At 67.1% G+C, this 56042-nt stretch carries 57 protein-coding genes (2 of these 57 running past the window's edge); 36 read left to right on the plus strand and 21 right to left on the minus strand.

Annotation, left to right across the window (positions count from 1 at the left end):
- Both ABQE44_RS05750 and ABQE44_RS05755 read left to right on the plus strand, forming a co-directional pair.
- Positions 1–883: the 3' portion of a glycosyltransferase family 2 protein gene (locus tag ABQE44_RS05750; RefSeq protein WP_448428689.1), read on the plus strand. It extends 14 nt beyond the left edge of the window; only the last 883 of its 897 coding nucleotides appear in the window; its start codon lies off the left edge, out of view; the stop codon is at positions 881–883.
- A gap of 1 nt (position 884) precedes the next feature.
- A complete protein-coding gene (locus ABQE44_RS05755) occupies positions 885–1961 on the plus strand; it encodes a mannose-1-phosphate guanylyltransferase ManB (protein ID WP_448393085.1) in 1077 nt (358 codons plus the stop codon).
- 19 nt (positions 1962–1980) lie between these two features.
- On the opposite strand, the gene ABQE44_RS05760 is transcribed toward ABQE44_RS05755, so the two are convergent.
- From ABQE44_RS05760 to cofD, 3 genes are read right to left on the minus strand one after another with little or no spacing between them, the layout of a single operon-like run.
- Entirely contained in the window at positions 1981–2532 is a 552-nt protein-coding gene (locus ABQE44_RS05760; protein WP_448428691.1) for an NUDIX domain-containing protein, read from the minus strand.
- Positions 2529–3878 (minus strand): coenzyme F420-0:L-glutamate ligase, encoded by a 1350-nt coding sequence (locus ABQE44_RS05765; RefSeq protein ID WP_448393087.1) that lies wholly within the window; start codon positions 3876–3878, stop codon positions 2529–2531. The genes ABQE44_RS05760 and ABQE44_RS05765 overlap by 4 nt, the downstream gene beginning before the upstream one ends.
- Positions 3875–4855 (minus strand): 2-phospho-L-lactate transferase, encoded by a 981-nt coding sequence (gene cofD, locus ABQE44_RS05770; protein ID WP_448393088.1) that lies wholly within the window; start codon positions 4853–4855, stop codon positions 3875–3877. The genes ABQE44_RS05765 and cofD overlap by 4 nt, the downstream gene beginning before the upstream one ends.
- A gap of 306 nt (positions 4856–5161) precedes the next feature.
- On the opposite strand from cofD, the gene ABQE44_RS05775 reads away from it, so the two are divergent.
- On the plus strand, positions 5162–5557 hold the full coding sequence (locus ABQE44_RS05775) for a WhiB family transcriptional regulator (protein ID WP_448393089.1): 396 nt from the start codon (positions 5162–5164) through the stop codon (positions 5555–5557).
- A 10-nt stretch (positions 5558–5567) separates the two neighbouring features.
- Here ABQE44_RS05775 and ABQE44_RS05780 read toward each other — a convergent pair whose 3' ends face one another.
- Positions 5568–5990: a metallopeptidase family protein gene (locus tag ABQE44_RS05780; protein WP_448393147.1), complete on the minus strand. Its 423-nt coding sequence runs from the start codon at positions 5988–5990 to the stop codon at positions 5568–5570.
- Positions 5991–6121: 131 nt separating this feature from the next.
- Here ABQE44_RS05780 and ABQE44_RS05785 point away from each other — a divergent pair, with 131 nt between their 5' ends.
- The 4 genes from ABQE44_RS05785 to manA all read left to right on the plus strand — a co-directional run bounded on the left by ABQE44_RS05785 (position 6122) and on the right by manA (position 10364).
- The gene (locus tag ABQE44_RS05785; RefSeq protein WP_448393090.1) at positions 6122–6541 is read left to right on the plus strand and encodes a DUF3499 domain-containing protein; all 420 of its coding nucleotides are present in this window, start codon (positions 6122–6124) and stop codon (positions 6539–6541) included.
- Positions 6542–6635: 94 nt separating this feature from the next.
- Complete coding sequence (locus ABQE44_RS05790; protein WP_448393091.1) at positions 6636–8042, plus strand: phosphomannomutase/phosphoglucomutase; 1407 nt, start codon at positions 6636–6638, stop codon at positions 8040–8042.
- Positions 8039–9121 (plus strand): TobH protein, encoded by a 1083-nt coding sequence (locus tag ABQE44_RS05795; RefSeq protein ID WP_448393092.1) that lies wholly within the window; start codon positions 8039–8041, stop codon positions 9119–9121. Before ABQE44_RS05790 ends, ABQE44_RS05795 begins: the two co-directional genes overlap by 4 nt.
- Positions 9122–9125: 4 nt before the next feature.
- Entirely contained in the window at positions 9126–10364 is a 1239-nt protein-coding gene (gene manA, locus ABQE44_RS05800) for a mannose-6-phosphate isomerase, class I (protein WP_448428692.1), read from the plus strand.
- A 5-nt stretch (positions 10365–10369) separates the two neighbouring features.
- Here the strand turns inward: manA and ABQE44_RS05805 are convergent, their stop codons facing one another.
- Together ABQE44_RS05805 and ABQE44_RS05810 are read right to left on the minus strand one after the other, a co-directional pair.
- The gene (locus ABQE44_RS05805) at positions 10370–11308 is read right to left on the minus strand and encodes a DUF808 domain-containing protein (protein WP_448428694.1); all 939 of its coding nucleotides are present in this window, start codon (positions 11306–11308) and stop codon (positions 10370–10372) included.
- Complete coding sequence (locus ABQE44_RS05810; protein WP_448428696.1) at positions 11305–12684, minus strand: FAD-dependent oxidoreductase; 1380 nt, start codon at positions 12682–12684, stop codon at positions 11305–11307. Before ABQE44_RS05810 ends, ABQE44_RS05805 begins: the two co-directional genes overlap by 4 nt.
- Positions 12685–12736: 52 nt before the next feature.
- Between ABQE44_RS05810 and ABQE44_RS05815 the strand changes: the two genes are divergently transcribed.
- The 7 genes from ABQE44_RS05815 (at position 12737) to ABQE44_RS05845 (ending at position 19377) form a co-directional block, all read left to right on the plus strand.
- Positions 12737–14206, plus strand: a complete 1470-nt coding sequence (locus ABQE44_RS05815; protein WP_448428698.1) for an amino acid permease — start codon at positions 12737–12739, stop codon at positions 14204–14206.
- Positions 14207–14354: 148 nt separating this feature from the next.
- A complete protein-coding gene (locus ABQE44_RS05820; protein ID WP_448393097.1) occupies positions 14355–15593 on the plus strand; it encodes an alkane 1-monooxygenase in 1239 nt (412 codons plus the stop codon).
- Complete coding sequence (locus tag ABQE44_RS05825) at positions 15590–15754, plus strand: rubredoxin (protein ID WP_448428700.1); 165 nt, start codon at positions 15590–15592, stop codon at positions 15752–15754. Before ABQE44_RS05820 ends, ABQE44_RS05825 begins: the two co-directional genes overlap by 4 nt.
- 19 nt (positions 15755–15773) lie before the next feature.
- Positions 15774–15953, plus strand: coding sequence for a rubredoxin (locus ABQE44_RS05830; RefSeq protein ID WP_448393099.1), 180 nt, complete (start codon positions 15774–15776; stop codon positions 15951–15953).
- A 46-nt stretch (positions 15954–15999) separates the two neighbouring features.
- A complete protein-coding gene (alkX, locus tag ABQE44_RS05835; protein WP_448393100.1) occupies positions 16000–16632 on the plus strand; it encodes a TetR family transcriptional regulator AlkX in 633 nt (210 codons plus the stop codon).
- Positions 16633–16699: 67 nt separating this feature from the next.
- A complete protein-coding gene (gene ahcY, locus ABQE44_RS05840) occupies positions 16700–18169 on the plus strand; it encodes an adenosylhomocysteinase (protein WP_448393101.1) in 1470 nt (489 codons plus the stop codon).
- A gap of 50 nt (positions 18170–18219) precedes the next feature.
- Entirely contained in the window at positions 18220–19377 is a 1158-nt protein-coding gene (locus tag ABQE44_RS05845) for an alpha/beta hydrolase family protein (protein WP_448393102.1), read from the plus strand.
- On the opposite strand, the gene ABQE44_RS05850 is transcribed toward ABQE44_RS05845, so the two are convergent.
- Entirely contained in the window at positions 19378–20136 is a 759-nt protein-coding gene (locus tag ABQE44_RS05850; RefSeq protein WP_448393103.1) for a DUF421 domain-containing protein, read from the minus strand. It abuts the gene before it with no gap.
- Between the two features lie 171 nt (positions 20137–20307).
- On the opposite strand from ABQE44_RS05850, the gene ABQE44_RS05855 reads away from it, so the two are divergent.
- Positions 20308–20901 (plus strand): DedA family protein, encoded by a 594-nt coding sequence (locus ABQE44_RS05855; RefSeq protein ID WP_448393104.1) that lies wholly within the window; start codon positions 20308–20310, stop codon positions 20899–20901.
- Between the two features lie 124 nt (positions 20902–21025).
- Entirely contained in the window at positions 21026–21184 is a 159-nt protein-coding gene (locus tag ABQE44_RS05860) for a hypothetical protein (RefSeq protein WP_448393105.1), read from the plus strand.
- 249 nt (positions 21185–21433) lie between these two features.
- On the opposite strand, the gene ABQE44_RS05865 is transcribed toward ABQE44_RS05860, so the two are convergent.
- The gene (locus ABQE44_RS05865) at positions 21434–22066 is read right to left on the minus strand and encodes a trimeric intracellular cation channel family protein (protein WP_448393106.1); all 633 of its coding nucleotides are present in this window, start codon (positions 22064–22066) and stop codon (positions 21434–21436) included.
- Between the two features lie 65 nt (positions 22067–22131).
- A complete protein-coding gene (wrbA, locus tag ABQE44_RS05870) occupies positions 22132–22734 on the minus strand; it encodes an NAD(P)H:quinone oxidoreductase (protein ID WP_448393107.1) in 603 nt (200 codons plus the stop codon).
- 153 nt (positions 22735–22887) lie between these two features.
- Here wrbA and acnA point away from each other — a divergent pair, with 153 nt between their 5' ends.
- Positions 22888–25686, plus strand: coding sequence for an aconitate hydratase (acnA, locus tag ABQE44_RS05875; RefSeq protein WP_448428702.1), 2799 nt, complete (start codon positions 22888–22890; stop codon positions 25684–25686).
- Between the two features lie 101 nt (positions 25687–25787).
- Here acnA and ABQE44_RS05880 read toward each other — a convergent pair whose 3' ends face one another.
- The 4 genes from ABQE44_RS05880 to ABQE44_RS05895 all read right to left on the minus strand — a co-directional run bounded on the left by ABQE44_RS05880 (position 25788) and on the right by ABQE44_RS05895 (position 29183).
- Positions 25788–26675: a ferredoxin family protein gene (locus tag ABQE44_RS05880; protein ID WP_448393109.1), complete on the minus strand. Its 888-nt coding sequence runs from the start codon at positions 26673–26675 to the stop codon at positions 25788–25790.
- Positions 26672–27910, minus strand: coding sequence for a cupin domain-containing protein (locus ABQE44_RS05885; protein WP_448393110.1), 1239 nt, complete (start codon positions 27908–27910; stop codon positions 26672–26674). Before ABQE44_RS05885 ends, ABQE44_RS05880 begins: the two co-directional genes overlap by 4 nt.
- Before the next feature lie 3 nt (positions 27911–27913).
- Positions 27914–28156, minus strand: coding sequence for a BatC protein (locus tag ABQE44_RS05890; protein WP_448428704.1), 243 nt, complete (start codon positions 28154–28156; stop codon positions 27914–27916).
- 331 nt (positions 28157–28487) lie between these two features.
- Positions 28488–29183 carry a DUF899 domain-containing protein gene (locus ABQE44_RS05895; RefSeq protein ID WP_448428706.1) on the minus strand — a complete coding sequence of 232 codons (696 nt, stop codon included), beginning with the start codon at positions 29181–29183 and terminating at the stop codon, positions 28488–28490.
- Positions 29184–29260: 77 nt separating this feature from the next.
- Here ABQE44_RS05895 and ABQE44_RS05900 point away from each other — a divergent pair, with 77 nt between their 5' ends.
- The 7 genes from ABQE44_RS05900 to secA all read left to right on the plus strand — a co-directional run bounded on the left by ABQE44_RS05900 (position 29261) and on the right by secA (position 38855).
- The gene (locus tag ABQE44_RS05900) at positions 29261–29887 is read left to right on the plus strand and encodes a dTMP kinase (protein WP_448428708.1); all 627 of its coding nucleotides are present in this window, start codon (positions 29261–29263) and stop codon (positions 29885–29887) included.
- A 130-nt stretch (positions 29888–30017) separates the two neighbouring features.
- Positions 30018–30704 carry a two-component system response regulator MtrA gene (gene mtrA / locus ABQE44_RS05905; RefSeq protein WP_448393113.1) on the plus strand — a complete coding sequence of 229 codons (687 nt, stop codon included), beginning with the start codon at positions 30018–30020 and terminating at the stop codon, positions 30702–30704.
- 32 nt (positions 30705–30736) lie between these two features.
- Positions 30737–32392 (plus strand): MtrAB system histidine kinase MtrB, encoded by a 1656-nt coding sequence (gene mtrB / locus ABQE44_RS05910; RefSeq protein WP_448428796.1) that lies wholly within the window; start codon positions 30737–30739, stop codon positions 32390–32392.
- The gene (lpqB, locus tag ABQE44_RS05915; RefSeq protein ID WP_448428710.1) at positions 32389–34146 is read left to right on the plus strand and encodes an MtrAB system accessory lipoprotein LpqB; all 1758 of its coding nucleotides are present in this window, start codon (positions 32389–32391) and stop codon (positions 34144–34146) included. The genes mtrB and lpqB overlap by 4 nt, the downstream gene beginning before the upstream one ends.
- A 110-nt stretch (positions 34147–34256) precedes the next feature.
- Positions 34257–34886 (plus strand): ComF family protein, encoded by a 630-nt coding sequence (locus tag ABQE44_RS05920; RefSeq protein WP_448393115.1) that lies wholly within the window; start codon positions 34257–34259, stop codon positions 34884–34886.
- 300 nt (positions 34887–35186) lie between these two features.
- Positions 35187–35849 carry a ribosome hibernation-promoting factor, HPF/YfiA family gene (gene hpf, locus ABQE44_RS05925; RefSeq protein ID WP_448393116.1) on the plus strand — a complete coding sequence of 221 codons (663 nt, stop codon included), beginning with the start codon at positions 35187–35189 and terminating at the stop codon, positions 35847–35849.
- A gap of 99 nt (positions 35850–35948) precedes the next feature.
- Positions 35949–38855, plus strand: a complete 2907-nt coding sequence (gene secA / locus ABQE44_RS05930; protein WP_448393117.1) for a preprotein translocase subunit SecA — start codon at positions 35949–35951, stop codon at positions 38853–38855.
- On the opposite strand, the gene ABQE44_RS05935 is transcribed toward secA, so the two are convergent.
- Together ABQE44_RS05935 and ABQE44_RS05940 are read right to left on the minus strand one after the other, a co-directional pair.
- On the minus strand, positions 38852–39319 hold the full coding sequence (locus ABQE44_RS05935) for an SRPBCC family protein (RefSeq protein WP_448393118.1): 468 nt from the start codon (positions 39317–39319) through the stop codon (positions 38852–38854). The two genes, secA and ABQE44_RS05935, sit on opposite strands and share 4 nt — an antisense overlap.
- Before the next feature lie 42 nt (positions 39320–39361).
- Entirely contained in the window at positions 39362–39733 is a 372-nt protein-coding gene (locus ABQE44_RS05940; RefSeq protein ID WP_448428713.1) for an Rv3235 family protein, read from the minus strand.
- A 383-nt stretch (positions 39734–40116) separates the two neighbouring features.
- Between ABQE44_RS05940 and ABQE44_RS05945 the strand changes: the two genes are divergently transcribed.
- From ABQE44_RS05945 to ABQE44_RS05965, 5 genes are all read left to right on the plus strand, one after another.
- Positions 40117–41526, plus strand: a complete 1410-nt coding sequence (locus ABQE44_RS05945) for a WS/DGAT/MGAT family O-acyltransferase (protein WP_448428715.1) — start codon at positions 40117–40119, stop codon at positions 41524–41526.
- A 60-nt stretch (positions 41527–41586) separates the two neighbouring features.
- The gene (locus ABQE44_RS05950) at positions 41587–43323 is read left to right on the plus strand and encodes a BCCT family transporter (RefSeq protein WP_448393121.1); all 1737 of its coding nucleotides are present in this window, start codon (positions 41587–41589) and stop codon (positions 43321–43323) included.
- 9 nt (positions 43324–43332) lie between these two features.
- Positions 43333–43827, plus strand: coding sequence for a DUF6912 family protein (locus ABQE44_RS05955; protein WP_448393122.1), 495 nt, complete (start codon positions 43333–43335; stop codon positions 43825–43827).
- 118 nt (positions 43828–43945) lie between these two features.
- On the plus strand, positions 43946–45082 hold the full coding sequence (locus tag ABQE44_RS05960) for a ferredoxin reductase (protein WP_448428717.1): 1137 nt from the start codon (positions 43946–43948) through the stop codon (positions 45080–45082).
- 68 nt (positions 45083–45150) lie between these two features.
- Positions 45151–46383, plus strand: a complete 1233-nt coding sequence (locus ABQE44_RS05965) for a fatty acid desaturase family protein (protein ID WP_448395019.1) — start codon at positions 45151–45153, stop codon at positions 46381–46383.
- A gap of 103 nt (positions 46384–46486) precedes the next feature.
- Here ABQE44_RS05965 and ABQE44_RS05970 read toward each other — a convergent pair whose 3' ends face one another.
- The 3 genes from ABQE44_RS05970 to aroA form a co-directional block, all read right to left on the minus strand.
- Positions 46487–47140 (minus strand): class I SAM-dependent methyltransferase, encoded by a 654-nt coding sequence (locus ABQE44_RS05970; RefSeq protein ID WP_448395020.1) that lies wholly within the window; start codon positions 47138–47140, stop codon positions 46487–46489.
- Between the two features lie 95 nt (positions 47141–47235).
- Positions 47236–48216: a ribosome small subunit-dependent GTPase A gene (rsgA, locus tag ABQE44_RS05975; protein WP_448395021.1), complete on the minus strand. Its 981-nt coding sequence runs from the start codon at positions 48214–48216 to the stop codon at positions 47236–47238.
- Positions 48213–49487: a 3-phosphoshikimate 1-carboxyvinyltransferase gene (gene aroA, locus ABQE44_RS05980; RefSeq protein WP_448395089.1), complete on the minus strand. Its 1275-nt coding sequence runs from the start codon at positions 49485–49487 to the stop codon at positions 48213–48215. Before aroA ends, rsgA begins: the two co-directional genes overlap by 4 nt.
- A 98-nt stretch (positions 49488–49585) precedes the next feature.
- Here aroA and ABQE44_RS05985 point away from each other — a divergent pair, with 98 nt between their 5' ends.
- From ABQE44_RS05985 to ABQE44_RS06010, 6 genes are all read left to right on the plus strand, one after another.
- On the plus strand, positions 49586–50338 hold the full coding sequence (locus ABQE44_RS05985; RefSeq protein ID WP_448395022.1) for an SOS response-associated peptidase: 753 nt from the start codon (positions 49586–49588) through the stop codon (positions 50336–50338).
- An 88-nt stretch (positions 50339–50426) separates the two neighbouring features.
- Positions 50427–50657 (plus strand): hypothetical protein, encoded by a 231-nt coding sequence (locus tag ABQE44_RS05990; RefSeq protein ID WP_448395023.1) that lies wholly within the window; start codon positions 50427–50429, stop codon positions 50655–50657.
- Positions 50654–51517, plus strand: coding sequence for an oxygenase MpaB family protein (locus ABQE44_RS05995; protein WP_448428719.1), 864 nt, complete (start codon positions 50654–50656; stop codon positions 51515–51517). The genes ABQE44_RS05990 and ABQE44_RS05995 overlap by 4 nt, the downstream gene beginning before the upstream one ends.
- 2 nt (positions 51518–51519) lie before the next feature.
- A complete protein-coding gene (locus tag ABQE44_RS06000; protein ID WP_448395090.1) occupies positions 51520–51762 on the plus strand; it encodes a hypothetical protein in 243 nt (80 codons plus the stop codon).
- A gap of 75 nt (positions 51763–51837) precedes the next feature.
- Positions 51838–52437 carry a TetR/AcrR family transcriptional regulator gene (locus ABQE44_RS06005; RefSeq protein WP_448428721.1) on the plus strand — a complete coding sequence of 200 codons (600 nt, stop codon included), beginning with the start codon at positions 51838–51840 and terminating at the stop codon, positions 52435–52437.
- Positions 52434–53279 carry an enoyl-CoA hydratase/isomerase family protein gene (locus ABQE44_RS06010; protein ID WP_448428723.1) on the plus strand — a complete coding sequence of 282 codons (846 nt, stop codon included), beginning with the start codon at positions 52434–52436 and terminating at the stop codon, positions 53277–53279. Before ABQE44_RS06005 ends, ABQE44_RS06010 begins: the two co-directional genes overlap by 4 nt.
- A gap of 5 nt (positions 53280–53284) precedes the next feature.
- Here ABQE44_RS06010 and ABQE44_RS06015 read toward each other — a convergent pair whose 3' ends face one another.
- The 3 genes from ABQE44_RS06015 to ybaK form a co-directional block, all read right to left on the minus strand.
- The gene (locus tag ABQE44_RS06015) at positions 53285–54175 is read right to left on the minus strand and encodes an acyl-CoA thioesterase domain-containing protein (protein ID WP_448428725.1); all 891 of its coding nucleotides are present in this window, start codon (positions 54173–54175) and stop codon (positions 53285–53287) included.
- On the minus strand, positions 54133–54981 hold the full coding sequence (locus tag ABQE44_RS06020; RefSeq protein WP_448395028.1) for an SDR family oxidoreductase: 849 nt from the start codon (positions 54979–54981) through the stop codon (positions 54133–54135). Before ABQE44_RS06020 ends, ABQE44_RS06015 begins: the two co-directional genes overlap by 43 nt.
- Before the next feature lie 102 nt (positions 54982–55083).
- Positions 55084–55581, minus strand: a complete 498-nt coding sequence (gene ybaK, locus ABQE44_RS06025; protein ID WP_448395029.1) for a Cys-tRNA(Pro) deacylase — start codon at positions 55579–55581, stop codon at positions 55084–55086.
- Positions 55582–55830: 249 nt separating this feature from the next.
- On the opposite strand from ybaK, the gene ABQE44_RS06030 reads away from it, so the two are divergent.
- Positions 55831–56042 carry the start of a sigma-70 family RNA polymerase sigma factor gene (locus tag ABQE44_RS06030; RefSeq protein WP_448395091.1) on the plus strand. Its footprint extends 448 nt past the window's final position, so 212 of the gene's 660 nt are visible here — the first part of the coding sequence; it begins with the start codon at positions 55831–55833; the stop codon falls past the right edge of the window.

Here is a 56042-nt window from a genome sequence, read left to right on the forward strand (position 1 = left end):
GGTGGTCGTCACGGTGACGTATTCACCGGGACCCCACCTCGACCGGTTTCTGGCGTCGCTGGCGCATGCCACCGACCGGCCGGTGACGGTCATCATGGCCGACAACGGCTCCACCGACGGTGCTCCCGAAGAAGCGCTGCAGCGCTACCCCAACGTGCGCCTGCTGCCCACCGGCGCCAACCTCGGCTACGGCAGCGCGGTGAACCGTGCCGTCAGCGAGTATCTGAAAGGTACTGCGGCGGCGTCGGACTGCTCCGACCTTTTTGTGGTCGCCAACCCCGACGTGCAATGGGGTCCGCGCAGCATCGACATCCTGCTGGAGGCCGCGGCGCGGTGGCCGCGCGCCGGTGCGCTTGGCCCGCTGATCCGCGACCCCGACGGCTCGGTGTACCCCTCGGCACGCCACCAACCGAGCCTGATCCGCGGCGGCATGCACGCGGTCGTCGGCCCGGTGTGGCGGTCGAACCCGTGGACGGCCGCCTATCGCCAGGAGCGGCTCGAGCCCAGCGAACGCCCGGTCGGTTGGCTGTCGGGCTCGTGCCTGTTGCTGAGGAAAGCGGCATTCGACGAGATCTCGGGCTTCGACGAGCGCTATTTCATGTACATGGAGGACGTCGACCTGGGTGATCGCCTCGGACGGGCCGGCTGGCAGAACGTCTACGTGCCGGCCGCCGAGGTTTTGCACGACAAGGGCCACGCGGCCGGCCGGGACCCGGCCCGCAACTTGGCCGCCCACCACACCAGCACCTACACTTTTCTCGCGGATCGGTATCCGAAGTGGTGGCAGAGTCCGCTGCGGTGGACCATCAGGGGGGCCCTCGCGGCGCGTGGGGGGTTGGTGGTACGCAATTCTCAGCGCAACCGCGGGAAAGGACGGCGTTAGCGTGAATCCGGCAGAGGTAGACGCCGTCGTACTGGTCGGTGGGCTCGGCACGCGGCTGCGGCCGCTGACGCTCTCGGCGCCCAAGCCGATGTTGCCCACGGCAGGCCTGCCGTTTCTGACCCACCTGTTGTCCCGGATCGCCGACGCCGGCATCGAACACGTCGTGCTGGGCACCTCATACAAGGCCGCGGTCTTCGAGACCGCGTTCGGCGACGGCTCCAAGCTGGGCCTGCAGATCGATTACGTCGTCGAAGATGAACCGTTGGGCACCGGGGGCGGCATCGCCAACGTGGCGTCGAAGCTGCGCCATGACACCGCGCTGGTGTTCAACGGCGACGTGCTGTCGGGCGCGGATCTGCGCGCGCTGCTGGACAGCCACGAAGAGAACAACGCCGACGTCACCCTGCACCTGGTGCGTGTCGGTGATCCCCGCGCGTTCGGCTGCGTGCCGACCGACGCCGACGGACGGGTCACCGCGTTTTTGGAGAAGACGCAGGATCCGCCGACCGATCAGATCAACGCTGGCTGCTATGTGTTCAAACGTGAGGTGATCGAGCGCATCCCGAAGGGGCGGGCGCTTTCGGTGGAGCGGGAAGTCTTTCCCGGGCTGTTGGCGGACGGCCTGCGGGTGTGCGGTTACGTCGACGCCACCTACTGGCGCGACATGGGCACCCCCGAGGACTTCGTGCGCGGCTCGGCCGACCTGGTGCGCGGCATCGCCCCGTCGCCCGCCCTCGGCGCGCCCCGCGGCGAAGACCTCGTGCACGACGGCGCGAGCGTGGCCCCCGGCGCGCTGCTGATCGGCGGCACGGTCGTGGGCCGCGGCGCGGAGATCGCCGGCGGCGCCCGTCTCGACGGTGCGGTGATCTTCGACGGCGCCAAGGTCGGCGCAGGTGCGGTGATCGAACGCTCGATCATCGGCTTCGGCGCCCGCATCGGCCCCCGGGCGCTGATCCGTGACGGCGTGATCGGCGACGGCGCCGACATCGGTGCGCGCTGCGAGTTGTTGCGCGGCGCGCGGGTGTGGCCGGGGGTTGCGATCCCCGACGGCGGCATCCGCTTCTCCACCGACGTCTAGAACATGCGATTTCGGCGCGCTAACGCCCCGTGACGGTACGTTTTCGCGCCGAAGTCACCAATTGCGTCAGGCCGAAGTCGCAGTCGACGGGCAGCGCGTCCAACGGCCACCAGCGCAGATCCAACGACTCGTCGCTACAAGCGATTTCGGCGCCCGCCGGCGCGTGCACGACGAACTGCATGTCGAGGTGACGCGTCGGCACACCCAACGAACACGTCACCGGGTGCACGTGCAGCGCGGCCAGTGCGGGGTCGATCTGCAGCCCGTCGATGCCGGACTCCTCGGCGGCCTCCCGCAGCGCGGCGGCCACGATCGTGGAATCGGAGGGCTCACAGTGTCCACCCGGTTGCAGCCAGCGGCCGACCCGCGGATGCAGGGTCAGCAGCGCATGGGTTTTGGTGTGGTCGAGCACCAGCGCCGATCCGGTGATGTGGCCGGGCACGCACTCGCGTAGGCAACCGTCCGGCCGCGCGGCCAGAAACGCCAGCACCGCGTGGCGCAGCGTGTCCTGGCCGGGATCGGGCGCGTGCCAACGTTTCAGAGTTTCGACCGCCGAAGCATGCAGGCTCACTTGCGCACCAGCAGAGCGTCGGTGGGTACCAAATCACGGGGTGCGACAGCGGCCAAGCCTTCTTCCGGGTAACCGATCGCGATGGCGCCCAACGGGTCCCAATCCTCTGGTAGGTCGAGCGCGTCGCGCACCAGGTCGGCCGCGAAGATCGTCGAACCGATCCAGCAACTACCCACCCCGCGCACCGCGAGCGCGACCAGCAGCCCCTGCACCGCCGCTCCGACCGCGACGGTGAACATAGTGTGTTCGGCCGCCGTGCGCGCGGCATCTGGATAGCTGTGCGCACCGTCGGGAACCAGAAACGGGATCACGACTTCGGGTGCGTCATACAGGATCTGGCCGCGGGCGACCCGGCGCTCGACGGCGTCCTCGGGTCGGCCGTCGGCGCGCAGGTCCTCGCGCCACTTGTCCTTCATCCGGTCCAACAGCGCAACCCGCCGGGCGCGGTCCTGCAACCAGACGAACCGCACCGGACGGGTGTGGTGGGGTGCCGGGGCGGTGAGTGCTTCGCCGACGGCGGCCTCGATGACGCCGGCGGCGACGGGTTCGTCGGTGAAGCGGCGCACCGACCGGCGTAGCAGCTGAGCCTGGGAGCGGCCGAGCGCGATCGCCTCCTCGGTGCCCAACCAGAACAGGTCTTCCTCGCCGGGCCGCAGCAGGGCGCGGGCGGTGGATGCGTCGTCGGGCAGCGACAACCCGCGCACCACCGCGACCGGAATATCGGTCAGCTTGCCCTTCACCAGATCGGCGGCTGCGGCGATTTCGTCGGCGACCGCGATCTCGGTGACGATCAGGTCGTTGCCGTGCCGGTCCCGCGACCCGGCGTAGCCGTGTAGCACGGTGAGGCCCGCGGCGCCGATCGCGGCATCAATCTGGCCGTTGCGCCATGCCCGGCCCATGGTGTCGGTGACCACGACGCCGACGGTGACACCGAGGCGGTCACGCAGTTCGGTGCGCAGGGCCGCCGCGCTGCCGTCGGGGTCGACGGGTAGCAGCGCCAACTCGGTCGACCCGACGTTGGAGCCGTCCACGCCGGCGGCCGCCTGGACGAGCCCCAACGCGTTCTCGGTGATCAGGGTGCGCCCCTTGCGGGCCAGGACCCGCACGGCCTCGGTATCGATCAGCTTGCGGCGCAACGCATCACGCTCGTCGGGGTCAGACGGTGCTGCGACGATACGGCCTTCGCACTTGGAGATCACCTTGCTGGTGACGACGACGACGTCGTTATCGCGCAACCAGGGTGCCGCCGTCGCGATCGCCGCCGCCAGGTTGTCACCGGGCCGGAACTGCGGCAGCCCCAGCACGGGGAGCAGTTCGACGGCGGCTGCCGATCCGTGTTCGGTCACGGTTTCACACCGGCCAGATCCAGCCCGGCACGCACCATTTCGGCTGTGGTCGCCGGATCCTTCATCAGCAGCGGCACCGCCCGCACCTCGACGCCGTCGATCGCGGCGGAGTCACCTTCGTGCACCAGCCAGCCGTCGAGGATGCCGACTCCCGAACGGGCGCCGTAGTGTTGGCCGATCGCCTCGGAGGTGCTCTGCACCCCGATCACCGACAGGCATTCGTCGGCCATGCCGCGCAACGGTTTCCCGCCGATGACGGGCGAGTAGCCGATCACCCGCGCCGGGGTGGAGCGCAGTGCGGCGCGGATGCCGGGTACGGCCAGGATCGCGCCGATGCTGACCACCGGGTTGGACGGCGCCAGCAGCACGACGTCCGCCGTCGCAATCGCCTCGGCGACACCCGGGCCGGCGGTGGCGGCATCGGCGCCGACGAACGCGAAACTGTGCGTGGGCACCTGCGCGCGGTAGCGCACCCACCACTCCTGAAAGTGAATGGCGCGCTTCTCGCCGTCGCTGGGATCGGTGATGACAACGTGGGTTTCGCTGCGGTCGTCGGTCACCGGCAGCAGACGCGCTCCGGGTGACCACCGCTTGCACAGCGCCTCGGTGACTTGAGACAGCGGATAACCGGCCCGCAGCATCTGGGTGCGCACCAGATGGGTGGCCAGGTCGCGATCGCCCAACCCGAACCAGTCCGGCTGTACGCCGTAGGCGGCGAGTTCCTCCTTGGCGTGCCAGGTTTCGTTGCGATGGCCCCAGCCGCGGTCCGGGTCGATGCCGCCGCCGAGGGTGTACATGCAGGTGTCGAGGTCCGGGCAGATCCGCACACCGAACATCCATGCGTCGTCTCCGATGTTGACGATCGCCGTCAACTCGTTGGTCGAGTCGTCACCGAACTGGCCCAGCCCGAGAAGATGCTGCACGCCTAACAGGAACCGCGCACCGCCGACCCCGCCGACCAGAACCGTGACCTTCACATCGAACGAGAGTAGGCCGTCGCGGCCGAGGCGGTTCGCGCAGGAGCACTGCAATGGGGCGGGTGTGACAGACACGCCGATCAACGACTCGCCGAGAATCGGTCACGGAATGGTATGAATTTCTGTTCCAACGCTTGACCGCAGCATCTAACGCGTGTGTAATCACAGCAGTGTCATTTCGCGGTTGGCCTGCCGGTTCCGGTGTCGCAGACCGAGATTCGATCACTTGTTCGAATGGGATGGCCACATCTCAACAGCGAGGCTCCATTTCTAGGGATCTACGAGATCAGGTGAGGAGGCGGGAAGATGTCTTTTGAGCAAGGCCATTTCGATCGTGTGGTTCCGTTCGATGACCGACTGTTCGGCTCAGTAGGCAGCGCGCCGCACACCAATATCGGACCGGCACCGGCTGCGATACCCACGCGTCCGCAATTGAGTCTGGTGCCCGACCCAATCGATGTTGCGCCGCCATTGACTCCCGAAGACGACCTCTGGCAAGAGCGCGCACTGTGTGCTCAAACCGATCCGGAGGCGTTCTTTCCGGAGAAGGGCGGCTCGACGCGGGAGGCGAAGCGCATCTGCCAGGGCTGCGAGGTGAAGGACGCCTGCCTCGATTACGCGCTGGCCAACGATGAACGCTTCGGCATCTGGGGCGGGCTCTCCGAGCGCGAGCGCCGCCGCCTCAAACGCGGCATCATCTAGTCCGCGCGCTCTACTCGTCGTCGATCGTCGGGTCGATGACAGAAGGTTCGACCCCCAGGTAGGTGGCCACCTGAGCCACCAGAATTTCATGCAACAAATCGCCGAGTTCGACGGTGTCGTTGGCCCGTCGCTCGATCGGCTTGCGAAACAGCACAATTCGGGCCCGAGTGGCATTACCCCGCACGTCCACCCCCGCCGGTATCAACCGCGCCAGCGCGATCGGCCCGTCCGCAACCACCTCGGGTGGCCACTGCATGGTGTCGGGATCCTTCAGCGAGATCCGCGGTATCTCGTCGACCGCCACGTCGAGCGCGGACAGCCGCTCATGCCAGCGCCGCTCGATGGGTTCGTAGGCCTCCAGCACCGCCATGTCGAATCGCTCGGCGCGGCTGCGCCAGCCGGGCACGGTTGGGGGAAGCAGCGGCCCGCGCATCTCCCGGCCGCGGCGCGATCGCATACGTGCCCGTTCGGCCACGGACACGATCGTAACGGTTGGAGATCGGCCGTCCTGGTACTGCGCGTGTCCAGCAGCTTGCCGGGTGCGTCCGCGATAGCCTTCCGTGCGTGAACGTTCCCCGTCGCTGCTGCCGGCCCGGGTGCCCTCACTATGCGGTCGCGACGCTGACCTTCGTCTACTCCGACTCGACCGCGGTGGTGGGTCCGCTCGCCACGGTGTCTGAGCCGCACTCGTGGGACCTGTGCGTGGTGCACGCCGGCCGGATCACCGCGCCGCGTGGCTGGGAGCTGGTGCGCCATGCCGGACCGCTGCCGTCGCACCCTGACGAAGACGATCTGGTCGCGTTGGCCGAGGCGGTCCGTGAGGGACGCGACGTCGCACCTCCGGTCAACGGCGTCGCCGCCAGCTTTTCCGACCCAACCACTCCGACGCCCGGTGGCATGCTGGTGGCACCGCCGACGAAGCGGCCTGCATCCAACGGACGCCGACGGGGCCACCTGCGGGTGTTACCCGACCCGACCGATTGAGTCACAGCGAAGCCGGCCGGGCCCGGAGTAGCGGCCGTGCAGGCGGCGTCTGACGGCTAGGCTGGCGCCAGTAGTCCACGTCACAAGGAGCTATATGTCTCGGCCCGCCGCGGCGGTTCATCGCGTCATCAAGGCCTATGACGTGCGTGGCTTGGTTGGTGAGGAACTCGACGACGCGTTCGTCGCCGACGTCGGCGGTGCGTTCGCGCGGCTGGTTCGCGACAGAGAATCTCAGGCAGCGCAGGTGGTGGTCGGCCACGATATGCGGGCCAGCTCACCGGCGCTGGCTGCCGCCTTCGCCGAGGGTGTGATGGCCCAAGGTCTCGACGTCGTACGGATCGGGCTGGCGTCGACAGATCAGCTCTATTTCGCTTCGGGCCTGCTGGATTGTCCCGGCGCCATGTTCACCGCGAGCCACAACCCAGCCGCCTACAACGGCATCAAGCTGTGCCGGGCCGGTGCCAAACCCGTCGGCAAGGACACCGGGCTCTCGACCATCAGCGAAGAGGTCATCGCGGGCGTCCCAGGCCATGGCGGCTCGCGCGGCACGATCAGCGACCGCGATGTGCTCGCCGACTACGGCGAGTTCCTGCGGTCGCTGGTGAACCTGACCGATCTGCGTGCGCTAAAGGTTGCCGTGGACGCGGGCAACGGGATGGCAGGCCACACCACGCCCGCGGTGCTCGGCCCGATCGCGGCGGTCACCCTCGAACCGATGTACTTCGAGCTCGACGGCACGTTCCCCAACCACGAGGCCAACCCGCTGGACCCGGCCAACCTGCTCGACCTGCAGGCCCATGTGGTCGAGTCCGGCGCCGATATCGGGCTGGCCTTCGACGGGGACGCCGACCGGTGTTTCGTCGTTGACGAGCGGGGCCGTCCGGTATCGCCGTCGGCGGTGACCGCGCTGGTCGCCGCGCGCGAACTGGGCCGCGAGATCGGCGCGACGGTGATCCACAACTTGATCACCTCGCGGGCGGTGCCCGAACTGGTCGCCGAGCGTGGCGGTACACCGGTGCGCTCACGGGTCGGGCACTCCTATATCAAGGCGTTGATGGCCGACACCGGCGCCATCTTCGGCGGCGAGCACTCCGCGCACTATTATTTCCGCGACTTCTGGGGCGCGGACTCCGGCATGCTCGCCGCGCTGCACGTGCTGGCGGCGCTCGGCGAGGCGGACCGGCCGCTGTCGGAGCTGATGGCCGACTACCAGCGCTACGAGGCCAGCGGCGAGATCAACTTCACGGTCACCGACGCCGAGGCGTGTGTGGTGGAGGTGCTCAAGGCGTTCGGCCCGCAGATCCAATCGATCGACCACCTCGACGGCGTGACCGTCGACCTGGGCGACGGGAGCTGGTTCAACCTGCGCATGTCCAACACCGAGCCGTTGCTACGGCTCAACGTGGAGGCCCGCACCGTCGAGGAGATCGACACGATCGTCGGGCAGGTCTCCCGGACCGTGAACGCTCAAATGCCCGAGGAGTCAGGGGCCGTCACGTGAACGCGACCCGTGCCGCCGTCGACCTCGACGATGTGGACGGTTTGCTGGCCGCTGACCGTGACGGTTTGCTGCGCGGAGCGTCGATGGCCGGTGCCCAGGTGCGCGCCACCGCCGCCGCACTCGCCGAGGGCGAACTGGATGGCCTGCGCGCCGAACAATCACCCCGCACCCTGATCTGGCTGGCCGATCGCGGCAACGCCCAGACGGCCGGGTCGCTGGTTGCGGCCGCGGTCGGCGGGTCGGTGACCGCGCCGATCGTCGTCGCGGCGGAGGTACCGCCCTGGATCGGCGCGTTGGACGTGCTCGTCGTCGCCGGCGACGACGCCGGTGACCCCGTGCTGGTGTCGGCGGCGGCCACCGCGTTGCATCGCGGCGCCCGGGTCGTGGTGGTGGCGCCCTTCGAGGGCCCGCTGCGCGACGTGGTCGCGGGCCGCGCCGTCGCGCTGGCGCCACGGGTGTGGGTGCCCGAGGAGTTCAGCCTGGTGCGGTACCTGGCCGCCGGGTTGGCGATCCTGTCCGTCGTGCAGCCGAGCATGCGGTTCGATCTCGACGCGTTGGCCGACGAACTCGACGCCGAGGCGTTCCGCAACAGCGCCGCCCATGAGCTGTTCACCAATCCCGCCAAGACGCTGGCCGACCGCATGGCCGACCGGCAGGTGGTGTTGGCCGGTGACACTCCGGCGACGCTGGCGTTGGCGCGGCACGCGGCGGCGGTGATGTTGCGTGTCGCGCACCGGGTGGTCGCGGCGGCCGGCCTGGCCGATGCGGTCGCCGCGCTGCGCGCCGGGTTCGGTGGTGCGCCCGGCGTCGACCGGTTGTTCCATGACGAAGAGATCGACGGCGCGCTGCCCGAGCGGGTGCGTACCTTGGCGCTGACCACCGACGCCGAACGGCAGGTGGTGGTGGCGCGGGTGAGCGGGCTCGACGGCGTCGACGTGCTCGACGCCGAGGACGTGCCGGAGGCGGCCACCGGCGAGGGCGTCCCGACCTCCGGCAACGGCCGCCCCGAACAACAATTGGCGATCCTGGCGGTGCGGCTGGAGATGACGGCCGTTTATCTGAAACTGGTTCGAGGTTAAGCAAGTGCACCTGCTACGTGGCGCGGTGCGGACCTATGCGTGGGGTTCGCGGACCGCGATTGCCGATTTCACTGGACGGCCAAGCCCCACAGCACATCCCGAAGCGGAGCTGTGGTTCGGGGCCCACCCGGGCGACCCGGCGTGGCTGCAGACCGACGACGGTGAGCGGTCGCTGCTGGAAACGGTGCGCGACGACCCCGAGGGCCAACTGGGCGCGGCGGTGTGCAGCCGGTTCGGCGACAGCCTGCCGTTTCTGCTCAAGGTGCTCGCCGCCGACGAACCGCTGTCGCTGCAGGCGCATCCGAGCGCCGAGCAGGCGGTGGAGGGGTTCCACCGCGAGGAGCGGGCAGGCATTCCGATCTCGGCACCCAACCGCAACTACCGCGATCCCAGTCACAAACCCGAAATACTCGTCGCCCTAGGGCAATTCGAAGCGCTGGCCGGCTTCCGGCCGGCGGGGCGCACGGTCGAGTTGATGCGCGCGCTGGACGTCAGCGCCCTGGACCCGTTCATCAACCTGCTCGGCGGCCAATCCGACGCCGATGGTTTACGCGCCCTGTTCACCACCTGGATCACCGCGCCGCAGCCCGACATCGACGTGTTGGTGCCCGCGGTGCTCGACGGCGCCATCAATTACGTGCGCTCGGGCAAGCGCAAGTTCGCCGCCGAGGCCAAGACCCTGCTCGAGCTCGGGGAGCGCTATCCCGGCGACGCCGGCGTGCTGGCCTCGCTGCTGTTGAACCGGATCAGCCTGGCACCGGCCGAAGCCATCTACCTGCCCGCAGGCAACCTGCACGCCTACCTGGAGGGGGTGGGCGTCGAGGTGATGGCCAACTCCGACAACGTGCTGCGCGGCGGGCTGACCCCCAAACACGTCGACGTTCCCGAGCTGCTGCGGGTGCTCGACTTCACCCCCGCGGCCGATGTGGTCATCCGTCCCGAAATAGCCAGGGACAGCATGGAAGGCGGTATGGAGCTGGTCTATGACACGCCCGCACCGGAATTCGCGGTGTCGGTGCTGTGCATCGACGGCGACCAGCTCGGCCACGAGATCGACGCGCCGACCCGCAACGACGGTCCGCAGATCTTGTTGTGCACGGAGGGGTCAACGGTGGTGCACGCCAAGTCGGGCAAGGTGACGCTTCAACGCGGCTCGGCGGCGTGGGTGTCGGCCGACGACGGCCCGATCCGGTTGGTCGCCGCGGAGCCGACGAAGCTGTTCCGGTCCACCGTGGGAATCTGACGGGCTCAGTGCTTGGCGTTGCGGCCAATCGGCAACACGTGCCTGACCGCGACCGCCACGGACCCGATAACCAGGCCGATCACCGCTGACGCTGCGGTGTTGACGAGCCAACTCGTCAGCGCGCCGATACCTTCGGCCGCGTGGCGGACGAACTCCTCGGCGTGGTGGACGAGCCCGTAGGGGGCATGCCATCCGACCTCGTCGGTGCCGAGGAGAAGGATGTGTCCGCCCACCCACAGCATCGCCACCGTGCCGATCACCGACAGCGCGGCGAGCAGTTTGGGCATTCCGGCGACCAGTCCCCGGCCGATCTTCTGCGCGGCCGCCGAGGTCCGCTGCGTCAGGCTCAGCCCGACGTCGTCCATCTTCACGATGGCCGCGACGACGCCATAGACCGCGGCGGTGATGGCCAACGCGACCACCACCAGGATGATCAACCTGGGCCAGAACCGTTCGCCGGCGACCTCGTTGAGCGCGATCACCATGATCTCCGCGGACAGGATGAAGTCGGTGCGGATTGCGCCCGCGGTCATCTGCTTTTCGACATCACCGCCGACCGCCGTGGTTGGCACGGCGTGGGACTGGTGGCCCAGGATCTTGCCCCAGACCTTCTCCGCGCCCTCGTAGCACAGATACGTCGCGCCGATCATCAGCAGCGGTGTCAGCAGCCAGGGCAGGAACTCGCTGAGCAGCAGCGCGGCCGGCAGGATGAACAGCAGTTTGTTGCGCAGCGACCCGATCGCGATGCGCTTGATCATCGGAAGTTCGCGGTCGGCGGTGATGCCGTGCACGTACTGCGGGGTCACCGCGGTGTCGTCGACCACCACACCGGCGGCCTTCGCGGTCGCGCGTCCGGCGGCGGCGCCGATGTCGTCGACCGATGCGGCCGCCAGCCGGGCCAGCGCCGCGACATCGTCGAGAAGCCCGAACAGCCCCGCGCTCATCGTGTTTCTCTCATCGCTTCGAAGATTACCGGCTCTTTGGCGGCCCGCTTCTGCGCCAGCCACAGCCGCATGTTGTGTCGGATCGTGCGGGCGACCAGGCGCGGCGAGGGCACCATGTAGAGGCTGTCGAGCAGGCTGAACCGGCGCAGGAACCATTCGGCCAGAACGGGATCCGTCTCGGCAGCACCGAGAAACTGGTCGAACAGCGAGCCCACCGGTTTGTACCACCACGGTGAGGGCCCGGTGGCCCGGTGCATGGTCAGGTCGCCGATGGCGTTCATGGTCCACACCGGAAACGTCGTCTTGGCGGTGGCGCGGAGGGTTTCGCGGACCACGTCGGCGCCCGGTGTCTCAAGGGCCCGCTTCAGATGACCGGCCTGAAGCGAGGTCATCGACATGCCCTGGCCGAACGTGGGATTGAAGCTCACTACGGCGTCGCCGAACGGCAGGATGCCGCCCGGTAGGCGCTGCAGTTTGTCGTAGCGGCGCCACCGGCTGGCCGGATATTTGTGGTGGGCGACGTCGTCCAGCGGGGTGCCGCGCCGTAGCGCGGACGCCACGTGGGCGGGCAGGATCTCGTCGGCCAACGCGCACATCTGCGCGAAGTCCTGCGGTGGCGCGACCTTGCCAACGCCGAACGTGGTGACGTTCCAGATGCCGTCCTCGTAAAGCAGCATGCCGATTCCCAGCGGCTGATCAGCCGACGCGCCCGCCACGACGACCTTCTCGCTGAGCAGGCCGTCGGGAACCCGGACGCGCTGGCTGGTGTAGGCGATGCCGACGAACACGACGTCCTCGCGGGGCCGCTCATAACCCCAGTTCTGCAGCCACACCGGTAATCGGGTACCGCGGCCGGTGGCGTCGACCACCAAATCGGCGGGCAGCACCGCGCCGGATTCCAAGTGCACCCCGGTCACCCGCTCGCTGCCGGGGTCGAAGCGCGGTTGGGTGACCGCCGCGTGGATCTTCTCGACGTTGTCGAGCGCCGAGACCCGTTTGCGGAGCTGCCATTCCAACTGCGGGCGGCTGGGCACGTAGGCGGTGAACTCGTTTCGCAGCCGATGCGCGGTGCCGAGCACATGACCGGCCGCGCCGAAGTGGATGCAGTCGGGCCGATTCTCCAGGATCGGCACACCCTCGGAGACCATGCCGTCGAGCAGTCCGGGGAAGTGGGTTTCGAACTCCTGGGCGCCACGCGCCATCAACAGATGCACATGCCTGCCCTGCGGGACGGCGGACCGGTTGGCGGGCGCATCGGGCAGTTCGTCGCGCTCACAGAGCGTCACCCGGTCATAGAAGTCCGACAACACCCGCGCCGCACACAGGCCGGCGATGCTGGCCCCGATGACAACCGCGTGTTCGGCAGTCCGCCCCATTGAGCAGAGGGTACTCGCTACATTGCGGTCAGCGGATCAGGAAGGAATGCCAATGACGCGGCGGACCAAGTCGGTAGAACAGTCCATCGCCGACACCGACGAACCCGGTACGCGGCTACGCAAGGACCTCACCTGGTGGGACCTCACGGTGTTCGGCGTCTCGGTGGTGATCGGCGCCGGTATCTTCACGATCACCGCGTCGACGGCGGGAAACCTGACCGGCCCGGCCATTTCGATCTCGTTCGTGATCGCGGCGGCCACCTGCGGGCTGGCCGCGCTGTGTTACGCCGAGTTCGCGTCGACGGTGCCGGTGGCGGGCAGCGCCTATACGTTTTCCTATGCGACGTTCGGTGAGTTCGTCGCGTGGATCATCGGCTGGGACCTGATCCTCGAGTTCGCCGTGGCGGCCGCGGTGGTCGCCAAGGGCTGGTCGAGCTATCTCGGCACCGTGTTCGGCTTCGGTGGCGGCACGGTCAATGTCTTTGGCCTGCAACTGGACTGGGGCGCGCTGCTGATCATCGCGTTCGTCACGTTCATCTTGGCGGTCGGCACGAAGCTATCCGCGGGGGTGAGCCTGGCGATCACCGTAATCAAGGTGGCGGTGGTGCTGCTCGTGGTGGCTGTCGGCGCGTTCTACATCAAGGCGGCGAACTATTCGCCGTTCCTGCCGCCCGCGGAAGCCGGCCAGGGCGGCAGCGGCCTCGAGCAGTCGTTGTTCTCGCTGATGACCGGGGCTCAGGGCAGCAGCTACGGGTGGTACGGCCTGCTGGCCGGCGCGTCGATCGTGTTCTTTGCGTTCATCGGTTTCGACATCATCGCGACCACCGCAGAGGAGACCAAGTACCCGCAGCGCGACGTGTCGCGCGGCATCCTGGCCTCGCTGGCGATCGTCACCGTGCTCTACGTGGCGGTCGCGGTCGTGCTGACCGGGATGGTGCATTACACCGAGTTGCGTGCGGCGGGGGAGGACGCGAACCTGGCCACCGCGTTCGCGGCCAACGGAGTGGACTGGGCGGCCCAGGTCATCTCGATCGGCGCGCTGGCCGGTCTGACCACCGTCGTGATCGTGTTGGTGCTGGGCCAGACCCGGGTGCTGTTCGCGATGTCGCGGGACGGCCTGCTGCCCCGTGGCCTGGCCAAGACCGGCGCCCGTGGCACGCCGGTGCGCATCACGCTGCTGGTCGGCGCGGCGGTCGCGGTGACGGCGTCGGCGTTCCCGATGGACAAGCTCGAGGAGATGGTCAACATCGGCACGCTGTTCGCGTTCGTGTTGGTCTCGGCCGGGGTGATCGTGCTGCGGCGCACGCGCCCGGACCTCAAACGCGGCTTCCGCGCGCCGGGCGTCCCGTGGCTGCCGATCGCTTCGATCGTGGCGTGCATCTGGCTGATGCTCAACCTCACCGCGGTGACGTGGATCCGGTTCCTGATCTGGATGGCCATCGGCGTGGTGCTGTATTTCCTGTACGGCCGCGGTCACTCGGTGCTGGGCCGCCGGGAAGCCACGGCGATTTCGGCGCGCTGAAGGACCCTCACGGGGCATTTGCGCGCCGAACTCGCAGGGTTAGGTTTACAAAGTCACTCTGTATGTCTAGACAGCCGACACGAAGACCTCTATAGTCAAGCGAACACGTGATGGCACTCACTTCGGGAGGCTTGCAGTGACGACACAGATGTCTGAACCCCAGACCGCGGAGCAGTGGCGGGACAAGAAGCGCTACCTGTGGCTGATGGGGTTGATCGCCCCGACAGCACTTTTCGTGATGCTGCCGCTGGTGTGGGCGTTCAACCAGTGGGGCTGGCACGTGGCGGCGCAGGTGCCGTTCTGGATCGGTCCGATTCTGGTCTACCTGCTGTTGCCCGCGTTGGACCTGCGCTTCGGACCCGACGGGCAGAACCCGCCCGACGAGGTGATGGAGCGGCTGGAGAACGACCGGTACTACCGGTACTGCACCTACGCCTACATCCCGTTCCAGTACGCCAGCGTCATCGTCGGCGCGTACCTGTTCACCGCCTCGGACCTGAGCTGGCTTGGCTTCGACGGCGGACTGGGTTGGCCGGCGAAGATCGGCCTGGCGCTGTCGGTGGGGGTCCTCGGCGGCGTCGGCATCAACACCGCCCACGAGATGGGGCACAAGAAGGACTCGCTGGAGCGGTGGCTGAGCAAGATCACGCTGGCGCAGACCTGCTACGGGCACTTCTTCATCGAGCACAACCGCGGCCACCACGTCCGCGTGGCGACACCGGAGGATCCGGCGTCGGCGCGGTTCGGGGAGACGTTCTGGGAGTTCCTGCCGCGCAGCGTGTTCGGGTCGCTGAAGTCGGCATGGGAACTGGAAGCCAAGCGGCTCGAACGGGCCGGAAAGAGCAAGTGGCACCCGTCCAACGACGTGCTCAACGCGTGGGCGATGTCGGCGGTGTTCTACGGCGTGCTGATCGCGGTGTTCGGCGTCGCGTTGATTCCCTACATCGTGATTTCGGCGGTGTACGGCTTCATGCTGCTGGAGACGGTCAACTACCTCGAGCACTACGGCCTGCTGCGCCAGAAGCTGGAAAGCGGCCGCTACGAGCGCTGCACGCCGGCGCACAGCTGGAACTCCGACCACATTGTGACCAACCTGTTCCTGTATCACCTGCAGCGGCACAGCGATCACCACGCCAACCCCACCCGGCGCTACCAGACGCTGCGCAGCATGGCCGGTGCGCCCAACCTGCCCAGCGGCTACGCGTCGATGATCACGCTGACGTACTTCCCGCCGCTGTGGCGCCGCGTGATGGACCACCGGGTGCTCGACCACTACGACGGCGACATCACCCGCGTCAACATCCACCCGCGGGTGCGCAACAAGGTGCTCGCCCGCTATGGGGCCGGCGATGAGCGCTCGCGCGAAGGGCGGAGTGCTCGAGCATGAGCGCCTACCGCTGCCCGGGTTGCGACTACCTCTATGACGAGGTCAAAGGCGAACCGCGCGAAGGCTTTCCGGCCGGCACCCCGTTTTCCGACATCCCCGACGACTGGGGTTGCCCGGACTGTGCGGTACGCGAGAAGGCCGACTTCCAACCCGCGAGTTAACGCAACGAAAGGAGAGACCGTGGACTACAAGGTGTACGAATGCCTGGTGTGCGGGTTCGAGTACGACGAAGCCAAGGGCTGGCCTGAGGATGGCATCGCGCCCGGCACCCGCTGGGAAGACATCCCCGAGGACTGGACCTGCCCCAACTGCGGCGCGGCCAAGTCGGACTTCGAAATGGTCCAAGTCGCGCGCCGGTGACGCCATCTGCGCGAGCGCGGCGGCAGAAAACGCTAATGTCGCGCGTGTGAGTCCACCGCGCACGAAGCGAACCGCGCAGCGCATCCCCTACGCGGAAGCGTCCCGGGTGTTGCTGCGTGACTCCATCCTGGACGGTATGCGCGATCTGCTGCTCACCCGCGACTGGTCGGCGATCACGCTGTCGCACGTGGCCAAGGCCGCCGGCATCAGCCGCCAGACCATCTACAACGAGTTCGGATCGCGCCAGGGCCTGGCGCAGGCGTATGCGCTGCGGTTGGCCGACCGGCTCGTCGACCACGTCGACGACGCGATCGAGGGCAACGTGGGCGACGTCTACTCCGCGTTCCTGCACGGTTTCCGCGACTTCTTCACCGAGTCGGCCGCCGACCCGCTGGTGATGTCGCTGCTGAACGGCGAGATCAAACCGGACCTGTTGGCGCTCATCACCACCGACAGCGGCCCGATCATCACCCACTGTTCGCAGCGGCTGACGGCGACGTTCGTGCACAGCTGGGTGGCGTGCAGCGACGACGACGCCGGCATGCTGGCCCGCGCGATCGTGCGGCTGGCGATGAGCTATATCTCGATGCCGCCGGAGGCAGATCACGACGTCGCGGCGGACTTGGCTAGGCTGCTTACGCCGGCCGCTGAACGCTACGGTGTGATCGCCACCGATTAGCCACGACGCTGGCCGGGCAAGCTTGAGCCAAACCACATGCCCCAGAAAGCCCCAGGAAGAGAGCTCCATGACGACGACTGAACAGCGGCTGACCCCTGACGTCCGCAACGGCATCGACTACAAGGTGGCCGATCTGTCCCTTGCTGAATTCGGTCGCAAGGAGATCCGGCTCGCCGAACACGAGATGCCCGGGTTGATGGCGTTGCGCCGCGAGTACGCCGATGTGGCGCCGCTCAAGGGTGCGCGCATCTCAGGATCGCTGCACATGACCGTGCAGACCGCGGTGCTCATCGAGACCCTGACGGCGCTGGGCGCGGAAGTGCGCTGGGCGTCGTGCAACATCTTCTCCACCCAGGACCACGCCGCCGCCGCGGTGGTCGTCGGTCCGCACGGCACCCCGGAGGAGCCGCAGGGCACCCCGGTCTTCGCCTGGAAGGGCGAGACGCTCGAGGAGTACTGGTGGGCGGCCGAGCAGATGCTCACGTGGCCGGGCGAGCCCGCCAACATGATCCTCGACGACGGCGGCGACGCCACCATGATGGTGCTGCGCGGCGCGCAGTACGAGAAGGCCGGTGTGGTGCCGCCCGCCGAGGACGACGACCCGGCCGAGTGGAAGGTCTTCCTGTCGGTGCTGCGCGAGCGCTTCGAGCAGGACAAGACCAAGTGGTCCAAGATCGCCGAGGCCGTCAAGGGCGTCACCGAAGAGACCACCACCGGTGTGTTGCGTCTCTACCAGTTCGAGGCGCAGGGCGAGTTGCCGTTCCCGGCGATCAACGTCAACGACTCGGTGACCAAGTCCAAGTTCGACAACAAGTACGGCACCCGGCACTCGCTGATCGACGGCATAAACCGCGGCACCGACGTGCTGATCGGCGGTAAGAAGGTGCTGATCTGCGGCTACGGCGACGTCGGCAAGGGCTGCGCGGAATCGCTGGCCGGCCAGGGCGCGCGGGTGGCGGTCACCGAGATCGACCCGATCAACGCGCTGCAGGCGCTGATGGACGGCTTCGACGTGCGCACCGTCGAGGAGGGTATCGGCGAGGCCGACATCGTCATCACCGCGACCGGCAACAAAGACATCATCACACTCGAGCACATGCGGGCGATGAAGGACCAGGCGATCCTGGGCAACATCGGCCACTTCGACAACGAGATCGACATGGCTGCGCTGGAACGCTCCGGGGCCAAGCGGATCAACATCAAGCCGCAGGTCGACCAGTGGGTGTTCGACGACGGCAAGTCGATCGTCGTGCTGAGTGAGGGTCGGCTGCTCAACCTGGGCAACGCCACCGGGCACCCGTCGTTCGTGATGAGCAACAGCTTCTCCAACCAGGTGATCGCCCAGATCGAACTGTGGACCAAGAACGACGAGTACGACAACGCGGTGTACCGGCTGGCCAAGCATCTCGACGAGAAGGTCGCACGCATTCACGTTGAGGCGCTTGGTGGTTCGCTGACCAAGCTCACTAAGGAGCAGGCCGAGTACATCAACGTCGACGTCGAGGGCCCCTACAAGCCGGAGCACTACCGGTACTGATCGGCATCGTTATCGGTAGCGGGCGAGGCCGTCTCGCCCTCACAGCATCGTTGTTGGCCGCTGCGCTGTTGGTTGCGCCGGTGCCGGTCGCCGCTGCGGCGGCGCCGGACTGGTCCGGCCTCGACGCGCGCCATTACGACGGGCCAATTCCGTTAAATGCCAAGTTGATTCAATCGGTACCGTTGAATCCTGCACTCGCGGTGCGGGGTTCGGCGCACGCTTATCGGATCCTGTACTCGACAGTCGATCAGCACGGCGACCCCGCGGTGGGCACGGCTGCGGTGTTCATGCCAAACGGTGAGCCACCGCAGGGTGGTTGGCCGGTGATCGCGTGGGCGCACGGAACGGTGGGGCTGGGTGATGACTGCACACCCTCTGCGCTGCCGCGCAGCCCACGCGACGACGAGTACCTGACGCACTGGCTCGACCAGGGCTATGCGGTGGTGGCCCCCGACTACGTCGGTTTGGGCACACCGGGTTTGATGAGCTACCTCGATAGCGTGCCCACCGCCCGCGGCGTGATCGATTCGGTGATCGCCGCGCACCAGGTGGACGTGCCGCTGTCGCCGAAGTGGGCCATCGTCGGCCAGTCCCAGGGCGGCGGTGCGGCGGTCAACAGCGCCCGGTGGGCCACCGAGTTCAGCGACGGCAGCGGGCTGGACTACCGCGGTGTGGTGGCCACCGGAACCCCCGCCAACATCGAACGGGTGGTCAAGCTAGCCGCACCCGACATGAAGTTGCCCGCCGAACTCGGCCCGGCCGCCAACAGCTACGCCGCATACATCCTGGCGGCCTTCGCCGAAGCGCGTCGCGACATCGACATCGACTCGGTGCTCACCCCGGCCGGACGCGACGCGGTCGCCAAGGCCGCGACGATGTGTAAACCGGAACTGGATCGCGAGCTGACGGGCATGACCCCGGCGAAATTCTTCAGTGCGCCGCTGATGTCGCTGCCGGGGATCTCCGAGGCGCTCGACGACTACATGGGCACACCGGACCGCGGCTATGACCGACCGATCTTCCTCGGGGTCGGGTTGTTGGACCGCGATGTGCCGCCCCAGTCGACACTGACGTTCTATGACGAACTGGTGGCCAACCACCAAAACGTGGAGCTGCGGGTATATCCGGACCTAGACCACGGCGGAACCGTGCTGGCGTCACTGCCGGATTCGACGCCGTTTCTGAAAGCGGCGTTCACCCAGCCTTGATCACATGGCTTCGGGGCGTTCCACCGGGCCGTTCTGCTCACCGTCGCGGGTGAGGACGCTGATCATCCCGTTCGGTTCGAGGTAGGCCTGCTGCACGCTCGTGATGTCGTGGATGCCGTGCAGCCGCAGCTGCGATTCGACCTCTTCGCGGCTCATGAATTCCCGATGCATCGTGTGTCGATTGAGCTCGCCCTCGCGGATCAATGGTTTAGGGCGCGCCTTCACGAGGCGCGAGAAAGCCGGAAACCGGTAGGACACCGCGTCGACGGCGACGCTCCAGAACAGGATCGTCACGATGACGACGAAGCCGTCGGCCAACGTCGAATCCTGCGTATACAGCGCCGGCCCCGCGGCTTGGGCCACCAGCACGATGATCAGCACATCGGTGACCCCGAGGCCCCCGGACTCACGCTGTCCGACGATGCGCATCAGGATCAACAGCGCAACAAACGTAACCGTGCCGCGGGCGATGCTTTCAACCAGGGGCAGGGCCGGTATGAAGATCGATTGCCAATCGAGCATGGGCGCCTTCGGGTCTGACGTTGACGCCAGTGAGTACCCCGCCGCGCGGCGGCCAAACCGATTACCCGCGGCAGGGTTTCGCCGCAGCCGGAACAGCGTCTCGCCCGCCCGCGGCGCCACCATCGTGTCCGGATCAGCAGCAACAGCCTCCCGGCCCACCGATGCCGGGTCCAGGTAGGCCAGATTCGCTGTGTGGCAGAGGCTTTCGTCGATAATCGTTGCCGGGGTGACCCGCACGCGCAGCCCAGGTGCGTGACGTGCACCTCGGACAGTCCCTCGATGCCCGGCGTACCCGATCTCGCCGGGTCCCGTCGGCTTTACGTTTTCGCGGCCCGGGGTAACCTCCGACCGACCGCCGAGGAGGAAGTGTTTCGTGGCCGATGGCGCCGGCGCCGGATAGCGATCGCCATGTTCGATTCGGTCCTTGACACGCTCGGCCACGCGTGGTGGGCGTATCCGCTGATCCTGCTGTTCTGCACGTTCGACGCCGTCGTCCCTGCGCTGCCCAGCGAGACCGCGTTGCTGACCGGAGGCATCCTCGCCGCCGACGGCGCGATGGTGCTCGGCTGGGTGATCGTGATGGCGACCATCGGCAGCTTTCTCGGCGACAACCTCGCCTACTGGATCGGCCGCTCCGCCGAGGGGCGGGCCCGGCGCTGGATCGCGCGCGGCGAAAAGGCCAGCCGGCGCCTGGACTGGGCGCAGGAAGAACTGGCCAAGCACGGGGGAGCGTTGGTGATCGTCGCGCGGTTCATCCCGGGCGGCCGCACGGCGACCACGGTCACCTGCGGGGTGCTGCACTTCCCGTATCGCCAGTTTCTGGTGTTCGACGCGGTCGGCGCGGTGCTGTGGGCGACCGTCAACACGCTGATCGGCTATCTCGGCGGACGCGCGTTCGCCGACAACACGCTTGCGGCGTTCATCCTGTCGTTCGGCGTGGCGCTGTCGCTGGCCGGAGCCATCGAGCTGATCCGATGGCTGCGCCGTCGCCGCGACCGGTGACCACAAGGTTTACGGCGGCCCGATTCGGCAAGGAGCGCGTGATGAGCGACTACGGACGCGACCTGCTCTTCGGCACCTTCACCCGGTCAACGATCCCGCCGGCCAAGCCGTCGAGCAGCCCGTCGTGGCCGACCGGGCGGGCCTGGACCTGGTGACATTCCAGGACCACTCGTACGTCGCGAAGTTCCACGCCCGCGGCGGCATACCACTGCTGTTCACCGAGCGTCTCGTGGACAAGCAGCTCCGCGATTATGCGATCAAGTCGATCTCAGCTGTGGCGTAACAACTCTCGCGCCTCGGCGTAGCATTCGTGTCCGCCACACTTGCCGCGTTGCTGCGTGGCTGGCCGATCTTCTCAATGAACTCGGCGCCGCTGCGGAGAGGAACGGCGCGTCCGCTTCGGCGGCCGTCGCCCTGGTAAGCAGCGTCTTGCCGGTACGGGCGGGTCGGTCAACAGCACACCTTAGCGCACCTTGGTGCCTTGCCCGGGGCCTCGGCGGGTCAGCCGAACCACCCTGCACCGCAGCAAGAGTCATCTTTCCCGCTGCCAAGGAGGCCGGGGGGCGTTGAGGTCGAACCGCACGCCGACCATCCTGATCACGAAGCACACGGACGCGGCGCCCAGCGTCGCCGCGATGTTCTGATAGTCAAGGCTGTGCACTATCGCCGCGCATCCGGCGCCCACCATCGCCGGGATCGCGTACAGCTCGCTGCGGAAAACGACAGGTACCTGACCGATCGACATGTCGCGGATGGTTCCCCCGCCAACCGCGGTGATGGTGCCGACGACGATCGCCTGCACGACGCCGAAGCCGAGGCCGAGTGCCTTATAGGAGGCGAGCACCGCGAACACACTCAACCCGACCGCGTCGAGCGCGGTGATGGGCATGGTGAACCGTTCCAGCGCCGGGCTTAGCACGAACGCGATCGATCCGCCTCCGGCAGCGACGGCCAGGTAGCGCCAGTCAACGAAAGTTGCGGGCGGAAGGGCGTTGAGGAGGACATCGCGGATGACGCCACCGCCGAGCCCGGTGAGCATGCCGACAGTGACGACGCCGAAAATGTCGAGGCGCGTGGCGCGCATCGCGACCAGTGCACCGTTGAGCGCGAACGCGAACGTGCCGATGAGGTCGAGCGCCAGCAAGAGCGGCGTTTCGGTCGACATTCCATGGTGTATACCCGAGGCAGCGGGTAAGCGACGCGTTCACAGCGCTTTGCGCTGTGTCACGCTTACCCGGCGGCGATACGGCCGGCGATCGTGACGACCCGTTCGGCGAGGTGGTCGAGCGCGGCGTTGGTTGCGTCATTGACCGGTGTTTTGTTGTCGCCGCCGGTGATATGGCTGACGCCGTACGGGTTGCCGTCGGCGAACTTGAGTTCGTTGGTGTAGCCGGGCGGCACGATGATGCCGCCGAAGTGCATCAGCGTCACATACAGGTTGATCAGCGTGGTTTCCTGGCCGCCGTGAGCGGTCTGCGACGAGGTGAACCCTGCGTAGACTTTGTCCGCGAGCTTGCCCTGCGCCCACAGCCCGCCGAGCGTGTCGATGAATGTCCGGAACGACGCTGCCGGAGAGCCGAATCGGGTTGGTGAGCCGAAAATCACCGCGTCGGCCCAGACGATGTCGTCACCGGTGGCGGCCGGCTTGTCCTTGGTGGCCTCGTAGTTGGCGGTCCAGGCCGGGTTGTCGGCGAACGACGCCGGGTCACGAGTCTCGGCGACGTGTCGCAACCGCACCTCGGCGCCCGCATTCTCGGCGGCTTTGGCCACGCGGCGCGCCATCGTCGTACCGTGTCCGGTCGCCGAGTAGTAGATCACCGACAGCCTCACCATTTTTTCGTCTCCTCCACGTCGTCAGGCAGGACGTGTTCTCGCCTACCCCACTTGAGCCCGAGGAAACCTGGCGCGCTGTGCGCCGATGCGGGGTTTCGAGTCGCCGATAAGGGATACGTTTGGGTCAAACACCGCCTTTGGTAGGGGAGTGCCATGTCTGCCGACAGTTTCGGAACCCGCGATCGTCTCACCGTGGACGACAGCACGTACACGATCTATCGACTCGACCGCATCGAGGGTTCGCAACGTCTGCCGTACAGCTTGAAGGTGCTGTTGGAGAACCTGCTCCGCAACGAGGACGGCCGGTTGGTAACGTCCGAGCAGATCAACGCGCTGGCGGCATGGGACCCCACCGCCGAACACGGGCGGGAAATCGCCTATACGCCCGCGCGGGTGCTGATGCAGGACTTCACCGGGGTGCCGTGTGTCGTCGACCTGGTTGCGATGCGTGACGCCATCGCCGACCTCGGTGGTGACACGCAACGTATCAACCCGTTGTGCCCGACCGAGTTGGTCATCGACCACTCGGTGATCGCCGACGTGTTCGGCAGACCCGATGCCTACTTGATCAACGCAGAGCTCGAGTTCGAGCGCAACGAAGAGCGCTACCAACTGCTGCGCTGGGCGCAGCAGGCCTTCGCCGACTTTTCCGTCGTACCGCCCAACACGGGGATCTGCCACCAGGTGAACCTGGAGTACCTGGCCCGGGTGGTATTCACCAGCAACGGTGACGATGGCCCGGTGGCCTACCCAGATACGTTGGTGGGCACCGACTCTCACACGCCGATGGTCAACGGCCTCGGGGTCCTCGGGTGGGGCGTCGGCGGCATCGAGGCCGAGGCGGCGATGCTCGGCCAGCCGATGAGCATGCTGGTCCCGCAGGTTGTCGGCTTGAAGCTCACCGGTGAGCTGCAACCCGGTACCACCGCCACGGACCTGGTGCTCACCGTGGCGGAGTTACTGCGGCGTACCGGTGTGGTCGGTAAGTTCGTCGACCTCTACGGGCCAGGCGTGGCCAACGTGCCGCTGGCCAACCGGGCCACCATCGGCAACATGAGCCCTGAATACGGCTCGACCGTCACGATTTTCCCGATCGACGGCGTCACCCTGGACTACCTGCGGTTGACCGGGCGCCCGGAATCCCAGATCCGGCTGGTGGAGGCGTATGCCAAGGAACAGGGTCTGTGGCATGACCCAGACCGTGAGCCGGTGTACTCGCAAGCGATCGAATTGGACCTGAGCACGGTCGAGCCGTCGATCGCAGGTCCCAAGCGACCGCAGGACCGCATACCGCTGCGGCACGCACCGGATGCGGTGGCGTCGCTGCTGGCCGGTACGCCCACGACCGCTGAAGCGCTCAGCGGCGTCGATCGGGCCTCCGCGCTGTCGTTCCCAGCGAGCGACCCCATCGCGGTGCGTAAGAACTCCCCGTCCGACAAGCCGCGCAAACCCCGTGATTTCGGCACCGATAACGAGTGGCCGTCCAACCCCGTGACGGTCGAACTCGGCGACGGTGGCCGCACCGAGTTGGACAACGGGCACGTGGTGATCGCAGCGATCACCTCCTGCACCAACACCTCCAACCCGTCGGTCATGGTGGGTGCTGCGCTCTTGGCCAAGAAGGCCGTCGAACGGGGCCTGAGCCGCAAACCCTGGGTCAAAACCTCGTTGGCGCCGGGTTCCCGAATCGTCACGGACTATTACGAAAAGGCTGGCTTGACACCGTATCTGGACAAGCTCGGCTTCAACTTGGTTGGCTACGGCTGCACCACCTGCATCGGTAACTCCGGGCCGCTGATCCCGGAGGTGAGCAGGGCCGTCACCGACAACGACCTGACCGTGTGCTCGGTGTTGTCGGGCAACCGCAACTTCGAGGGCCGCATCCATCCCGAGTGCAAGATGAATTTCCTTGCCTCGCCGCCGCTGGTGGTTGCGTACGCGTTGGCAGGCAGCCTGCACGTGGATCTGTTGGAGGATCCGTTGGGTACCGGCGCCGACGGGGAACCGGTGTACCTGCGCGACGTCTGGCCGACCGAGGCCGAGGTTGCCGACGTCGTTGGCGCGCATCTGAAGGCCGAGATGTTCACGACGTCCTACGGCGATGTATTCACCGGTGACGAGCACTGGCGCAACCTCGACGTGCCGAGCGGTGACACCTTCCAATGGGCGCCCGATTCGACGTACGTGCGCCAGCCACCGTATTTCGAGGACATGACCGTCGAGCCGCAACCAGTGGCCGATATCACCGGCGCCCGGGTGCTGGCCAAGCTAGGTGACTCGGTCACCACCGACCACATCAGCCCGGCCGGGGCTATCAGCCTCGACTCGCCAGCCGGAAAGTATCTGTCGGAGCACGGGATCGAACGCAAAGACTTCAACTCGTATGGGTCACGCCGGGGCAACCACGAGGTGATGATCCGCGGCACGTTCGCCAACATCCGGTTACGCAACCAGCTCGCGCCCGACACCGAGGGGGGCTGGACCCGCGACTTCAGCCAACCGGACGGGCCGGTCACCACGATCTACGACGCGTCGGTGAACTACGCGGCGGCCGGGACACCGTTGGTGATCCTGGCGGGTCAGGAGTACGGCTCCGGTTCGTCACGCGACTGGGCGGCCAAGGGCACGCTGTTGTTGGGTGTACGGGCGGTGATCGCCGAATCCTACGAGCGCATACACCGCTCGAATCTCATTGGCATGGGCGTACTTCCGCTGCAGTTTCCGGCGGGCCAGAACGCCGACTCGTTGAACTTGACCGGCGAGGAGACATTCGACATCACCGGTGTCACCGCGTTGTCGGATGGGATTCCTGACACGGTGCACGTGCGTGCGGGCGATGTGGAGTTCGACGCGGTGCTGCGCATCGACACCCCCGGTGAAGCCGACTACTACCGCCACGGCGGCATCATGCAGTACGTGCTGCGGCGACTGCTGGTCGGCACCGATGGCTGACGCTCACACGAGCTCCACGACGTTTTCGTACCGGGGCCACAATGCAGCGTCCACACCCCTGGAGTGCGCGTACCCGTCGGCGCCGCGGGCGTCGTGGACATTCAGACTGACGCCGTCGACACCAGGACGAATGTGCGCACTGGACCGGCGACCGATGCGCGACACATGGAGAAGAGCGGCTCCGACATTTCCTCGGCGAGAACAACTTCCAATGGGCCGGAATCGGCGCTGAGCACTACGTGAATCCGGTGTTCTCGGTGTTGCACATCGAGCGCAGGCAGCGCATCGATGCGGTCGTCACCTAGCGCTTCACGCGCGAAGTACTGGGCGGCCTGGACCGAATGCGGAAGAGATGTGCGGCCGCGCAGGAATCTGTTTTCGAGCCTGCCGTCGAGATACAACCGGACGAGTTCGGCCGAATCTGCGGAGTCGACTCGGCCGTAACACAGCCCCGCAGGCAATACGAGCATCGTCGCCGCGAACCGATCACCACCCAGATGTGAGCATTCCCATGTTAATTCGGGGTAGCGCGCCGCGATCGTCGCGGTCGCCGCGCGCCCGCGAACGGCGCAGCATTGATCATGCCTGCCATGTGCGCAGACGGCGACGAGCGGGTCGGCGGACAATCCGCCGTCGGAGCCGTCGAGTGCGAAATCCAGATACTCGCTTGGATTGCTGACCTCGCCCTCATACAGCGCCTCGCTGCCGGGATCAGCGTGGGCTATGAACCATCGCCATCGCTTTGTCGCGGACCGACGGCCGGGGCGGCGGATGGCAGCGACCCGCATGCGCGCCCCCTCGAAACGGCGAGCGATGGCGCGGCCGAGGATGGGGTCGACGACACCTGGTGAATCCAGAAACGCCGAATGTCCCCAGGCGCCGGGTAGTTCCAACAGGACCCAGGCACGTCCGGCCGACGCCGTTCCATACATCGGGTCGGCGCGGAGCAGAGACTGATCGCTGCACGGGGGCCGCTTCGCCGCGGTCATCCTCGTTCAGTCGGGATCGAGGTTGGATGTTCGTGGGCGGGGATCACGATTCCCTCCCGGAGCAGCCGTCGAATCAGCACCGTCGAGTCGGCGCGGTCAAGACCCGGCAGGGAGTCCGCGTCGGCGATGAGCCCGCCTCGAAGCGCCTCGACGGCGAGTGCGCACGAGTTCGGGAAAGTCATGGTTTTGTCCCGTAGTCGTAACAGGAGACGGCCGCAGTGCCGATCAATGGTGCTTCCGAGTCCAGGGCGCCACCGCACCGTGACAACGTCCGCGTGTTCAGCAGCCGCGAGTGCGGCCAATGGTCGCACCGACATGGGTCGGGTGCGTTGTGAGTGCCTTCGCGACAGCTGCACGCCTGCGCTCTCACCGAGTTCCGTAGCGCGATGGCGCAAGGTGTCGGCTACTTCGAAGATGACCTTGGTTGCCATCGCTGTCATTTCGTCGTGGTTGGCGGGATCGATGCCTATCGGTAACGATTCCCTGAACTCGTCGACGACGGTCAGCGCGTCGACGACCGCCTGCACGATATCGAGACCCGTCGAGGTGGAGATACCGATCGTCAGGTGGATCGACGTGGTGTCGAGCGCGTGCGCCGAATGTATCCATCCGCGTGGCAGATACAGTGCGTCGCCGGCAGCCAACGCGGTATCGATGACCGGGGCGCCGTCGACACGTTCGCTGATCGCGGCACGGCGCTCGGTCCACGGCTGCGATGGCAAGGGGTTATCGTGTACCGGCTGGTGAACGATCCACCGCTTCTCGCCGGCCACCTGCAAGACGAATACGTCGTGAACGTCGTAGTGCGGGTCGAAGCCCCGGCTGGCCGCAGGGGTGACGTAGGCATTGGCCTGCGTGGGGTGGCCGACGTCATCGACCACGCCGCGAACAAACTCGATCACCGGTGGCCATAGCCGATGCAGTCCTTGCAGCACGATCGTTGCGCCAGAGGCGAATTCAGTCAACACCTTGTCTGAGTCGACCTGATCCGCTATCTCTGCACCGAAGCCAGCAGGACCGAGATAGCACTCCCGGTCCAGCAGGTCGCCGTTCCTGGCCATCCGGATGAACGGCGCGCGAACCCCGCGCTGGGCGATCAGCTCATCGACGGCCGACGGCGACAGCAGATCGCTGAAGTCGCGGGGTAGCGCACCGGACCGGCTGAGCAGGGGCCTTCGACCCCAATACTGGGTCGCGAACGACCCAGCATCGGTGGCAATGCAGCGACTCAGCATCGGTTACGCGGTTCCGTCTGCCCCGCCGTCGTGTCCTTGTGGGTTGGAGCCGCCGTCGGCGGGCCCTTCTCCTGCGGTCCCGTCGGCGCCGCCGTCGTGTCCTTGTGGGTTGGAGCCGCCGTCGGCGGGCCCTTCTCCTGCGGTCCCGTCGGCGCCGCCGTCGTGTCCTTGTGGGTTGGAGCCGCCGTCGGCAGGTCCTTCGCCGCCGCTCCCGGAGGTGGTCATATCGTCGTCGTCGAGCGCCATGATGGTCCCTTCTTTGGGTTTGCTTTCTCTTGTCACCGCAGTGCGCCCCGTTATTGGTCTGCTGCCTGGGCTGTTGGACTGGTTCGCAGAAGCGGCGTCATAGGAATTGCCAACCCGGCCGCGAACCAAACGAAGCGGTACATCGGCGTCGCGCTGACGGGGCGTGCTGCGGTACCCGGCGGGCACTCGCTTCTAGGCGCGCCCGCGCCCCCTAGCGGGTTGATCGCACGCATCTGCTGGTGCGAGCAATCAACCCGTTAAGCATGCCCTGGGCCACCGCGCGGGATTAATTCAGCAGTCTCCATGGCGATCGGGTGGGCGGCCAGGATTGCTACGCCGGATACTCGTCGCGTTTGCGCGGCCAGTCGGTGAAGTCGGTGCCGCGCCCCTTGGGTGCCCGGTCCAGCAGCTGCCACGTCGCGTTCAGCGCTTCGGTGCCGCGGTCGTAGGTCGAGTAGGTGTGATAGACCATCCCGTCCTGCAACGCGAAACAGCTCAGCGCCATCAGCTCCATCACATCGAGCATGCTGCCGCTACCCGACACATAGTCGCGGCGCGCCGTCGGAACGTGCATGTACTCGAAGAAGTCGGCGTCGAAGCCGCTGCCGCCCGACGACACCCATTCGATGTCCCATCCCATCCGCTGCTTGTACGCGGTGAGCACCGGAAGCAGTGAGCGCGACGACAACAGAAAGGTCACGTCCCGGCGCGCCAAATGCGGCACCGCGCCGACCAGGTTGTCGGTTTCGAAGGTGCAGCCGGGGCAGCCGTCGGGGGTTTTCGGCCCGTGCATGAAGTGCCGCACGATCAGTTGGGAGCGGCCGTCGAACAGTTCGGCGAGCGTGCGCTGGCCTGCTGTCGTGTCGAACACGTACTGCTTGTCAACCGGCACCCAGGGCAGCCCCTGACGCTCGGCGGCAAGCACAGTGGCTCGCCGGGTCAGTTCCTTTTCTTTCGCCAGTTGCCGTTCGTAGGCGGCGCGCCACTGTTTGCGCGTCCCGACCGTATGCGTGACGGATCCAGTCATCGTGTCCTTTCGCAGATGGAAGGTTCAACGGGCAGACCTTCGGCGGCGGCGAGACTCATCGCCGTTACGCTCGCCGCGTGATCATCGTGATCGAGGGTGTGGACGGTGCGGGCAAACGCACCCTGACCAACGGCCTGCGCGCCGCGTTCGAGGGCGACGGCAAGACGGTCGCCAGCCTCGACTTTCCCCGCTACGGCCGATCGGTGGAAGCCGATCTGGCCGCCGAGGCGCTGCACGGTGGCCACGGTGACCTCGCCGATTCGGTTTACGCCATGGCGGTGTTGTTCGCGCTGGATCGGGCGGCCGCGCGCGCCGAGATCGCCGAGCTGACCGCGGCCCACGACGTCGTGATTCTGGACCGCTATGTCGCCTCCAACGCCGCCTACAGCGCCGCGCGGCTGCACGAGGGCGTCGACGGCGACGTCGTCGCATGGGTGCGCGAACTCGAATACGGTCGGCTCGGGATGCCCGCGCCCGACTGGCAGGTGCTGCTCGATGTGCCGACCGAGCTGGCCGCCGAGCGTGCGGAGAACCGTGCCCGCCAGGAGGCCGACCGCGCGAAAGACGCCTATGAGCGCGACGACGGGCTGCAGCGGCGCACCGCGCAGGCCTACGCCGGGCTGGCCGCGGCCGGCTGGTGCGGGCGGTGGCTGGTGGCCGGTCCGGACGTGGATCCGGCCGCCCTGGCTCACGAGCTGGGTTGACCGCGAAACCGACGCTTTGGCGGTTCGGTGGACGGAAATCGACCGAAACGTCGATTTCGCGGTTTCGAGACCGCGCTGACGCGCAAAACGCCCGCGTGGTACCCGGGCTTTATCGCGATTTGGTGACACCATGGACAACATGAGGCAAAGGATTCTGGTTGTCGACGACGATCCGTCGCTGGCCGAGATGCTCACCATCGTGCTGCGCGGAGAGGGATTCGACACCGCGGTCATCGGTGACGGCACGCAGGCGCTCACCGCGGTCCGTGAACTGCGGCCCGACCTGGTGCTGCTCGACTTGATGCTGCCGGGCATGAACGGCATCGACGTGTGCCGGGTGCTGCGTGCCGACTCCGGTGTCCCGATCGTGATGCTGACGGCCAAGACGGACACCGTCGACGTGGTGCTCGGCCTGGAGTCGGGTGCCGACGACTACGTCATGAAACCGTTCAAACCCAAAGAACTTGTGGCGCGAGTTCGAGCTAGATTGCGCCGCAACGAGGATGAGCCCGCCGAGATGCTCTCGATCGGCGATGTGGACATCGATGTGCCTGCCCACAAGGTCACCCGGCTAGGCGAGCAGATCTCGCTGACGCCGCTGGAGTTCGACCTGTTGGTGGCGTTGGCGCGTAAACCGCGGCAGGTGTTTACTCGAGATGTGCTGCTCGAACAGGTGTGGGGTTACCGGCACCCCGCCGACACCCGTTTGGTGAACGTGCATGTCCAGCGCTTGCGGGCCAAGGTCGAGAAGGACCCGGAGAACCCGCAGGTGGTGTTGACCGTTCGAGGAGTGGGGTACAAGGCCGGGCCACCGTGAGCCGCGATGATCCATAACCCTCGGCGGTGGCCGTGATCTTTAGCTCCAGGCGGCGCATTCGGGGACGCTGGGGGCCGTCGGCACCGCTGGTTCGTGGGGTTGCGGCGCTGGGACGTGCGCTGGGGCTGGCGTGGCGCCGTTCGTTGCAGCTGCGCGTGGTGACCCTGACGCTCGGGTTGTCGCTGGCCGTCATCTTGGTGCTGGGTTTCGTGCTGACCAGCCAAATCACTGACCGCATCCTCGAAGTCAAAGTGCGTGCGGGCACCGAGGAGATCGACCGTGCCCGCAGCACCGTGAGCGGAATCGTCGGCGGCGAGGAGACCCGCTCGCTGGACAGCAGCCTGCAGTTGGCCCGCAACACGCTGATCGACCGTACCGCGGACACCGGGCCGGGGCTCGCGGGCGCCTTCGACGCCGTGCTGGTGGTGCCCGGCGACGGGCCCCGCGCGGCGACGGCGGCCGGACCGGTGCAGCAGGTGCCCGATGCGCTGCGGGAGTTCGTCAAGGCCGGGCAGGTCAGCTACCAGTACGCCACGGTGCGCACCGACACGTTCTCCGGGCCCGCGCTGATCATCGGCACCCCGACGTCGTCGCCGGTGGCCAACCTCGAGCTGTACCTGATTTTTCCGCTGAACAACGAGGAGTCCACCATCACGCTGGTGCGCGGCACGATGGCCACCGGCGGGGTCGTGCTGCTCGGTCTGCTGGCCGTGATCGCGCTGGTGGTGGCCCGTCAGATTGTGCTTCCGGTGCGGTCGGCGTCGCGGATCGCCGAGCGGTTCGCCGAGGGCCATCTCACCGAGCGGATGCCGGTGCGCGGCGAGGACGACATGGCCCGGCTGGCGGTGTCGTTCAACGACATGGCCGAAAGCCTGTCGCGCCAGATCACCCAACTGGAGGAGTTCGGCAACCTGCAGCGGCGGTTCACCTCCGACGTCAGCCACGAGTTGCGCACCCCGTTGACGACGGTGCGCATGGCTGCCGATCTGATCCACGACCACAGCGACGACCTCGATCCGGCGCTGCGGCGCTCGATCGAGTTGATGGTCAGCGAGTTGGACCGGTTCGAAACCCTGCTCAACGACCTGCTGGAGATCTCGCGACACGACGCCGGCGTGGCCGAACTGTCAGTCGAGTCAGTGGATCTGCGCTCCACGGTGCAAAGCGCGTTGGACAACGTCGGCCACCTCGCCGCCGACGCCGGTATCGAGCTCATCGTCGACATGCCGACCGATGAGGTGATCGCCGAAGTCGACCCGCGGCGGGTGGAACGCATTCTGCGTAACCTGATCGCCAACGCGATCGACCACGCCGAGCAGAAACCGGTGCGGATCAGGATGGCCGCCGACGAGGACACCGTCGCGGTCACCGTTCGCGACTTCGGTGTCGGCCTGCGCCCGGGCGAGGAGAAGCTGGTGTTCAGCCGCTTCTGGCGTTCGGATCCCTCCCGGGTGCGGCGCTCCGGCGGAACCGGCCTCGGGCTGGCGATCAGCATCGAAGACGCCCGGCTGCACCAGGGCCGGCTGGAGGCGTGGGGCGAACCCGGCAACGGTGCCTGCTTCCGGCTCACGCTGCCGCTGGTGCGGGGCCACAAGGTGACCACGAGCCCGCTGCCGATGAAACCCATTGAGCCCGAAAGCCCGCCGCCCAACACCCGGGATCAACAACCTGCACAGGAGAAGGTGTGAGACGCGCGCTGGCGGCCGTGTGGCTGCTGGCCTTGGTGTTGACGGGCTGCGCGGGTGTGCCGAGTTCGTCGGCGCCGCAGGCCATCGGCACCGTCGACCGGCCCGCACCGCCGAGCCTGCCCAAACCCACCCCCGGTATGGACCCGGACATACTGCTGCGCGAGTTCCTCAAGGCCACCGCCGATCCCGCCAACCGGCATTTGGCGGCGCGCCAGTTCCTCACCGAATCCGCTTCGCGCGGTTGGGATGACGCCGGCAGTGCGTTGCTGATCGACAACGTAGTGTTCGTCGAGACCCGCGGCCCCGAACGGGTTTCGGTGACCATGCGCGCCGACATCCTCGGGTCGCTCTCGGACATGGGGGTTTTCGAGACAGGTGAGGGTGCGCTGCCCGACCCCGGCCCCATCGAGCTGGTCAAGACCCCGGACGGCTGGCGTATCGACAAGCTGCCGAACGGTGTTTTCCTTGACTGGCAACAGTTTCAGGCCACCTACAAGCGCTACACGCTGTACTTCGCCGACCCGACCGGAACCACGGTGGTGCCCGATCCGCGCTACGTCGCGGTGTCCGATCCCGATCAGCTGGCCACCGAACTGGTCAGCAAGCTGATCGCCGGACCGCGTCCGGAGATGTCGAACACTGTGCGCAACCTGCTCGGTCCGCCGTTGAAGCTGCGCGGCCCGGTGACCCGCGCCGACGGCGGCAAGACCGGCGTCGGCCGCGGCTACGGCGGTGCGCGGATCGATCTGGAGAACCTGTCGACCACCGACCCGCACAGTCGCCAACTGCTTGCCGCGCAAATCATTTGGACGCTATCCCGGGCCGGCATCAACGGCCCGTACGTGATCAACGCCGACGGCGCCGCGCTGGACGACCGGTTCGCCGACGGCTGGGAAACCACGGACGTCGCGGCGACCGATCCGGGGGCCGCGTCCGGGGCGGCAGCGGGCCTGCATGCGTTGGTCGGCGGATCGTTGGTGGCTCTCGCCGGTCAACGCGCCCCGCGGGTGCCCGGTTCCTTCGGGCAGATGCCGAACCAGACCGGGGCAGCGGTGTCGCGCAGCGGGCAGGACGTCGCGTCGGTCGTCACGCTGCGGCCCGGCGCGCCGGACATGGCGTCGTCGCTGTGGGTCGGCCCGCTCGGCGGTAACGCGTCGCCGCTGCTGGACGCCCGAAGCCTGACGCGACCCAGCTGGTCGCTGGACAACGCGATATGGGTGGTGGTCGACGACAACACGATCCTTCGCGTCATCCAGGACCCCTCGGGGCAGCCGGCCCGCATCCCCGTGGACTCCACCCAGGTGTCGACGAGGTTCCCCGGCGCGATCACCGAGCTGCAGCTGTCGCGTGACGGCACCCGCGCCGCCATGGTCGTCGAAGGCCGAGTGATCCTGGTCGGCGTCGAGCAGACCGCCGACGGCGGCTACGCGCTGACCCATCCACGCCGGCTGGGCTTCGGGCTCGGGGACACCGTGGTGTCGTTGTCGTGGCGCACCGGCGACGACATCGTCGTCACCCGCACCGATCCGCAGCATCCGGTCTCCTACGTGAACCTCGACGGCGTGAACTCCGACGGGCCGAGCAACAACCTGGTCCTGCCGGTCACCACCGTCGCGGCCAGCCCGTCGTCGGTGTATGTGGCCGATGGAGGCGGTGTGCACCAGCTGGTCGGGACGGCGGGGGAGAACAACCTGGCATGGGCCGACGTCGCGCCGCTGATGGTGCCCGGCGCCGAGCCGGTGCTGCCGGGCTGACACCTGCCCTTTTTCGCCGAACGTGGGTTACCGTCACGCATTCGGCGGCCTAGGCGTGTGTCGAGCCAACACTGGGCGCAGATGTCACCGTCGGCGGGGACACTGGGCACATGCTCGACCTGGTCCTGCCGCTGCAGTGCGGCGGCTGCGGTGCGCCCTCGACGCGGTGGTGTGACACGTGCGCCAACGCGCTGCAGGTCAAAGCCGACCAACCGCACCTGATCACGCCGCGGCTCGATCCGGGCGTGCCGGTGCTTTCGCTGGGCCGCTACGCGGGCGCACGCCGGGAGGCCATCGTCGCGGTCAAGGAACACGGCCGAGCCGATCTCATCGCCCCGCTCGCCGCCGCGCTGCGGACCGGGCTCGTGCGGCTGCTCACCTGGGGCGTCGTCGACACCCCGGTGACCGTGGTGCCGGCGCCGACCCGGCGGTGGGCGGCCCGCCGCCGCGGTGGTGACCCGGTCGCCCGGATGGCGCGGGCCGCGACGGCGCAATTGTCGGGGATCACCGTCACCGAGGCGCTGCGGACCCGAGCGTTCGTCGTGGACTCCGTCGGCCTGTCCGGCGCCGACCGTGAACGCAACATCGCCGGGCGCGTGAAGGCCGTGCGCGCCGTCGCAGGCGAGGTGCTGCTCGTCGACGACATCGTCACCACCGGCGCCACCGCCGCCGAGTCCGTGCGCGTCCTGCATGCCGATACCGCCCGCGTCGTGGCCGTCCTCGCCGTCGCCAACGCCTGAACGCGGCGGCAGTGACGCCGATGGCAATTTCCCGCAGATCAAAGGAATGTGACGAACCGTCAACACGTGGACCAAATCGGTGGCACTCCCGGGTGAACACGGCTACCGTCGGCATCAACCACCCGTGAATGCTCACGGCGGCGCCCAGCATGAGGCGCCAGCATCGCCCCAAGCGGTAGGAGGTGAGTAGACGACACCTTGCACCGGCGAGCGGCGAGACATGCAAGCCACGTCGGCGCGAATCCAGACAACCCGGGCACGCAGCCGCGTGCGGACGTGAAGAGAAACGAGTTGCCTAGCATGTCAACCCAATCCGTCGATTCAGCACAACCGATGGTCGTCGAGCCCGAGCAGACCGAAGCCGAAACCCGCGCCGAGGTCGTCCTCAAGGGCCGCAACGTCGAGATCCCCGACCACTTCCGCGTCTACGTATCAGAGAAGCTGCGCCGCCTGGAGCGGCTCGACCGCACCATCTACCTGTTCGACGTCGAGCTCGACCACGAACGAAACCGGCGCCAGCGCAAGAACTGTCAACACGTCGAGATCACCGCGCGCGGTCGCGGCCCGGTGGTGCGCGCCGAAGCCTGCGCGGACAGCTTCTACGCCGCGATGGAGTCCGCGGTGGACAAGCTCGAGGAACGACTGCGCCGCGCCAACGACCGGCGCAAGATCCACTACGGCGACAAGCGGCCGCTCTCGGTCGCCGAAGCCACCGCGGCGCAACCGCTGCCGCCGCTGCCGAGGACTTCCGAACCCGAACCGGCGCCGCTCGACGGTTACGAGCCCGGCCGAATCGTGCGGATCAAGGAGCATCCGGCCACGCCGATGACCGTCGATGACGCGCTGTCCCAGATGGAGCTCGTGGGCCACGACTTCTTCCTGTTTCACGACAAGGAAAGCGATAGGCCATGCGTCGTATATCGTCGCCACGCCTACGACTACGGGTTGATCCGACTGGCCTGAGCCTGCTGTTTTGCCTGGCCCGGCGCAGTTCGGTCGACCGCGTCCACATCTCCCCTAACATGGGTAGGGCTCAAAACTCCGACCAACAGGGGATACCGCGTGCTGGATAAGTTGCTGCGTCTCGGCGAAGGCCGCATGGTCAAGCGCCTCAAGAAGGTGGCTGACTATGTCAACACCCTGTCCGACGACGTCGCGAAGCTTTCCGACGCCGAACTGCGGGCCAAGACCGACGAGTTCAAGAAGCGCGTCGCCGACGGCGCTGACCTCGACGATCTGCTGCCCGAGGCGTTCGCCGTCGCGCGGGAGGCCTCGTGGCGGGTGCTGGGGCAGCGGCACTTCGACGTCCAGGTGATGGGCGGTGCGGCACTGCACTTCGGCAACGTCGCCGAGATGAAGACCGGTGAAGGTAAGACGCTGACCGCGGTGCTGCCCGCCTACCTCAACGCGGTGGGTGGCAAGGGTGTGCACATCGTCACCGTCAACGACTATCTCGCCAAACGTGACGCGGAGTGGATGGGCCGGGTGCACCGGTTCCTCGGTCTGGACGTCGGCGTCATCCTGTCCGGCCTGACGCCCGATGAGCGGCGGGTGTCCTACGCCGCCGACATCACCTACGGCACGAACAACGAGTTCGGGTTCGACTACCTGCGCGACAACATGGCGCACTCGCTGGCCGACCTGGTGCAGCGCGGCCACAACTACGCCATCGTCGACGAGGTCGACTCGATCCTCATCGACGAGGCCCGCACCCCGCTGATCATCTCGGGCCCGGCCGACGGCGCGTCGAACTGGTACACCGAGTTCGCCCGGTTGGCCCCGCTGATGGAAAAGGACGTGCACTACGAGGTCGACATCCGCAAGCGCACCGTCGGCGTGCACGAAATCGGCGTCGAGTTCGTCGAGGATCAGCTCGGCATCGACAACCTCTACGAGGCCGCCAACTCGCCCCTGGTGAGTTACCTCAACAACGCGATCAAGGCCAAGGAGCTGTTCCAGCGCGACAAGGACTACATCGTGCGCGACGGCGAAGTGGTGATCGTCGACGAGTTCACCGGTCGCGTGCTCACCGGCCGCCGCTACAACGAGGGCATGCATCAGGCCATCGAGGCCAAGGAGCATGTCGAGATCAAGGCCGAGAACCAGACACTGGCCACTATCACGCTGCAGAACTACTTCCGGCTCTACGACAAGCTGGCCGGCATGACCGGTACCGCCCAGACCGAGGCGGCCGAGCTGCACGAGATCTACAAGCTCGGCGTGGTGCCCATCCCGACCAACAAGCCGATGGTGCGCGAAGACCAGTCCGATCTGATCTACAAGACCGAAGAGGCCAAGTACATCGCGGTCGTCGACGACGTCGCCGAGCGCTACGAAAAAGGTCAACCGGTCCTGATCGGCACCACCAGCGTGGAGCGCTCCGAGTACCTGTCGCGGCAGTTCCAGAAGCGCCGCATCCCGCACAATGTGCTCAACGCCAAGTACCACGAACAGGAAGCGTCGATCATCGCCGAGGCCGGCCGGCGCGGCGCGATCACCGTCGCGACCAACATGGCCGGCCGCGGCACCGACATCGTGCTTGGCGGTAACCCGGACTTTCTGACCGACAAGCGGCTTCGCGAACGCGGTCTGGATCCGGTGGAGACGCCCGATGAGTACGAGAAGGCCTGGCACGAGATGTTGCCGCAGATGAAGGCCGAAGCCGCGCAGGAGGCGGAGGACGTCATCGCGGCCGGCGGGCTGTACGTGCTGGGCACCGAACGGCACGAGTCGCGGCGCATCGACAACCAGCTGCGCGGCCGCTCCGGCCGCCAGGGCGATCCGGGCGAATCGCGGTTCTACCTCTCGCTCGGCGACGAGCTGATGCGGCGGTTCAACGGCGCGACGCTGGAAAGCCTGCTCACCCGGCTGAACCTGCCCGACGATGTGCCGATCGAGGCCAAGATGGTCACGCGCGCGATCAAGAGCGCGCAGACCCAGGTCGAGCAGCAGAACTTCGAGGTCCGCAAGAACGTCCTCAAGTACGACGAGGTGATGAACCAGCAGCGCGTCGTCATCTACGACGAGCGTCGCCGCATCCTGGAAGGCGAGAACCTCGCCGAGCAGGCGCACAAGATGCTCGTCGATGTGGTCACCGCCTACGTCGACGGCGCGACCGCCGAAGGCTATTCGGAGGACTGGGATCTCGAGCAACTGTGGACCGCGTTGCGTCAGCTCTACCCGGTGGGCATCGACCACCACGACCTCCTGGACTCCGAGGCCATCGGGGAGCCCGGCGAGCTGACCCGCGAGGAACTGCTGGACGCGTTGGTCGCCGACGCCGAACGCGCCTACGCCGAACGCGAAAAGCAGATCGAGGAGATCGCCGGTGAGGGCGCGATGCGCCAACTCGAGCGCAACGTGTTGCTCAACGTCCTCGACCGCAAATGGCGCGAGCACCTCTACGAGATGGACTACCTCAAGGAAGGCATCGGGCTGCGGGCAATGGCCCAGCGCGACCCGCTGGTCGAATACCAGCGCGAGGGCTACGACATGTTCGTCGGGATGCTCGAGGGCCTGAAGGAAGAGTCGGTCGGCTTCCTGTTCAACGTTCAGGTCGAAGCGGCCCCGGCCCCTGCGGTCGCGCCCGTCGCCGCACCGACCGGGCTGGCCGAGTTCGCCGCGGCCGCCGCCGCGAAGGCCACCGAGGAAGGTGCGGTCGCCACCAAGGAACGCCCCGCGCCGGCGGGAGCTGGAGCGCCGGCTCAGCCGGCGGGAGCTGGAGCGCCGGCTCAGCCGGCGGGAGCTGGAGCGCCGGCTCAGCCGGCGGCGTTGCGCGCCAAGGGAATCGACAACGACTCACCACCGCTGACCTACACCGGACCGTCGGAGGACGGTTCCGCGCAGGTGCAGCGTTCGGGCGGAGGGGGCGGCGGCGCACGGCATGCGGCCGGCGGCGGAACCCGTCGCGAGCGCCGTGAGGCCGCGCGTAAGCAGGCCCGCGCGAGCAAGGCCGCGCGCAGGCGTTAGGGCTCCACGAGGGCGGCGATGCGCTCCAGCGTGGCGCGCATCCCGTCCTCGGCCTGCCTGGGCATCGAACCCAGCTTGAGCATCGGCCGTTGCCGGTCTTCGGAGACGTCCCAGCTCTCGCGCACCAGGGTGCCACCGTCGACTGGCTCGAGTTCATAGCGCCAGATCCGCCCGCCGATCAGCCCGCCCGGCCCGATGGTGGTCTTCCACGCGATGCGGCGGTCGGGTTCGAACTCGACGACGGTGTTGGTGGTGCGGTACGGAAGGAACAGCGACTCGGGGCGGCTGCGCATCGACATGCCGAACTTCGAGCCAAGCGACAACGGCTGGGACTTCTGAGCCGAGTGGTCGACGGTGCCGGAGCCGTCGAAGCTGGAATGCCTGCCGGCGTCGGCGACCAACGCGAAGATCGACTCGGCCGGCGCCCGGATGACGCGCTGCACACTGACGACGTTTCCCTGCACCCGCGGTCCCTCCTGCTCGGCGTCGCAAAAACCCTATCGGGCTCACCCGATCTGAATGGCGACTATGCGCCACCGGTCCGCTGTCAACGCGATCCGCGCAGCCAGGGCACGCACCCGCCGTCCGCGGGTGTAGGTACCGAACACCTCGGCGGCCGGGGCCCCGGATCCAGCCGAACAAGCATCGTCGACCATGCGCAGCCGGACCCGCTGCAGTGTGGCTGCGGTGCGGCGTTCGTCGTGGCGGGTGGCGCTGGGCGACGACCTCACCATGGCGATCACGATGTCGATCAGTTCCGGCGCCAGGATCGGGCGAAGTTGTGCGACGGGTCGGCGGCGGTCGATGATCTCGAGCACTCGGCGCAACGCCGCGTCGGCGAAGACGACCGCGGCGCGCGGCGGGACGGTTTCACACAATTTTTCGGCACCAGACGTTGCGCGTAGCCGTCGTGTTGGGTGGCGGCGCAGCGTTTGATGGCCGGGTGAAACACAGGCGGGTTGGCCGGCCGGTGGTGGCTCGTAGTCAATGACGGGCGACACCAACGCGGGTGGGGCGCCGACGGACGGTGTGGAAGCGGTTGTCACCCTCAGACTCTCCAGCGGTCGACGAACAGGACACATCGGCGGGAGAGTCGCAGACCCCTCCATGCTCGCACGGTTCACAGCGGGCTCTACGCACCAGTGATGCGATAAGGCCGGACGTCCGGATAACGTTGCGGGCATCCGATACTCGCCGCGGCAAGCCACATTGGCCGTCTCGCGGCTGACCGCACAGACATCAGAGGAGGGGCGGCGCCGCGATGGTGACACGGTTGTCGGCGTCGGACGCGGCCTTCTTCCAATTTGAGAACAGTTCGACGCCCATGTATGTCGGGTCGCTGGCGATTCTGCGCAGGCCACGCAGCGGGCTGAGCTATGAAACGCTGCTCGCGACGGTCGAACGACGGCTGCCCCAGATCCCGCGGTACCGCCAGAAGGTCCGCGAGGTGACGCTGGGGTTGGCCCGGCCGGTATGGGTCGACGACCGCGACTTCGACATCACCTACCACATCCGTCGCTCGGCGTTGCCGTCGCCGGGCAACGACGAGCAACTCCACGAGCTCATCGCCCGGCTGGGCTCGCGGCCGTTGGACAAATCCCGGCCACTGTGGGAGATGTACCTCATCGAGGGGCTGGGCAAGAACCGCATCGCGATTTACACCAAATCTCATCAGGCGCTGGTGAATGGGATGACGGCGCTGGAGATCGGCCACGTCATCGCCGACCGCACGCAGAAACCGCCCGAGTTCGGCGAGGACATTTGGATCCCGGCCCGTGAACCCAGCGACCGCCAACTCCTGCTGGGCGCGGTGGGCGAGTGGATCACCCGCCCCGCCGAGCAACTCCGCACGGTGCGCTCGACGGTGGCCGATGTCGCCACCAACGCCGGCCAGTGGGTGGCGGTGGGCCGCCGATTCGTCGACGTGGCGCGCACCGTCGCGCGCGGTAACGCGCCGAGTAGCCCGCTGAACACCACGGTTTCACGCAACCGGCGCATCACCGTGGCTCGCGGCAAGCTGGAGGACTACCGGTTGGTGCGGGCCCGCTACGACTGCGACGTCAACGACGTGGTGCTCGCGGTCGTCGCCGGTGCGCTGCGCAACTGGTTGATGTCGCGCGGTGAGCCGGTGACCACGTCCACCACGGTACGGGCGATGGCGCCGATGTCGGTGTATCCCGACGCCGACCTCGACACCAGCGGCCCGGGCCAGGCGATCAGCGAGGTATCGCCGTTTCTGGTGGATCTTCCGGTGGGGGAGGGCAATGCGGTGATCCGGCTGTCGCAGATCGCGCACGCCACCGAGTCGCATCCGACCGCGGCCAGCCTGGTCGACGCCAGAACCATCGTCACGCTGTCCGGGTTCGCGCCACCGACGTTGCACGCCATGGGAACTCGGGTGGCGACCAGCTTTTCGGCGCGGCAGTTCAATCTGCTCATCACCAACGTGCCCGGCGCGCAGAGCCAGATGTACATCGCGGGCGCCAAACTCCTCGAGACCTACGCGGTGCCGCCGTTGCTGCACAACCAGGTGCTGGCCATCGGGGTGACGTCCTACAACGGCATGGTCTATTACGGCATCAACGCCGATCGTGACGCGATGAGCGACGTCGGCGTGTTGCCGTCGCTGCTTTCGGAGGCCCTCGACGAGCTGCGGGAAGCCGCGCAGTAAACACCGTCGGTCACCAGGGCATTTGATTTCGTGGCCGCTACGCGGTCGAATGGTCCGGCGATGACTACAAGCTCAGAGCGAAGCAAACCCGCCGACCCCGCCGGCGGACCGCTGAGGTCACCGACCGACGAGGTGCTGCCACACCCGGCGCTCGACGTGCCCGTTGAGTCAGCGGCTTTTCGTCGCTCGCGAGGGGTGGACTGGGTGGTCTTCGGCGTCACCGCCGTCATCGCGGTCAGCTTTTTGCTGTGGGGTTTTCTGGACACCGAATCGCTGGCCACCGCCTCCGATAGCGCCCTGAGTTGGGTGATGAACACCACCGGCTGGCTGTTCGTGCTCACGGCCTCCGGCTTCGTGCTGTTCGTGCTGTGGCTGGCGGTCAGCCGATACGGCAACATCCCGCTGGGCCGCGACGACGAGGGTCCGGAATTCCGCACCGTGTCGTGGATCGCGATGATGTTCTCCGCCGGTATGGGCATCGGCCTGATGTTCTTCGGCGTCAGCGAGCCGCTGTCGCACTTCGTGACGCCACCGCCGGGCACCGGCCCGGAAGGCAACCCCGAGGCCGTGCAGAACGCGATGGCCACCACGTTGTTCCACTGGACACTGCACCCGTGGGCGATCTATGCCGTTGTCGGTCTGGCGATCGCCTACGGCGTCTACCGCAAGGGGCGGTTGCAGCTGATCAGCTCGGCCTTCGAACCGCTGCTCGGATCACGCGCCAACGGCAGTTGGGGCAAGGTGATCGACATGCTGGCGATCTTTGCCACGCTGTTCGGATCGGCTGCCTCCCTGGGGTTGGGCGCCCTGCAGATCCGCAGCGGGCTGCAGATCGTCTCCGGGATCGGCCAGATCGGCAACGCGCTGCTGATCCTCATCATCGCGGTACTGACGTGCGGGTTCGTGTTGTCAGCGGTGTCGGGGGTGGCCAAGGGCATCCAGTGGCTGTCCAACATCAACATGGTGCTGGCGCTGATCCTCGCGCTGTTCCTGTTCGTCGTCGGGCCGACGATCTTCATGTTGAACCTGGTGCCCACCTCGGTCGGTAGCTACCTGCAGGACCTGGCGATGATGTCAGCGCGCACCGGAGCCGAGGGCGCCGCCGTCAACACCTGGCTGCAGTCGTGGACGGTCTTCTACTGGGCGTGGTGGATCTCGTGGACGCCGTTCGTCGGCATGTTCATCGCCCGCATCTCGCGCGGCCGCACCATCCGACAGTTCGTCGCCGGTGTGCTGTTCGTGCCGAGCGTGGTGTCGCTGGTGTGGTTCTGCGTGCTGGGCGGCGCCGCGATCAGACAGCAGCAGTCGGGTGTCGACCTGGCCGGTGAGGGCAGCCTCGAGGAGCAGTTGTTCGGCACCCTCGAGCAGTTCCCGTGGGCGACGGTCACCAGCATCCTGGTGATGGTGTTGGTGGCGATCTTCTTCGTGTCCGGGGCCGACGCCGCATCGGTCGTGATGGGCTCACTGTCTGAACGCGGCACGATCAAACCGACCCGGCCCACCGTCATCTTCTGGGGTGTCGCGACCGGTGCGGTCGCCGCCGTGATGCTGCTGGTGGGCGGCGCCGACGCCCTCAACGGTCTGCAGTCGATCACGATCATCGCGGCGGTGCCGTTTGTCGTGGTGATGATCGGGTTGGCGGTCGCGCTGGTCAAGGATCTGCGCAGGGATCCGATGATGCTGCGCCGTCGCTACGCCATGGAAGCGGTCAACGACGCCGTGATCTCCGGCGTCACCCAGCACGGTGACGATTTCGTCATCTCGGTGGAAAAAGACCCGTCGGCCGACAGCGGATAACCTCACCAGGTGCGCGTCTACGTCCCGGCGACCCTCGCCATGTTGCAGCAGCTCGTCGCCGACGAGATGCTGCACGCGCGCAGCGGCACGGCGTTCGCGGTGACGCCCACGCTGCGGGAGGCCTACTCGCACGGCGACGACGACGAGCTGGCCGATGTGGCGTTGCGCGAGGCGGCGCTGGCGTCGCTGAGATTGCTCGGCGATCACACCGGTGAGCTGCCGCCGCGGCGGGCCGTGCTGGTCGCCGAGGTCGACGACGTGACGGCCCGCCCCGACCTCGACGACGCGGTGGTGCGGTTGGCCGGCCCGGTCGGGCTGGCTGACGTCATCGCCGCCTACGTCGACAACGCTGACGCCGAGGATGCGGTGCGCGCGGCGATCGACGCCGTCGACGCCGCGGACCTCGGTGACGAAGACGCCGACTTCATCGTCGGCGACGCCCAGGACCACGATCTGGCCTGGTACGCGCCCCAGGAACTGCCGTTCCTGCTCGAACTGCTCTAGCGTCTTTGGTCGTCGAGACTGCGCTTCTGCAGGCGATTCGGCGATATTTTGTGCATAAGCTCGGATTCGCGGGGACCAAGGCTGGATACGGGACCGTAGGTTACGGTAGCGTAGGTTCGTGGCCAAGAATTCCGTCAAAGTCTCGGCCAACGTCCGCGACACCGACCGGCCGACGATCGCCGGCGCCGCGCGGCACCCGGCCCTGCATGCCCTGCGCACCGTCGTTGCGCGGGTCACGACCCCGTTGCTGCCCGACGACTACCTCAAGCTCGCCAACCCGTTGTGGTCGGCGCGCGAGCTTCGAGGCCGGGTCGTGGACGTGCGTCGGGAGACCGTCGACTCGGCGACCCTGGTCATCAAGCCGGGGTGGGGCTTTTCCTTCGACTACGAGCCGGGCCAATACATCGGCATTGGGGTCTTGGTCGAGGGCCGTTGGCGGTGGCGGTCGTATTCGTTGACGTCGAGTCCGGTCGCCGCGAAGAAAACCATCACGATCACGGTCAAAGCCATGCCCGAGGGGTTCCTGTCGACCCACCTGGTCAGCGGGGTAGCGCCTGGAACGATCGTGCGGCTGGCCGCGCCGCAGGGCAATTTCGTCATGCCCGATCCCGCCCCACCCAAGGTGCTGTTTCTCACCGCCGGCTCCGGCATCACGCCGGTGATGTCGATGTTGCGTACCCTGGTGCGGCGCGACCAGATCACCGATGTTATCCATTTACATTCCGCGCCAACGGAATCCGATATTTTGTTCGCAACCGAACTCGGTGAGTTGGCGTCCGCGCATGCCGGCTACTCGCTGCGTACGCGGGTCACACGGGAGCAGGGGCGTCTTGACCTGTCCCGGTTGGCTGACGAGGTGCCCGACTGGCGAGAGCGCCAGACCTGGGCCTGCGGGCCCGAGGGGATGCTGGACTCCGCTGAACGCGTGTGGAGCACTTCCGGCCTGGCCGAGCGCTTACATCTGGAGCGGTTCGCGGTATCGAGGGCTGCGGTGCACGGGCAGGGCGGCACGGTGGAATTCGCGCGCAGCGGTAAGTCGGTCACCGTCGACGCCGCGACACCGTTGATGGACGCCGGTGAGCAGGTAGGTATCCGCATGCCCTTCGGTTGCCGCATGGGCATCTGCCAGTCCTGTGTGGTGGGTCTGCTCGACGGGCACGTCCGGGATCTGCGCTCGGGTGTCGAGCACGAACCGGGCAGCCGGATCCAAACTTGCATTTCCGCGGCATCCGGTGACTGTGTGCTCGATGTCTGAGGTTTACTGGCTGGTAACCTACGGGTACGTAGGTTACGGTAACGTAGGCCCGCGAGAGGAGGCTGACCATGGCGATCACTGACGTACCGGAGTTCGCGCACCTGACCGACGCCGACATCGAGAGCCTGGCCGTCGAGCTGGACGCGATCCGCCAAGACATTGAAGACTCGCGTGGTGAGCGCGATGCGCGCTATATCCGGCGCACCATCGCCGGTCAGCGCGCACTCGAGATCGCGGCTCGGCTTGTCCTGGCCGCCAGCTCGCGCCGCTCGGCATGGTGGGCGGGCACCGTCACGCTCGGCGTGGCCAAGATCATCGAGAACATGGAGATCGGCCACAACGTCATGCACGGCCAATGGGATTGGATGAACGATCCCGAGATCCACTCCTCGACGTGGGAGTGGGATATGAGCGGGTCGTCCAAGCACTGGCGCTTCACCCACAACTTCATGCACCACAAGTACACGAACATCCTCGGGATGGACGACGACGTGGGCTACGGCCTGCTGCGCGTCACCCGCGATGCCAAGTGGAAGCCGTTCAACCTCGGAAACGTGCTGTACAACACGATTCTCGCGCTCGGCTTCGAGTGGGGCGTCGGACTTCAACACGTCGAGCTCGGCAAGATCTTCAAGGGTCGGGATAACCGCGACGAGAGCAAGATTCGGGCACAGGAGTTCGCTCGCAAAGCCGGCTCGCAGTTGGTCAAGGACTACGTCGCCTATCCGGCGCTGACGTCACTTTCACCGGGGGCGACGTTCAGGTCGACGCTGACGGCCAACGCGGTGGCCAATGTCATCCGTAACGTGTGGTCCAACGCGGTGATCTTCTGCGGCCACTTCCCCGACGGCGCAGAGAAGTTCACCAAGACCGACATGGTCGGCGAAAGCACGGGGCAGTGGTACCTGCGGCAGATGCTGGGCAGCGCCAACTTCGAAAACGGTCCGGTGTTGCGGTTCATGAGCGGCAACCTGTGCCATCAGATCGAACATCACCTGTACCCGGACCTGCCGAGCAACCGGCTCCACGAAATCTCGATCCGCGTGCGCCAGATCTGCGACAAGTACGATTTGCCCTACACCACAGGGTCTTTCCTTGTGCAGTACGGAAAGACGTGGCGGACCATCGCGAAGCTGTCGTTGCCGGACAAGTACTTGCGCGACACCCCTGATGACGCACCCGAAACCCGCAGCGAGCGGATGTTCGCCGAACTGGAACCGGGTCAGCGTCGCGGGCTGAAGTCCTCGATCGCGGCGGTCAGGGCACGGCGTCGGCAGAAGCGACTGGCCGCGAGCGCGTAACCTCTGACCGCGAGCGTGTTACCTCTGACCGCGACACGCCGCTCAAGATGCCAACAATTCGCACGCTCGCCGCGAGCGTGTAACGCCTTCGAGCGCGTCGCCGTTAAGCCGATGGTTGGTTCTGCGCCATCAGATACGCGTGTGGCGTGGATTCGAAGCCGTCATCGTCTGGCTCGCGAACCAGGCCCGCGTACGGTGTGAAGCCAGCCTGCTCCAGCAGTAGCGCAACGGTGTCGGGCTGTCGCCGGTAGAACGTCAACGACACGTGTTGGCCGAACATTTCATCGAAGACCCGGGGTTGTTCACCCACCTGGAAGGCCAGCAGCAGCCACCCGTGGGGTCGCAACACCCGGCGAAACTCGGCGAAGACGTGCGAAAGCTGCTCGTCGGGAATGTGGATCACCGAGTACCACGCACAGATGCCGTGGAACCGGCCGTCGTCGAACTCGAGATTGGTCATCGAACCGACGTGGAAAGGCACGCCGGGGATGCGATCGCGGGCTTCGGCAATCATGTTGGGCGACAAGTCGATACCGACGACATCCAATCCGAGGTCTGTCAGCAACTGGGTGGTAGCGCCGCTGCCACATCCGATATCGGCGACAATGCCGTCGCGTTCCACCAGCCCGGCGAAACCTGCCAGCATCGCGCGATCGAGCGGCTTGGCGCGCAGATGCTCGTGGAAACGCTCGGCGTACGTCCTGGCGGTCAGGTCGTATCCGTGGCGTGTGCGGTGCAGAAAATCCTGTTCGGCCACCCACGAACCCTATGGCGCTAAGTGTCGCCGAGCGTGCACAGAATCGGGAAACCGTACGGCGTGTCGGGTGCAAACCCGCACGCTCGCATAAAGATTTATTTTTCGCGCAGGGCCGCCAGCAGTCGTCGTGCGGCTGCGACGCGGCCCGCGGCGGGCCCCGACAGCGCGTCGAGGGCGCATTCCGGATCCGCCGGCGGGCCCATGTGCCCGCAACCGCGCGGACACTGCTCGACGGCCTCGGCCAGATCGGAGAACGCCAGCACCACGTCGTCGGGTTCGATATGGGCCAACCCGAACGAACGGATACCCGGCGTGTCGACGACCCAGCCGCCATGGCTCAACGGCAGCGCTACCGACTGCGTCGACGTGTGCCGGCCCCTGCCGATGTCGGTGACTTCGCCGGTCGCCCGTTCCGCTTCGGGGACAAGGCGATTGACCAATGTCGACTTGCCTACCCCGGAGTGCCCGAGCAACACCGTCACCTTGTCGGCCAGCAGTGGCGCGACGGTGTCGAGGGGATCGTCGCGTCCGGCGGTCACCACGGTCAGGTCGAGGTCGGCGAACTGCGCCGCGAACGGTTCGGGCGCGGCCAGATCCGTCTTGGTCAGGCACAGGATGGGCTCCACGCCGCCGGCGTAGGCGGCGATGAGCGCGCGTTCGACCAGGCCGGTGCGCGGCGGCGGGTCGGCCAGCGCGACCACGACCAATAGCTGATCGGCGTTGGCGACGACGACGCGTTCGGTGGGGTCGGTGTCATCTGCAGTGCGCCGCAGGACCGTTCGACGTTTGCCGCGGCGCACGATGCGCGCCAGGGTGTCCGGTCTGCCCGACAGGTCACCGACCACGTCGACGTCGTCGCCGACGACGATCGGGGTGCGGCCGAGTTCGCGGGCGCGCATCGCAGTGATGCGACTGGCGGGGTCACCGCCGAGCGCGCAGCCCCACCGCCCGCGGTCGACGGTCACCACCATGGCTTCCTGCGCATCGGCGTGGTCGGGCCGGATCTTGGTGCGCGGCCGCGTGCCTCGGCCGGGCCGCACCCGGACATCGGACTCGTCGTACTCGCGGTAGCTCAAGCGCCTGCCTCGGGGTTGAGTGCCTGGCCGGACATCATGTCGGCCCACAGCTGCGGAAACTCGGGCAGTGTCTTCGATGTCGTGTCGATGTCGTCGACCTCCACACCGGGCACCCGCAACCCGACGATGGCTCCCGCCGTTGCCATCCGGTGATCGGCATAGGCGCGCCACAGCCCACCGCGCAGTGGCCGCGCGGTGATCTGGAGCCCATCGGGTGTCTCTTCACACTGCCCGCCAAGGCCGTTGATCTCCGCCGACAACGCTGCGAGCCGGTCGGTTTCGTGGCCGCGCAGGTGCGCGACACCGCGCAGCCGCGACACCGACCCCTCCGACGCCAGCGCCGCGAGCGCCGCGATGGCCGGCGTCAGCTCGCCCACTTCGTTCAGGTCGATGTCGAAGCCGCCATACGCATGTGGTCCGCTTACCTCGAGATATGTATCACTGTGCTGCACAACGGAGCCCAGCCTCTTGAGGATCTTGATGATCGAGTCGGCCGGCTGGAGGCTGGTTCTGGGCCAGCCCATGATGCGCACCGTGCCACCGGTGACGACTGCGGCCGCCAGAAAGGGCACCGCGTTGGACAGGTCGGGTTCGATGGTCCAGTGCCGCGCGGCGATCGGGCCGGGGGCAACGCGCCACCGGTTGGGCTGGCGGTCATCAACGTCGACGCCTGCATCGCGCAGCATCGCCACGGTCATCGCCACATGGGGCGCCGACGGGACGGTCGCACCGGTGTGCAGGATCGTCACGCCGTTGGTGAACGCCGCCGCGGACAACAACAGCCCAGAAACGAATTGCGATGACGCCGACGCGTCGATCTGAACTGTGCCGCCGGCGACCGCCCCTTCGCCGCGGACCGAGAACGGCAACGCGTCCCCGTCGATGTGCACACCGAGGCTGCCCAACGCGTCGAGTAGCGGTGCGATCGGACGGCTGCGGGCCTGCTCGTCACCGTCGAAGGTGACCGACGAGGTGCCCAGCGCGGCCACCGGCGGCACGAACCGCAGTACGGTGCCCGCCAGCCCGCAGTCGACATGTGCGCCCGGCGGCGGGTCGATCGCGCCGCTGACCGTCAACTCGTCGGCGTCGCCCTCGACCGTGACGCCCACCGCCTGCAGCGCGGCGATCATCAGGTCGGTGTCGCGGCTGCGCAGCGCCCCGCTGACAGTCGAAGGACCCGACGGCGTCGCCAACGCCGCGAGGACCAACGCCCGGTTGGTCAGCGATTTCGAACCGGGCACCGTGACCGTGGCATGCACAGGACTGGACATCGACGGTGCCTGCCAGGTGTTCACGGCTATATCCTGCCTGATCTCTGCCTGCCCCTGCCTGCCCCTGCGTGTCACCTGCTTCTGCCACCATGGGACGTATGTGTGGACGATTCGCGGTGACCACCGATCCGGCGCTGCTGGCGGAAAAGATCAAGGCGATCGACGAAACCACGGCGGCGCAGAAAGACGCGACCGGACCCAACTACAACGTCGCACCGACCACCACCATCAGCGCCGTGGTCAAGCGCCACACCGATCCCGAGGACGAGGCGACGCGTCGCCTTCGGTCCATGCGATGGGGCCTGGTGCCGCCGTGGGCCAAGACCAGTGACGACGGCGGCCCGGACACCAAGGGGCCGTTGCTGATCAACGCGCGCGCCGACAAGGTGACCACCTCGCCGGCGTTTCGAGCGTCGGCGAAGAGCAAGCGCTGCCTGGTGCCGATGGACGGGTGGTATGAATGGCGCGGGGAGAAGGGCGCCAAGACGCCGTTCTACATGTACGGGGCCGACGGTGAGCCGTTGTTCATGGCAGGGCTGTGGTCGACGTGGCGGCCGAAGGACGCGCCGAAGGACGCGGCGCCGCTGCTGAGCTGCACGATCATCACCACCGACGCGGCCGGGCCGCTGGCCGATATTCACGACCGGATGCCGCTGAGCATCAGCAAGAACGACTGGGACCGTTGGCTGAACCCCGACGCCCCGATCGACGAGGGTCTGCTGCGTGGTCACGGCGACCTGGACCGCATCGAGGTGCGCGAAGTGTCCCGGCTGGTCAACAACGTCCGCAACAACGGTCCGGAGTTGATCGAGCCGGCCGAGCCGGAACCCGAACAGGCCACCCTGCTGTAGGAGCCTTTATTTACATCCGCCCCGAACTCATCTGGCCCCTCCGGCAGAAACCGACATGGCAAACATGAATCACGATTAACATACGGGGGTGCTCACCGCAGTCCGCAAGGTGTTGGCGTTTGAGATGAGGATCGCCGAGTGGATCGGCACCGCCATCATCCTCGCCGTGCCTTACCTCGTGGTCGGAGCGGTCTGGACAGCCTTCCACCTCGACTACATCAACACCATCAACGCCGAGGGGGTGAACCGGCTGATCGCGCTGCTCGGTTCGGTCGCCACCTGGCCGGTGCTGCTGTTCTCCACGTTGTGCATGACATGACGACCCCCACCAACCGCATCACCATCCGCAGGCGCACCGCGCGGTGGGACACCGAACCGGTCACGGCGTCCGATGCGATGGATTTCTGGGCATTCGCCGCAGGACCCGCCAACGTCGTCATGCAACTGTCCCGTCCCGGGGTCGGATATGGCGTCGTGGAGAGCAAGGTCGATTCCGGGAACCTGCTCAAACATCCATGGAAGCGCGCCAGAACGACGTTCCAGTACCTGGCGGTGGCGATTCTGGGGACACCGCAGGACCGCGCGGCGTTTCGGGAGGCGGTCGACGGATCGCACCGCCACGTCCAATCGACGCCGGACAGCCCGGTCCGCTACAACGCCTTCGACCGAGACCTCCAGATGTGGGTTGCGGCATGTCTTTTCGTCGGCCTGGAAGACACCTATCAACTGCTGCGCGGCGAGATGACGCCGGAACAATCCGAGCAGTTCTACCGATCCGCATGGACGCTGGGCACCACCTTGCAGGTCAGCGAGGACCAGTGGCCACCCACCCGCGCGGAGTTCGACGCGTACTGGAACCGGGCGTGCGGCCAGATCGGCGTCGACGACCGGGTCCGCGACTATCTGATGCGGATGCTGAACCTGCAGATGATCAATCCCGTACTCGGCCTGCCGTTTCGGCCGCTGGTGAAGTTCCTCACGACGGGCTTCCTCGCGCCGGTGTTCCGTGACGCGATGGGTTTGCGGTGGAGCGATTTCAAACAGCGCCAATTCGAAAGGCTGTTTCTGCTCGTCGCGTTCGGCAACAGGTTCCTACCGGTGTTCATTCGCCAGGGCGGCAGTTACGTCCTTCTCGCCGACGTGCGCCGCCGCGTCCGGCAGCAGCGCGCGCTGGTGTGACGATGTTGCGCCGGGTGCTGAACCGTCGGGTGAGTGTCGAGGCGATGATCGAGATCGCGATGTGGCTCGCGATCCCGTATCTGCTGATCGGGCTGGTGTGGGCGTTCTTCGACGCCGAACAGGTGCGCGCCATCGAGATTGCGTTGCAGACCCGGTTGCCCGCCGGCGCCGACATCGCGGCCTTTGTGCAGACCGCGTTGCTGTGGCCGCTGATGCTGTTGGGCACCGACGTCTGCTTGGCCTGAAGCCCCGTCGACCTTATGTTGACCGCCCTCTGCCATCTTGACAGAGAATTCCTCGGTTAGGCTAGAGTAAACCTCGTGCCCGGAAGTGCGACGGGATCAGACGCGCGGAGCCGGCTGCTTGCCGTCGCGCGACGACGCTTCGCCGCCGACGGCGCCGTGTCCGCCACGCTGGATCAGGTGCGCCGCGAGGCCAACGTCAGCGTCGGCGCGTTGTATCACCACTTTCCCGACAAGCTCGCGCTGGCCACCGCCGTCTATGCGCAGCTGATCGCCGAGTACCAGGCCGGGTTCCTGGAAACGCTGCGCGGCCACGACACCGCTGAAGGCGGTATCCGCGGTGGCGTCGTCTATCACCTCGACTGGGTGAGCAGACACCGGGGCGAGGCGACGCTGCTGCTCGGGGACCGGCTCGATAGTGAGCGGTTGCGCGAGTCCAATGCCACGTTCTTCGAATCGGTGCGCGACTGGTGGCGTCCACACCAGCGCTACGGGATGTTGCAACCGATGCGCATCGGCGTCACCGCCGCGCTGTGGCTGGGTCCGGCACAGGAGTTCAGTCGCCACTGGATCTCGGGCACCGAGGTCACCATGTCGACCGATGCGGTCCAGACCTTTGCCGACGCTGCCTGGGCAGCGTTGCGCATCAACGGAATTCAACGAAAGGACCCAGGATGACACCGTCAGGATCGCTGTATCGGACGATGGTGGCCGCCGGCGACGACCCCGACGCGCCACGGCGGGTGCGGGTCGAGCGCCGCGGCGATCGGGCGGTGGTCACACTCGACGAGCCCAAGCGGCTCAACGTGCTGTCCGCCCCGCTGGTACGCCAACTTGGGTGTGCCCTAAAGGATCTCGACGCTGACCCGGATGTGCGCTCGGTGGTTCTGACCGGAGCCGATCCCGGTTTCAGCGCCGGTGGGGATCTGAAGATGATGGATGCCGCCGTCGAACAGCTCGGCGCGCCCGAAGGTACGGCCGACGTCTGGCGGTGGATTCGACGTGAGTTCGGCGGCGTCGCCCGGTTGATCGCCGGCTCTGAGACCGTGTTCATCGCCGCGCTCAACGGTGCGGCGGCCGGTGTGGGGCTGGCGTGGGCACTGACCTGCGACCTGGTGATCGCCAGCGAGCGCGCGGTGATCGTGCCCGCGTTCGGACGGCTGGGCCTCATACCGGAGGTGGGTACCAGTTGGGCGCTGACCCGACGGCTGGGATACCAGGGAGCGTTCGCGTACTACCTGCGCGGCGACCACATCGATGCCCATACCGCATACCGCCTTGGACTCGTGCAGGAAGTGGTCACCCACGACCGCCTGATGGCCGCGGCCGACGAATGGTGTTCGCGGATCAGCGAAATGCCCCCGCATGCGGTCGCGATGGCCAAGCCGCTGCTGCGCGCGGCGGCGGACGCGGACTGGGCCGACGCGCTCACGCTCGAGGAGTTCGCCGAGCCGACCTGCTTCACCACGGCGGCGTTCGCCGACAGTGTGCACGCCATGGTGAACCAGGAATCAACCTGAAACGCTCAGCGCACCAGGCCTTGTGACGTCAGCACCGCCAGCAGCGAACCGTCGTCGGCGCGCAGCGAGCCGTAGGCCGTCACGGCGGTGGTGGCAACCGATCCGCGGCCCTCGAACAGCCGCCACGTCGTCGAGGGCACCAGGTGGGCGCCGGGCTGCCAGGTGACCGTGAGGTCGAGGCTGAGCAGCCATGCGTCCACGAAGTCGGTGACTTGCCCGGGGGAGTCGAACAGGTGGGCGTCGGCGTGCAGCACGTCACCGATCTGGGGGTGGCGCAGCGGATCACCGTCGGCTTGGCCGTGATCGACCGCCACCCACAGCGCCACCTCGGGTCGGCCGCGGTGGAACCGGGTCATGCTGTCGGGGTAGTCGATGCCCCGGCGGTGCGCGAACCGCAGTGGCGCCCACTCGTCTCGCAGCCAGTCCAGCGCCGTGCCCTCGGCGGGATCGGGCAGCGGTGACGTCGCTGTCCCGTAGCGTTCGAAGGGAACCGGAGGGTCCACCGCGGGTGGACCGAGCCAACCATCGGCCAGCCAGCTGCTCGCGATGAGGATGGTGCGGCCGCCCTGGCTGATGGTGGCTTCCACCGCGTGGGCGGCCTTGCCGTCGCGGACGGTCCGTGCGACGAGCTCGACCGGCCCGGGGACACCGGCCTCCACGAACGTTACCGACAGCGATGCCGCTGCGGGCCTGCCGCTGTGGGCGAACACCGCGGCGAGCGCCAGCGCCGAGGTGTACCCGCCGAACGCGCGGCCGTCGAAGCACCAGTGCTGCGGCAGTTCGCGCGCGTACCGGCTGGTCTGCGCGTCGTGCCGTCCCCCGTCGAGTTCGAAGTCGTCGCCGTTGAGCACCGCTACGGCCCGGTGTATCCCGGCGGGTTGGGCGTGTCCACCCACAGGTCGACGCCCAACTCTGCATCCGGGACGCAGTTGTACACCGAGAGGTCGGTGACACCGGATTCCAGCAGCACGTCCTCACACAGCAGGCTGTTGCCGGTGTACTCGCGCGCGGGTTTGTTCAACACGGCGTAGGCCGAATCGGCGTAGACGTCGGGCTTGCGGGACCGGGCCATCGCCTCGTCACCGCCGAGCAGGTTCTGAACCGCCGCGGTGGCCACCATGGTGCGCGGCCACAGCGTGTTGGAAGCGATGCCCTGATCGCGCATCTCTTCGGCGATCGCCAACGCGCACAACGACATTCCGTACTTGGCCATCATGTATGCGGTGGGTTTGAGCCACTGGGGCTCGAGCCGGATCGGCGGTGACAGCGTAAGGATATGGGGATTGTCACGGCCGATCATGTGCGGAATGCATGCCTGCGAAACCGCGTAGGTGCCGCGCACCTGGATGCCGTTCATCAGATCGAAGCGTTTGAGTGGCACCTCGGTGATGGAACCCAGGTTGATCGCCGAGGCATTGTTCACGCAGATGTCGATGCCGCCGAACTGCTCGACCGTCTTGGCGACCGCGGCGCTCACCGAGTCGCCGTCGCGGATGTCGCCGACGATCGGCAACGCCTGCCCACCGGCCTCCTCGATTTCCTTGGCCGCGGTGTACACGGTGCCCGGCAGTTTGGGGTGCGGCTCGGCGGTCTTGGCGACCAACGCGATGTTGGCGCCATCGGCGGCGGCGCGCTTGGCGATGGCCAGGCCGATACCGCGGCTCGCGCCGGAGATGAACATGGTTTTACCGGATAGCGACATGGGCTCACCCTATGACCTGCACGCCGTCCGACCGCCGAGTGTGGCCTTTTGGCACGCTTCGGGGCGCGGGAGCGTGTCGGTAACCCACGTTCGCGGCCGGTTTCAGGCTTGGATGTCGGCGACGACGGCCGCGGTGAGCCCGATCAGGTCCTGCGGGTGCACCGCGACCTCCCAACCGCGTTTTCCGGCGCTGCACAGCACCCGGTTCCACCGCATCGCGGACGCGTCGACGACCGTGGGCAGCGTCTTGCGCTGGCCAAACGGCGAGATTCCCCCGACGACGTAGCCGGTGGCACGTTCAGCGGCGCCCGGTTCGGACATCGTCACCTTCGGCACGCCCAGTGCGGCCGCGACGGCCTTCAGCGACAGTTTCTTTCGCACCGGCAACACCGCGACACCGAGGCCCTTGGGCAACGCCTCCGAGGCCACCACCAGCGTCTTGAACACCTGCTGCGGGTCGACGCCCTGGACCCGCACGAGTTCCTGGACGGCTTCGTCGCCGTAGGACTCGTGGCGGGGGTCGTGGTCGTACTGAAGCACCTCGTGGGGAATTTCGGCAACCAGCAGGGCCCTGATCGCCGGGGTCGCCGCGCGTGCCATCGGCTCAGCCTAGTGCCGGGTGGCGACCGCCCGTTTCGTACCGGGCAGGGAACAACTGCAGGTGGTCGTCTTGTTATTCGGACCAGAACCCGGCTGCGTTGGGCGGCCGGGTCACATGTCGGTTATTACCTCTAGGATTGCGAGAAGGGGGTCTCGGTGCCCACGATGGCCATGGACGTGCGGTTACGTCCGGTGGATTTGGCTGACCTTTTCGGCGGCACCACGACAGAAGGGACGGTGTTCCCCACGATGACCGACTCCGACGGCGCAGCGCGCGACGGCGCGCCCGAAACGTCGGCGCCCGAACGTCAAGAAACCGATGAGGAGCTGACAGCCCGGTTCGAGCGTGACGCGATTCCGCTGCTCGACCAGCTGTACGGCGGCGCGCTGCGCATGACGCGCAATCCGGCCGACGCCGAGGACCTGCTGCAGGAAACCATGGTGAAGGCCTACGCCGGCTT

The organism is Mycolicibacterium sp. XJ2546 (genome assembly GCF_053483195.1).

Excerpts from the sequence above, each read along its gene's own strand:
- ABQE44_RS05775 (WP_448393089.1), top strand. The coding sequence starts at position 5,162 with ATGTCTTTTGAGCAAGGCCATTTCGATCGTGTGGTTCCGTTCGATGAC.
- ABQE44_RS05780 (WP_448393147.1), bottom strand. The coding sequence starts at position 5,990 with ATGCGCGGGCCGCTGCTTCCCCCAACCGTGCCCGGCTGGCGCAGCCGC.
- ABQE44_RS05790 (WP_448393091.1), top strand. The coding sequence starts at position 6,636 with ATGTCTCGGCCCGCCGCGGCGGTTCATCGCGTCATCAAGGCCTATGAC.
- ABQE44_RS05805 (WP_448428694.1), bottom strand. The coding sequence starts at position 11,308 with ATGAGCGCGGGGCTGTTCGGGCTTCTCGACGATGTCGCGGCGCTGGCC.
- ABQE44_RS05810 (WP_448428696.1), bottom strand. The coding sequence starts at position 12,684 with ATGGGGCGGACTGCCGAACACGCGGTTGTCATCGGGGCCAGCATCGCC.
- ABQE44_RS05815 (WP_448428698.1), top strand. The coding sequence starts at position 12,737 with ATGACGCGGCGGACCAAGTCGGTAGAACAGTCCATCGCCGACACCGAC.
- ABQE44_RS05820 (WP_448393097.1), top strand. The coding sequence starts at position 14,355 with ATGTCTGAACCCCAGACCGCGGAGCAGTGGCGGGACAAGAAGCGCTAC.
- ABQE44_RS05825 (WP_448428700.1), top strand. The coding sequence starts at position 15,590 with ATGAGCGCCTACCGCTGCCCGGGTTGCGACTACCTCTATGACGAGGTC.
- ahcY (WP_448393101.1), top strand. The coding sequence starts at position 16,700 with ATGACGACGACTGAACAGCGGCTGACCCCTGACGTCCGCAACGGCATC.
- ABQE44_RS05855 (WP_448393104.1), top strand. The coding sequence starts at position 20,308 with ATGTTCGATTCGGTCCTTGACACGCTCGGCCACGCGTGGTGGGCGTAT.
- ABQE44_RS05865 (WP_448393106.1), bottom strand. The coding sequence starts at position 22,066 with ATGTCGACCGAAACGCCGCTCTTGCTGGCGCTCGACCTCATCGGCACG.
- wrbA (WP_448393107.1), bottom strand. The coding sequence starts at position 22,734 with ATGGTGAGGCTGTCGGTGATCTACTACTCGGCGACCGGACACGGTACG.
- acnA (WP_448428702.1), top strand. The coding sequence starts at position 22,888 with ATGTCTGCCGACAGTTTCGGAACCCGCGATCGTCTCACCGTGGACGAC.
- ABQE44_RS05880 (WP_448393109.1), bottom strand. The coding sequence starts at position 26,675 with ATGACCGCGGCGAAGCGGCCCCCGTGCAGCGATCAGTCTCTGCTCCGC.
- ABQE44_RS05885 (WP_448393110.1), bottom strand. The coding sequence starts at position 27,910 with ATGCTGAGTCGCTGCATTGCCACCGATGCTGGGTCGTTCGCGACCCAG.
- ABQE44_RS05890 (WP_448428704.1), bottom strand. The coding sequence starts at position 28,156 with ATGGCGCTCGACGACGACGATATGACCACCTCCGGGAGCGGCGGCGAA.
- ABQE44_RS05895 (WP_448428706.1), bottom strand. The coding sequence starts at position 29,183 with ATGACTGGATCCGTCACGCATACGGTCGGGACGCGCAAACAGTGGCGC.
- mtrA (WP_448393113.1), top strand. The coding sequence starts at position 30,018 with ATGGACAACATGAGGCAAAGGATTCTGGTTGTCGACGACGATCCGTCG.
- ABQE44_RS05920 (WP_448393115.1), top strand. The coding sequence starts at position 34,257 with ATGCTCGACCTGGTCCTGCCGCTGCAGTGCGGCGGCTGCGGTGCGCCC.
- hpf (WP_448393116.1), top strand. The coding sequence starts at position 35,187 with ATGTCAACCCAATCCGTCGATTCAGCACAACCGATGGTCGTCGAGCCC.
- ABQE44_RS05945 (WP_448428715.1), top strand. The coding sequence starts at position 40,117 with ATGGTGACACGGTTGTCGGCGTCGGACGCGGCCTTCTTCCAATTTGAG.
- ABQE44_RS05950 (WP_448393121.1), top strand. The coding sequence starts at position 41,587 with ATGACTACAAGCTCAGAGCGAAGCAAACCCGCCGACCCCGCCGGCGGA.
- ABQE44_RS05965 (WP_448395019.1), top strand. The coding sequence starts at position 45,151 with ATGGCGATCACTGACGTACCGGAGTTCGCGCACCTGACCGACGCCGAC.
- aroA (WP_448395089.1), bottom strand. The coding sequence starts at position 49,487 with ATGTCCAGTCCTGTGCATGCCACGGTCACGGTGCCCGGTTCGAAATCG.
- ABQE44_RS05985 (WP_448395022.1), top strand. The coding sequence starts at position 49,586 with ATGTGTGGACGATTCGCGGTGACCACCGATCCGGCGCTGCTGGCGGAA.
- ABQE44_RS05995 (WP_448428719.1), top strand. The coding sequence starts at position 50,654 with ATGACGACCCCCACCAACCGCATCACCATCCGCAGGCGCACCGCGCGG.
- ABQE44_RS06000 (WP_448395090.1), top strand. The coding sequence starts at position 51,520 with ATGTTGCGCCGGGTGCTGAACCGTCGGGTGAGTGTCGAGGCGATGATC.
- ABQE44_RS06010 (WP_448428723.1), top strand. The coding sequence starts at position 52,434 with ATGACACCGTCAGGATCGCTGTATCGGACGATGGTGGCCGCCGGCGAC.
- ABQE44_RS06020 (WP_448395028.1), bottom strand. The coding sequence starts at position 54,981 with ATGTCGCTATCCGGTAAAACCATGTTCATCTCCGGCGCGAGCCGCGGT.
- ybaK (WP_448395029.1), bottom strand. The coding sequence starts at position 55,581 with ATGGCACGCGCGGCGACCCCGGCGATCAGGGCCCTGCTGGTTGCCGAA.